General features: G+C 60.8%; 45 protein-coding genes, 1 tRNA gene and 1 pseudogene (1 of these 47 cut by a window edge). 13 read left to right on the top strand and 34 right to left on the bottom strand.

What is annotated here, in order from left to right; all coding sequences use genetic code 11:
* A pseudogene (gene metK / locus G520_RS22290) lies at nucleotides 1–819 on the bottom strand (methionine adenosyltransferase); the annotation flags it as partial.
* Nucleotides 820–911: 92 nt separating this feature from the next.
* Here metK and G520_RS0109410 point away from each other — a divergent pair.
* Entirely contained in the window at nucleotides 912–1,796 is an 885-nt protein-coding gene (locus tag G520_RS0109410) for a lysophospholipid acyltransferase family protein (RefSeq protein WP_028535431.1), read from the top strand.
* A 2-nt stretch (nucleotides 1,797–1,798) separates the two neighbouring features.
* Entirely contained in the window at nucleotides 1,799–2,665 is an 867-nt protein-coding gene (locus G520_RS0109405) for a lipid A biosynthesis lauroyl acyltransferase (RefSeq protein WP_028535430.1), read from the top strand.
* 62 nt (nucleotides 2,666–2,727) lie between these two features.
* Here the strand turns inward: G520_RS0109405 and G520_RS0109400 are convergent, their stop codons facing one another.
* From G520_RS0109400 to tpiA, 21 genes are all read right to left on the bottom strand, one after another.
* A complete protein-coding gene (locus tag G520_RS0109400; protein WP_036665899.1) occupies nucleotides 2,728–3,234 on the bottom strand; it encodes a glycine zipper family protein in 507 nt (168 codons plus the stop codon).
* Nucleotides 3,235–3,245: 11 nt separating this feature from the next.
* Nucleotides 3,246–3,602 (bottom strand): hypothetical protein, encoded by a 357-nt coding sequence (locus tag G520_RS0109395; protein WP_028535434.1) that lies wholly within the window; start codon nucleotides 3,600–3,602, stop codon nucleotides 3,246–3,248.
* A gap of 24 nt (nucleotides 3,603–3,626) precedes the next feature.
* Entirely contained in the window at nucleotides 3,627–4,154 is a 528-nt protein-coding gene (locus tag G520_RS0109390; RefSeq protein WP_028535428.1) for a hypothetical protein, read from the bottom strand.
* A 217-nt stretch (nucleotides 4,155–4,371) separates the two neighbouring features.
* Nucleotides 4,372–4,668: a DUF2818 family protein gene (locus tag G520_RS0109385; protein WP_028535427.1), complete on the bottom strand. Its 297-nt coding sequence runs from the start codon at nucleotides 4,666–4,668 to the stop codon at nucleotides 4,372–4,374.
* Nucleotides 4,669–4,678: 10 nt separating this feature from the next.
* Nucleotides 4,679–6,133 (bottom strand): NADH-quinone oxidoreductase subunit NuoN, encoded by a 1,455-nt coding sequence (gene nuoN / locus G520_RS0109380; protein ID WP_028535426.1) that lies wholly within the window; start codon nucleotides 6,131–6,133, stop codon nucleotides 4,679–4,681.
* A gap of 18 nt (nucleotides 6,134–6,151) precedes the next feature.
* Nucleotides 6,152–7,642, bottom strand: a complete 1,491-nt coding sequence (locus G520_RS0109375) for an NADH-quinone oxidoreductase subunit M (RefSeq protein WP_028535425.1) — start codon at nucleotides 7,640–7,642, stop codon at nucleotides 6,152–6,154.
* 44 nt (nucleotides 7,643–7,686) lie between these two features.
* Nucleotides 7,687–9,714: an NADH-quinone oxidoreductase subunit L gene (gene nuoL / locus G520_RS0109370; RefSeq protein WP_028535424.1), complete on the bottom strand. Its 2,028-nt coding sequence runs from the start codon at nucleotides 9,712–9,714 to the stop codon at nucleotides 7,687–7,689.
* 37 nt (nucleotides 9,715–9,751) lie between these two features.
* Nucleotides 9,752–10,057: an NADH-quinone oxidoreductase subunit NuoK gene (gene nuoK, locus G520_RS0109365; RefSeq protein WP_028535423.1), complete on the bottom strand. Its 306-nt coding sequence runs from the start codon at nucleotides 10,055–10,057 to the stop codon at nucleotides 9,752–9,754.
* A gap of 25 nt (nucleotides 10,058–10,082) precedes the next feature.
* Entirely contained in the window at nucleotides 10,083–10,727 is a 645-nt protein-coding gene (locus G520_RS0109360) for an NADH-quinone oxidoreductase subunit J (RefSeq protein ID WP_028535422.1), read from the bottom strand.
* A 9-nt stretch (nucleotides 10,728–10,736) separates the two neighbouring features.
* Entirely contained in the window at nucleotides 10,737–11,225 is a 489-nt protein-coding gene (gene nuoI / locus G520_RS0109355; protein ID WP_028535421.1) for an NADH-quinone oxidoreductase subunit NuoI, read from the bottom strand.
* Nucleotides 11,226–11,244: 19 nt separating this feature from the next.
* On the bottom strand, nucleotides 11,245–12,294 hold the full coding sequence (nuoH, locus tag G520_RS0109350; protein WP_036665892.1) for an NADH-quinone oxidoreductase subunit NuoH: 1,050 nt from the start codon (nucleotides 12,292–12,294) through the stop codon (nucleotides 11,245–11,247).
* Nucleotides 12,295–14,643 (bottom strand): NADH-quinone oxidoreductase subunit NuoG, encoded by a 2,349-nt coding sequence (gene nuoG / locus G520_RS0109345; RefSeq protein WP_028535419.1) that lies wholly within the window; start codon nucleotides 14,641–14,643, stop codon nucleotides 12,295–12,297.
* 39 nt (nucleotides 14,644–14,682) lie between these two features.
* A complete protein-coding gene (nuoF, locus tag G520_RS0109340; protein WP_028535418.1) occupies nucleotides 14,683–15,978 on the bottom strand; it encodes an NADH-quinone oxidoreductase subunit NuoF in 1,296 nt (431 codons plus the stop codon).
* Nucleotides 15,978–16,451, bottom strand: a complete 474-nt coding sequence (nuoE, locus tag G520_RS0109335; RefSeq protein WP_028535417.1) for an NADH-quinone oxidoreductase subunit NuoE — start codon at nucleotides 16,449–16,451, stop codon at nucleotides 15,978–15,980. Before nuoE ends, nuoF begins: the two co-directional genes overlap by 1 nt.
* On the bottom strand, nucleotides 16,451–17,704 hold the full coding sequence (locus G520_RS0109330) for an NADH-quinone oxidoreductase subunit D (protein WP_028535416.1): 1,254 nt from the start codon (nucleotides 17,702–17,704) through the stop codon (nucleotides 16,451–16,453). The genes nuoE and G520_RS0109330 overlap by 1 nt, the downstream gene beginning before the upstream one ends.
* Nucleotides 17,697–18,290: an NADH-quinone oxidoreductase subunit C gene (locus G520_RS0109325; RefSeq protein ID WP_028535415.1), complete on the bottom strand. Its 594-nt coding sequence runs from the start codon at nucleotides 18,288–18,290 to the stop codon at nucleotides 17,697–17,699. The genes G520_RS0109330 and G520_RS0109325 overlap by 8 nt, the downstream gene beginning before the upstream one ends.
* 11 nt (nucleotides 18,291–18,301) lie before the next feature.
* On the bottom strand, nucleotides 18,302–18,778 hold the full coding sequence (locus G520_RS0109320) for a NuoB/complex I 20 kDa subunit family protein (protein ID WP_028535414.1): 477 nt from the start codon (nucleotides 18,776–18,778) through the stop codon (nucleotides 18,302–18,304).
* A complete protein-coding gene (locus G520_RS0109315; protein WP_028535413.1) occupies nucleotides 18,769–19,125 on the bottom strand; it encodes an NADH-quinone oxidoreductase subunit A in 357 nt (118 codons plus the stop codon). The genes G520_RS0109320 and G520_RS0109315 overlap by 10 nt, the downstream gene beginning before the upstream one ends.
* Nucleotides 19,126–19,217: 92 nt before the next feature.
* Nucleotides 19,218–19,302, bottom strand: a tRNA-Leu gene (locus tag G520_RS0109310).
* Nucleotides 19,303–19,324: 22 nt separating this feature from the next.
* Nucleotides 19,325–19,669 (bottom strand): preprotein translocase subunit SecG, encoded by a 345-nt coding sequence (gene secG / locus G520_RS0109305; RefSeq protein WP_028535412.1) that lies wholly within the window; start codon nucleotides 19,667–19,669, stop codon nucleotides 19,325–19,327.
* Between the two features lies 1 nt (nucleotide 19,670).
* Nucleotides 19,671–20,417 (bottom strand): triose-phosphate isomerase, encoded by a 747-nt coding sequence (gene tpiA, locus G520_RS0109300; protein ID WP_028535411.1) that lies wholly within the window; start codon nucleotides 20,415–20,417, stop codon nucleotides 19,671–19,673.
* A 155-nt stretch (nucleotides 20,418–20,572) separates the two neighbouring features.
* On the opposite strand from tpiA, the gene pstS reads away from it, so the two are divergent.
* The 5 genes from pstS (at nucleotide 20,573) to G520_RS0109275 (ending at nucleotide 26,023) form a co-directional block, all read left to right on the top strand.
* Nucleotides 20,573–21,610, top strand: coding sequence for a phosphate ABC transporter substrate-binding protein PstS (gene pstS, locus G520_RS0109295; protein WP_028535410.1), 1,038 nt, complete (start codon nucleotides 20,573–20,575; stop codon nucleotides 21,608–21,610).
* Nucleotides 21,611–21,724: 114 nt separating this feature from the next.
* On the top strand, nucleotides 21,725–22,660 hold the full coding sequence (gene pstC, locus G520_RS0109290; protein WP_425516772.1) for a phosphate ABC transporter permease subunit PstC: 936 nt from the start codon (nucleotides 21,725–21,727) through the stop codon (nucleotides 22,658–22,660).
* Between the two features lie 33 nt (nucleotides 22,661–22,693).
* Nucleotides 22,694–23,584, top strand: coding sequence for a phosphate ABC transporter permease PstA (gene pstA / locus G520_RS0109285; RefSeq protein ID WP_211222797.1), 891 nt, complete (start codon nucleotides 22,694–22,696; stop codon nucleotides 23,582–23,584).
* A gap of 13 nt (nucleotides 23,585–23,597) precedes the next feature.
* Entirely contained in the window at nucleotides 23,598–24,362 is a 765-nt protein-coding gene (gene pstB / locus G520_RS0109280) for a phosphate ABC transporter ATP-binding protein PstB (RefSeq protein WP_028535407.1), read from the top strand.
* 206 nt (nucleotides 24,363–24,568) lie between these two features.
* Complete coding sequence (locus G520_RS0109275) at nucleotides 24,569–26,023, top strand: inorganic phosphate transporter (protein WP_028535406.1); 1,455 nt, start codon at nucleotides 24,569–24,571, stop codon at nucleotides 26,021–26,023.
* Nucleotides 26,024–26,368: 345 nt separating this feature from the next.
* Here the strand turns inward: G520_RS0109275 and aguA are convergent, their stop codons facing one another.
* Together aguA and aguB are read right to left on the bottom strand one after the other, a co-directional pair.
* Nucleotides 26,369–27,463 carry an agmatine deiminase gene (aguA, locus tag G520_RS0109270; RefSeq protein ID WP_028535405.1) on the bottom strand — a complete coding sequence of 365 codons (1,095 nt, stop codon included), beginning with the start codon at nucleotides 27,461–27,463 and terminating at the stop codon, nucleotides 26,369–26,371.
* Nucleotides 27,460–28,368 carry an N-carbamoylputrescine amidase gene (aguB, locus tag G520_RS0109265; RefSeq protein WP_028535404.1) on the bottom strand — a complete coding sequence of 303 codons (909 nt, stop codon included), beginning with the start codon at nucleotides 28,366–28,368 and terminating at the stop codon, nucleotides 27,460–27,462. The genes aguA and aguB overlap by 4 nt, the downstream gene beginning before the upstream one ends.
* A 103-nt stretch (nucleotides 28,369–28,471) precedes the next feature.
* On the opposite strand from aguB, the gene G520_RS0109260 reads away from it, so the two are divergent.
* Nucleotides 28,472–29,380: a LysR family transcriptional regulator gene (locus G520_RS0109260; protein WP_028535403.1), complete on the top strand. Its 909-nt coding sequence runs from the start codon at nucleotides 28,472–28,474 to the stop codon at nucleotides 29,378–29,380.
* 8 nt (nucleotides 29,381–29,388) lie between these two features.
* Here G520_RS0109260 and recG read toward each other — a convergent pair whose 3' ends face one another.
* The 10 genes from recG to G520_RS0109210 all read right to left on the bottom strand — a co-directional run bounded on the left by recG (nucleotide 29,389) and on the right by G520_RS0109210 (nucleotide 39,142).
* The gene (gene recG, locus G520_RS0109255; RefSeq protein ID WP_036665886.1) at nucleotides 29,389–31,437 is read right to left on the bottom strand and encodes an ATP-dependent DNA helicase RecG; all 2,049 of its coding nucleotides are present in this window, start codon (nucleotides 31,435–31,437) and stop codon (nucleotides 29,389–29,391) included.
* A gap of 72 nt (nucleotides 31,438–31,509) precedes the next feature.
* A complete protein-coding gene (locus G520_RS0109250; protein ID WP_028535401.1) occupies nucleotides 31,510–31,941 on the bottom strand; it encodes a DUF2147 domain-containing protein in 432 nt (143 codons plus the stop codon).
* Nucleotides 31,942–32,078: 137 nt separating this feature from the next.
* Nucleotides 32,079–32,465, bottom strand: a complete 387-nt coding sequence (locus G520_RS0109245) for a RidA family protein (protein ID WP_028535400.1) — start codon at nucleotides 32,463–32,465, stop codon at nucleotides 32,079–32,081.
* The gene (hemW, locus tag G520_RS0109240; protein WP_028535399.1) at nucleotides 32,458–33,648 is read right to left on the bottom strand and encodes a radical SAM family heme chaperone HemW; all 1,191 of its coding nucleotides are present in this window, start codon (nucleotides 33,646–33,648) and stop codon (nucleotides 32,458–32,460) included. The genes G520_RS0109245 and hemW overlap by 8 nt, the downstream gene beginning before the upstream one ends.
* Nucleotides 33,649–34,239 carry an RdgB/HAM1 family non-canonical purine NTP pyrophosphatase gene (rdgB, locus tag G520_RS0109235; RefSeq protein ID WP_028535398.1) on the bottom strand — a complete coding sequence of 197 codons (591 nt, stop codon included), beginning with the start codon at nucleotides 34,237–34,239 and terminating at the stop codon, nucleotides 33,649–33,651.
* Entirely contained in the window at nucleotides 34,229–35,344 is a 1,116-nt protein-coding gene (locus tag G520_RS22285; protein WP_084637552.1) for an ABC transporter substrate-binding protein, read from the bottom strand. Before G520_RS22285 ends, rdgB begins: the two co-directional genes overlap by 11 nt.
* Nucleotides 35,341–36,354: a tRNA dihydrouridine(20/20a) synthase DusA gene (dusA, locus tag G520_RS22280; RefSeq protein ID WP_425516773.1), complete on the bottom strand. Its 1,014-nt coding sequence runs from the start codon at nucleotides 36,352–36,354 to the stop codon at nucleotides 35,341–35,343. The genes G520_RS22285 and dusA overlap by 4 nt, the downstream gene beginning before the upstream one ends.
* Nucleotides 36,355–36,630: 276 nt before the next feature.
* Nucleotides 36,631–37,059, bottom strand: coding sequence for a hypothetical protein (locus G520_RS0109220; RefSeq protein ID WP_028535397.1), 429 nt, complete (start codon nucleotides 37,057–37,059; stop codon nucleotides 36,631–36,633).
* Nucleotides 37,046–37,705, bottom strand: coding sequence for a nucleotidyltransferase domain-containing protein (locus tag G520_RS0109215; protein ID WP_211222796.1), 660 nt, complete (start codon nucleotides 37,703–37,705; stop codon nucleotides 37,046–37,048). Before G520_RS0109215 ends, G520_RS0109220 begins: the two co-directional genes overlap by 14 nt.
* A 252-nt stretch (nucleotides 37,706–37,957) precedes the next feature.
* Nucleotides 37,958–39,142 (bottom strand): AAA family ATPase, encoded by a 1,185-nt coding sequence (locus G520_RS0109210; RefSeq protein ID WP_028535395.1) that lies wholly within the window; start codon nucleotides 39,140–39,142, stop codon nucleotides 37,958–37,960.
* Between the two features lie 243 nt (nucleotides 39,143–39,385).
* Between G520_RS0109210 and G520_RS0109205 the strand changes: the two genes are divergently transcribed.
* From G520_RS0109205 to G520_RS0109185, 5 genes are all read left to right on the top strand, one after another.
* Entirely contained in the window at nucleotides 39,386–39,643 is a 258-nt protein-coding gene (locus G520_RS0109205; RefSeq protein ID WP_028535394.1) for a hypothetical protein, read from the top strand.
* A gap of 287 nt (nucleotides 39,644–39,930) precedes the next feature.
* Nucleotides 39,931–40,644 (top strand): two-component system response regulator RstA, encoded by a 714-nt coding sequence (gene rstA, locus G520_RS0109200; protein WP_028535393.1) that lies wholly within the window; start codon nucleotides 39,931–39,933, stop codon nucleotides 40,642–40,644.
* Between the two features lie 8 nt (nucleotides 40,645–40,652).
* Nucleotides 40,653–41,996 carry a two-component system sensor histidine kinase RstB gene (rstB, locus tag G520_RS0109195; protein ID WP_028535392.1) on the top strand — a complete coding sequence of 448 codons (1,344 nt, stop codon included), beginning with the start codon at nucleotides 40,653–40,655 and terminating at the stop codon, nucleotides 41,994–41,996.
* A gap of 151 nt (nucleotides 41,997–42,147) precedes the next feature.
* Nucleotides 42,148–43,074, top strand: coding sequence for a hypothetical protein (locus G520_RS22275; protein ID WP_211222795.1), 927 nt, complete (start codon nucleotides 42,148–42,150; stop codon nucleotides 43,072–43,074).
* A gap of 69 nt (nucleotides 43,075–43,143) precedes the next feature.
* Nucleotides 43,144–43,318 carry the beginning of a trypsin-like serine peptidase gene (locus G520_RS0109185; protein ID WP_028535391.1) on the top strand. Its footprint extends 632 nt past the window's final position, so only the first 175 of its 807 coding nucleotides appear in the window; it begins with the start codon at nucleotides 43,144–43,146; its stop codon lies off the right edge, out of view.

Below are 43,318 nucleotides of genomic sequence, written 5' to 3'. Positions count from 1 at the left end.
TCCTTGCCTGAGAACGCGCCACCGCCGTGCGGCGCGGCGCCGCCATAGGTGTCGACGATGATCTTGCGCCCGGTCAGACCGCAGTCGCCCATCGGGCCGCCGATGACGAAGCGCCCGGTCGGGTTGATCAGGAAGCGGGTCTCGGCCGTCAGCATATCCGGCGGCAGCACCGGCTTCACGATGTCCTCGATCACGGCCTCGGTCAGCGTCTTGTGATCGATGTCCGGGCTGTGCTGAGTCGAGAGCACCACGGTGTCGATACGCTTGGGCAGACCGGTGTTCGAATCGTAGACGCAGGTGATCTGGCTTTTCGCGTCCGGACGCAGCCACGACAGACGGCCATCCTTGCGCAATTCGGCCTGGCGCTGCATCAGGCATCAGGCGATGCGAGTAATAGATAGGGAACGGCATCAACGTCGGCGTTTCGTTGCAGGCGTAGCCGAACATCAGGCCCTGGTCGCCGGCTCCCTGGTCGAGATCCAGACCCTCGCCTTCGTTCACGCCCTGTGCGATATCGGGCGACTGCCGGTCGTAGCACATCATCACCGCGCAGCCGTGATAATCGAACCCCAGTTCCGAGTTGTCGTAGCCGATGCGCTTGATGGTGTCGCGAGCCACCTGGATATAATCGATATTCGCGCGCGTGGTGATTTCGCCAGCCAGCACCACCAGACCGGTGTTGACCAGAGTTTCAGCCGCGACGCGGGAATGGGGGTCTTCGCGAAAGATCGCGTCGAGAACGGCGTCTGAAATCTGGTCAGCGACTTTGTCGGGATGACCTTCGGAGACCGATTCGGATGTAAACAGATATTCGTTCATTTTTGCTTTCGTGCCCGAATAAACCTTAATTCAATGGTGATAAAATAGCCCGCTTCCTGCACCAGGATATCAACCGGGAAACGATAAAAAAAATGGCCAAGCTGGTCCATCTCATTCTAACGCTGCTGGCGCGCCTGCCCCTGCCCCTGCTTCAGGGCTTGGGCAGTCTTCTCGGCAGGCTGACCTACGTCCTCTCCCCGCGTTTTGCTACGCGGCTAAAGGATAATCTAGAAACCAGTAAAATTTGCCTAGATTATCGGCTTTTTCGAGCCCTAGTCAAACAGAGCGCTGGCGAAACCGGCAAGGGCGCATTGGAACTGGCCATCGCCTGGTGCCGCTCCCCTGCGGACATCGCCGGGATGGTGCGTCGCTGCGAAGGCTGGGAACATGTCGAAGCTGCCATCGCACAAGGACACGGCATCGTCTTCGTGACCCCGCACCTTGGCAGCTATGATATCGCCGGTCGCTATATCAGCCACCGCCTGCCTTTCCCGCTGACGGCGATGTACCGCCCGCCCAAGCTTTCCTGGCTTGAGCCGGTCATGAACTCGGGCCGGGCGCGCGGCAAAGGCCGCACCGCCCCGGCCACCGGCGCCGGCGTGCGCATTCTGATGAAGGCACTGAAAAGCGGCGAAGCGACCATCATTCTACCCGACCAGGTTCCCGGTGGCGGCGAAGGCGTCTGGGCGCCTTTTTTCGGCCGCCCGGCCTACACCATGACGCTGGTGCCGCGCCTGAGCCAGGTCGCAGGCGTGGAAACCCTGCTCTTTTTCGGCGAGCGCCTACCGCGCGGAAAAGGCTTCGTCGTACATATCGAACCGATGGCCGAAGCTTTCGTCGGGGCAAGGGAGGAAGACGCCGCACGGCTCAATGCCGCCGTCGAGAACCTGATCCGTCGCTTACCGAGCCAATATTTGTGGAGTTATAACCGTTACAAGCGCCCGGCCGGTGTGGCCGCGCCCGAGATTCAAGGATAGCAATGAAATTCGTATTTGTTCTATTGTGGCTGATTCGTCTGTTGCCCATGGCCGTCATCGGCGCCATCGCCTGGTTGGGGGGAACGCTGGCCTGGATGCTCGCACGCGAAAGGCGCCGCGTCGGCATGATCAACCTGCGCCTGTGTTTCCCCGACATGCCGCGGCGCGAGCGACAGCGTCTGGTTCGCGCCAATTTTCGGCACATGATACGTCTGGCTCTCGAATACGGAGTGGTGTGGTGGAGTTCTGCGCGCCGGTTGAGGCGGCTGGTCGAGATCAAGAACCTGCACTATGTGACCGATCTGCTCGACCGGGGCGAAAACGTCATCCTGTTCTACCCGCATTTTGTCGGCTTCGAGCTGTGCGTCTACGCCCTCAACCAGTACATCCCGCTGGTCAGCGTCTACGCCCACCAGAAGAACGAGGCGCTGGATGCGCAGATCTACCGCGGTCGCCAGCGCTACAACAATGCTTTCATCGTGTCCCGCCAGGAAGGGCTGCGCACCATCATCAAGGCGATGCGTCGCGACCATGCCCCCTTCCTCTACCTGCCGGATCAGGACTACGGGCCGCGCGACTCGGTTTTCGTCAAATTCTTCGGCGTCGAGACCGCCACCATCACCGGCATGTCGCGCATCAGCGGTCTGGCGCGCGCGCACGTCGTTCCCGCCATCGCCCGACGCGTTGGCAACCACTGCGAGCTCGAGTTCTACCCTCCGTGGGAGAACTATCCGAGCAGCGACGTCGAGGCCGACACGCTGCGCATGAACCAGTTTCTGGAACAACGGATACTGGAAACGCCGGATCAGTATTTCTGGCTGCACAAGCGTTTCAAGACGCGTCCTAACGGACAACCGCGCTTCTACTAAACACAGCGGCCCGGCAAATCCGGGCCGTCTGGCTTCGCCTCCGACACAATCCGACTGTCGGCTCAATACGGTGGCGGCGGATATCCGATGCCGTCCGGCGGCGGTGCATACGAAGCGGGAGGCGGCGCATAGTGGGTCACACGATGCGCGGGTGCCGACATCGGCACTTTTTCACCGTGGGCGTACATGCACTGGATATAGGCGTTGTCATAGCTTCGCTGCGTAATCCGCCCCGAGTCCTGTGCCGCGCCAGCGCCGACCGCGCTGCCCAGCAAAAGCCCGCTGCCCGCGCCGACCGCCGCCCCCTGATGGCCGCCCAGCAATGCCCCGGCCGCCGCGCCCACGACCGTACCCACCGCTGCGCTCTCGACCCCGCTGTTGACGGCGTTCTGGCTGACATTACCAGTCTGGCCGGAAGCGAACTGCCGGCAATAGGCATCGTCCGCCTGGAACTGGTTCCAGTTCTTGCCGGCCCCGGGCAATGCCATCACCGAAGGTCCCTGCGGCACGGTGACGCAGGCGGACAACAGAAGCGCACACATCGCGGCGGGCAATAGCTGTCTGATCATGCTCGCCTCCTTCAACGTGCATCCGACGGAGTGGATGAGACTTTCATCCAGCCCGCCGGGCATTTCTTGACGTATGGATAATATTTCTGCGATCTGGCGCAGTAATACCAGTAGCCATCGCTGGCCGGTGCGCTAGGCATTGCCGCGCTGGGGGAAGGTGCCGGCGCCGCATCGTCCTGCTCGACATACTCTGTCGGCGGCACCACGATCACGGACTCGCGGTATACCGGCGGGTAATAGTAGGCGGGCGCATACAAGGGCACGACCGGCGGGCCTATCATGACCCCGACGCCGAAATGCACATGCTCGGCATGTGCCGCCCCTGCCGCGAGCAGTAGAGCGGCAGCACACAATCGTAGCGTTTTCATAGCAATCTCCCGGGTTCGTCCATCTCACTCGCCACCGGCGGGGGCGGGAGCGGGTACAGATCCGTCGCCGTGCATGGGGTCCGCATCATGATGAAAAAAGCCGTGATGCATGGGGCCTTCGTGCCGCACCATCTCCGCCAGGACCTTGCGTTGCGCTTCGGTCAACGCAGCCTGCAGTTCACGGGTGGCATCGGCTTGTGCAGACAGATGCGTGGCGATCCGGGCCGCGGCGTCGGCACGCAGGCGCGTCAGGGTCGCGGCATCGGCATCGCGTGGCGCATGCATGATCCCCATCATCGGCATGGTCGCGGCAAGATCGCGCGAGACCTTCAGATAGTTCTGCCACGCCTTGCCCTGGCGTTGTGCCTGGGTCAGTTGCAGCATATCGGCGAGATGATCGAGCCGGGCCTGAACGCGCTGGGCATGATGCGCTTGCCAATCGGCCTGGTGCCGGGCCCAGCCGGTTGGTGCGCTCGTATCGGCGGCCAGGGCCGAGTAGGCGGGAAGCAGCAAGCCCAGGCTCAGCATTGCGGAGGCAACAAGATGTTTCATAATCAGCTCCAGTGAAGTGGGTGGTGATGATCTATTTATCCACCATTTCCATGAAGCATGTTTTTACCGCAAAGCCCTTTGTGTGTTGAACTGTGAATTCAGTAATATACGGTAAAGCTTTACCAGAAGGGATCTGCGGTCAGCAGCGACGGCCCCCTTGCGCGCACGGCCTGCGCGCGCAAAAGACGCCCCAAGGGGCCAAAATGGCAACACACCGTCAGCCGCGCCGGGTTTTCCAGAAGTAGCGCAACACGAAGCCTGGGAAGGCAAAGACGAGGAACATGAAGAAAGTCACGACGTAAAACGTCCACGACTGATGCTGGACCGGCATCAGCCGCGACTCGAGCAAGCGACCGAGCAGGCCGGTCGCCCCATACAACAACAGCAGCTCCAGCAAACGCCAGCCAAACGCCTTGCGCTCGACCTGCAGCACGAAACCGACGCGCTGCGACACGAAAGGCAGATTAGCCGCAAGCAGGGCGACCAGCAACAAAGAGTAAACGCTGCTTTGCACCCTGCTCTCCTCAGATCAGCGCCAGCGACTGGTGCATGGCATCCAGGCACAAGGCCACCAGGCGCTCGGGCAGCACGCCCAGCCCCAGCAGTGCCAGCGCATTCACCGTCAGCAGCACGCGCATTTCGAAAGGAACGACAATGGGAGAACTGTCTTCCGCATCATCGAAATACATGTGCTTGACCACGCGCAGATAGTAAAAGGCGCCGACCAGCGACATCATCACGGCAAACACCGCGAGCCAGACCAGATGGATGTCGAGCACGGCGCGGATAACCGCGAACTTGGCGTAGAAACCGGCCAGAGGCGGAATGCCCGCCATGGAGAACATGGCCAGCAACATCAGCAGCGCATACCAGCTGTTACGCTGGTTGAGTCCCTTGAGGTCGGACAATTTCTCGCATTCGAACCCCGAGCGCGACAATGCAAGCAAGACGCCGAAAGCCACCAGCGCCATCAGGACATAGATGATCGCATAGTACATCGCAGCCGAGTAACCGCCTACATTGCCAGCGACCATCCCCAGCAGCAGGAAACCCATGTGCGAAATCGTCGAATAGGCGAGCATGCGCTTGATATTGCTTTGGGCAATGGCGGCCAGATTACCCAGCGCCATCGACAGCACCGCGACGATCAGCAGCATGGACTGCCAGTCACCGACCATACCGGCCAGGCCCTGAGCCAGAATACGCACCAGGAACACGAAAGCGGCGAGTTTCGGCGCCGAGCCGACCAGCAGCGTGATGCCCAGGGGGGCGCCGTGGTAAACGTCCGGCACCCACATGTGAAACGGTACCGCCCCCAGTTTGAAGCACAGGCCGGCGACCAGGAACACCAGGCCGAATACCAGCAGCACCTGATTGGCCTGTCCGGCGTGGATCACCTTGGCGACTCCGGCCATATCCAGCGTGCCGGTCGCGCCATACACCATGGACATGCCGTAGAGCAGCAGGCCGGAAGCCAGCGCGCCGAGTACGAAATACTTCATCGCCGCCTCGGTTGCCTGCACCGAATCGCGCTGCAGCGCGATGAGCGCATACAGCGACAGCGACAGGAGTTCCAGGCCGACATACAGGGTCATGAAGTGGCTGGCGGAAACCATCACGTTCATGCCGAGCAGCGCAAACAGCACCAGCAGGAAATAATCGCCACGGAACAGTCCGCGGTCGGTCATGTACTGCCGGGTATATACGAGGATAGCTGCGGTAATCGCATACATGAACAGCTTGACCACGGTCGCCAGCGGATCGGCGACATACATGTGGTCGAAAATCTGCACCGGCACCGCCGTGTAGGTGTAGATCTGTGCCACGGCACAGCCGGCGAGCGTCGCCAGCGACAGGACGTAGGTCAACCAGCGCCTGGCGTCCGAGATAAACAGATCAAGCACAAGAATCACCAGCACGGCCGAGAGCAGAAATATCTCGGGCAGTGCCGGCATCAGGTTCATCGCAGCCCAATTCATTGTGTTTTCCTTGTGGCCTTACAGCTTGCTTTGCGCTACATGCGCGATCAGGTCGTTCACCGAGAAATGCATCTTGTCGATGAAGGCTTGCGGGTACAGACCCATGCCCAGCACCGCCAGCGCCAGCACGGCCAGCACCAGGAACTCGCGCTTGTTGACGTCCTTCAATTCCGCGACCTGTGAGCGAACGACATCGCCGAAGATCACGCGCTTGTACATCCACAGCGTATAGGCTGCGCCGAACACCAGCGTGGTCGCCGCCAAGGCCGCCACCCAGAAGTTGACCTGTACCGCACCCAGCACGACCATCACCTCGCCGACGAAGCCGGACGTCCCCGGCAGGCCCGAATTCGCCATCGCGAACAACATCATGAAGGCGGCGAAGATCGGCATGCGGTTGGCCACACCGCCATAGTCGGCGATATTGCGCGTGTGCAAGCGATCGTACATCACGCCGATGCACATAAACATTGCCGCAGAAACAAAGCCGTGCGACACCATCTGCAGGATGGCCCCCTTGAGCGCCCATGTGTTCTGCGTATTGCCGGCGAACAGGAACATCCCCAGCGTGACGAAGCCCATATGCGAGATCGACGAATACGCGACCAGCTTCTTCATGTCGGTCTGCACCAGCGCCACCAGCCCGATATAGATCACGGCCACCAGCGACAGCACCACGATCGCCGGGGCAAAGTAGCGGGACGCATCGGGCAGGATGGGCAGCGCGAAGCGGAGGAAACCGTAGGCGCCGATTTTCAGGGTGATCGCGGCGAGCACCATCGAACCGCCCGTCGGCGCTTCGACGTGAGCATCCGGCAGCCAGGTATGGACCGGCCACATGGGCACTTTCACCGCGAAGGAAAGGAAGAAGGCGATGAACAGCAGGATCTGCACCTTGAACGCGATGTGCAGATTCTGGAAGGCGCTGATTTCGAAACTGTGCGCTTCACGCGACAGATAGATGAAAGCGACCAGCATCAGCAAGGAGCCGATCAACGTGTACAGGAAGAACTTGATCGACGCATACACCCGACGCGGGCCGCCCCAGACGCCGATGATCAGATACATCGGGATCAGCATGGCTTCGAAGTATACGTAGAACAGGATCGCGTCGAGCGCGGCGAAAGCCCCGTTGATCAAGCCCGACATGATCAGGAAAGCCGCCATATACTGCGCGACACGCTTCTGGATCACTTGCCAGCCGGTGATCACCACCATCAGCGTGACAAAGCTGTTGAGCAGCACGAACAGCATGGAAATACCGTCGACGCCGAGGTGGTAGTTGATGCCGAGCGACCCTATCCAGGGGCGCATTTCTTCGAACTGCATGCCGCCATTCATCGCACCGAAGTCGGTGTACAGCGGCAAGGTCACCAGGAAGCTGACGAGTGCGCCCGCCAGCGCCAGCCAGCGCGCAAACGCGGCGCGCGCATCCCCGCCTGTCGCCAGCACCAGCAAACCGGACACGATCGGAGTCCAGATCGCCAGACTTAACAGATTAGTGGACATAGTCTAAGCCTAAGTTGTTATTTCAATCCCGGACCTGCATCCATTCAGCGCAGGATGAGCGGTGCGAACCAGAACGACATCAAAGCCAGCACACCGATGATCATCGTTGCCGCATAGCTATAGATAAAGCCGGTCTGCCACTTGCGCACCACGCGCGAGAACTTGCCGACCAGACCCGCACTGCCATTCACCAGCAGGCCATCGATCAGCAGGATGTCGCCGAACTTCCAGAACGCAGTGCCCAGCAAACGGCTACCGCGTGCAAAGACGGCGAAATACAGTTCGTCCAGATAGTATTTGTTGTCCAGCAGACGCTTCACCGGCGCAAAGCGCTCGGCTAGCGCAGCCGGATAGCGCGGGGCCTTCATATAGAAGAACCAGGCCAGTGCCACCCCCGCCGCTGCCAGCCACAGGGGCAGCGATGTCAGCGAAGCGATCCCCATCGCCAGTGCGCCGTGAAACTCGTGGCCGAGTTCTTCCATGCCCGGATGACGCGCGAGGTCGATAAAGATGGACCCTTTGAAGAAATCGCCATACACCAGCGGACCGACGGCCAGGTAGCCTACGATCACGGACGGGATCGCCAGCAGCACGAGCGGCAAGGTGACAACCCAGGGCGATTCGTGCGGCGTCTGGTCGGGCGCCAGGCCGTGATGCTCGCCGTGGTCATCATGCGAATGATGATCGTGCTTCGCCGCCATCCAGCGTTCCTTGCCATGGAAAACCAGGAAGTACATGCGGAAGGAATAGAAGGCGGTGATGAAGACACCGGCCAACACCGAGAAGGTGGCAAAACCCGCCCCCGACAGATGCGAAGTCTGCACCACTTCGATAATCGAATCCTTCGAATAGAAGCCGGCGAAGAACGGGGTTCCGATCAGGGCCAGGGACCCCACGAGCGAGGTCAGCCAGGTGATGGGCATGTATTTACGCAGCCCGCCCATATTGCGCATGTCTTGATCGTGGTGCATGCCGATGATGACCGAACCGGCGGCCAGGAACAGCAAAGCTTTGAAGAAGGCGTGCGTCATGACATGGAACATCGCGATCGAGTAGGCCGACGCCCCCAGGGCCACGGTCATGTAGCCGAGCTGCGACAGGGTCGAGTAGGCCACCACCCGCTTGATGTCGTTCTGCACCATGCCGAGGAAGCCCATGAACAGCGCCGTGATGGCCCCGACGATCAGCACCACGTTGAGCGCGGTATCGGACAGCTCGAACAAGGGGCTCATGCGCGACACCATGAAGATCCCGGCCGTCACCATGGTGGCGGCGTGGATCAGCGCGGAAATCGGAGTCGGGCCTTCCATCGAGTCGGGCAGCCAGACATGCAGCGGAAACTGCGCCGACTTGCCCATCGCACCGACAAACAACAGCAGGCAGGTGACGGTCATCAGATTCCACGGATGGCCGGGAATCAGTTCTATCGTCTGCTGTGCGAGGCCGGGGGCCGCCGCGAACACATCGCGGTAGTCGAGCGAACCGCCGAAGTAGGCGAGCACCAACCCGATGCCGAGCAGGAAGCCGAAGTCGCCGACCCGGTTGATCAGGAAAGCCTTGAGGTTGGCGAAAATCGCTGTGGGCCGCTTGAACCAGAAGCCGATCAGCAGATAGGAGACCAGGCCCACCGCCTCCCAGCCGAAGAACAGCTGGAAGAAGTTGTTGCTCATCACCAGCATCAGCATGGAGAAGGTGAACAGCGAGATATAGCTGAAAAAGCGCTGATATCCGGGATCCTCCTGCATATAGCCGATGGTATAGATGTGGACCATCAAGGAGACGGAGGTGACCACCACCAGCATGATCGCCGTCAGCGAGTCGACCAGGAAGCCGACCGAGTAGTCGAGGCCGTCCATCGTCAACCAGGTATAGACCGGGCCGTTGAAGACCTCGGCATGCCCGCCGAGGAAGCCCAGCAACACCTTGAACGACAGAACCGCCGAAACGGCCACGCCAAGGATCGTGACGACGTGTGAAGCGCGTCGTCCGATCGCCCATCCAAACAGGCCTGCAACGAGCGAGCCCGCGAGCGGCGAGAGCGCGATAAGCAGGTATAAGCTCTTCATATCCATGGTTTCGTGCTTTTTAGTTTGGTATCCGGTTTTCGGCTCAGCCCTTGAGGCTGCCCAGGTCTTCCACGTTGATGGTGCGCAAATTGCGGAACAGCACCACCAGTATCGCCAGACCGATGGCGGATTCCGCCGCGGCCACCGTCAGGATGAAGAACACAAAAATCTGTCCGGCCGTATCCGACAGGTAGTGCGAAAAGGCGATGAAGTTGAAGTTCACCGCCAGCAACATCAATTCGATCGCCATCAGCAGCACGATCACATTCTTGCGGTTGAGGAAAATCCCCAACACGCTGATGGCGAACAGGATGGCTGCCAGCACCAGGAAGTGAGTAAGCGTCAGCACGGTACCTCCCTCTTATCGACGGCCATCAGGCCTGGGTTTGGTCGCCGGCGGCGACGTCGGTAGCGGCGACGGTTTTCTCCGCCTCCATCTTGACCAGGCGAACCCGGTCCTGGCGTCGCACCGCGGCCTGGTCGCCCGGATTGACGTACTTGCTGTCCTTGCGCCGGCGCATGGTCAGCGCGATGGCGGCCACGATGGCCACCAGCAGCACCACCGACGCCAGCTCGAACGGGTACAGATAATGGGTGTACAGCAGAAGACCGAGCTGACGCACATTACTGAAGTCGCCCGGCAGGGGGGCAGCGGCGCGGTAGCTGGCCAGTCCGGCCTCCGGACTGCTCAGCACGAGCACCATTTCGCCGACCATGACCAGGGCAATGATGCCGGCTAGCGGCAAATGCTGCCAGAAGCCCTCGCGCAATTTCTCGATATTGATATCGAGCATCATGACCACGAACAGGAACAGCACCATCACGGCCCCGACGTAGACCAGCACCAGCGTGATGGCCAGAAACTCGGATTCGAGCAGGATCCAGTGCCCGGCGCTGGTAAAGAACGCCAGTACCAGGTAGAGGGCGGCATGCACCGGGTTTTTGGCGGTGATCACGCGCACGGCCGCGAAAACAAGAATCGCGGACAAAATATAAAATACGACACTTGAAAAGCTCATGTCCCCCCCTTAGCGGTATTTGGCATCGGCCGCCTTGCGCTCGGCGATTTCCGATTCGTATTTATCGCCGACCGCCAACAGCATCGGTTTGGTGTAATACAGATCGCCGCGCTTTTCGCCGTGGTATTCGAAAATATGCGTTTCCACGATGGCATCCACCGGACAGGCCTCTTCGCAGAAACCGCAGAAGATGCACTTGGTCAGATCGATATCGTAGCGTGTCGTGCGGCGCGTACCGTCATCGCGTTGCTCCGACTCGATCGAGATCGCCAGGGCCGGGCAAACCGCCTCGCACAATTTGCAAGCGATGCAGCGCTCTTCGCCGTTGGCGTAGCGACGCTGCGCATGCAGCCCGCGGAAACGGGGAGACAGCGGCGTCTTCTCTTCCGGGTACTGCACGGTGATCTTGCGGGCGAACAGGAAGCGGCCGGTCAACATCAGGCCCTTCACCAATTCGACCAGCAAGAAGGTTTTGAAAAAGTTGCGAATCGTTTCCATGCTCGTAACCTTTATCCCTTCAATTCCACAGCGAAACCGGACTCATCATCCAACCGCCCAGCACCACCACCCACAACAGCGTGACAGGGATGAACACCTTCCAGCCAAGACGCATGATCTGGTCATAGCGATAGCGCGGAAAAGTCGCGCGGAACCACAAGAAGCAGAACAGCACGAACGCCATCTTCAGGAACATCCACGCAATGCTGGCCGCACCGAGTACCGGCCACGAAGCGGGGAACGGAGACAGCCAGCCACCGAGGAACATGATCGAGGTCATGGCGGCGACCAGTATCATGTTGGCATATTCCGCCAAAAAGAACACGGCGAAAGCCATCCCGGAATATTCCACATGGAAACCCGCCACGATTTCCGATTCGCCCTCGGCGACGTCGAACGGCGCCCGGTTGGTCTCGGCCACACCGGAAATCAGGTAGACCAGGAACAGGGGGAACAGCGGCAGCCAGTTCCACGACAGCAGTGAGCCGCCGGCCAGACCCTGCCCCTGCCGATGCACGATTTCGACCAGATTGAGGCTGCCCGAGACCATCAGCACGCCGACGAGGGCAAAGCCCATCGCAATCTCGTAGGACACGATCTGTGCGGCAGAACGCATCGCGCCGAGAAAGGAATATTTCGAGTTGCCGGCCCAGCCAGCCAGAATGATGCCGTACACCCCCATCGACGTGATCGCCATGATATACAGCAGCGATGCGTCGACATTGGCCAGCACCAGGTGGTCGGTGTAAGGAATCACTGCCCAGGCAGCGAGCGCCGGGGCAATGGCCAGTATGGGCGCCAGCACGAACAGTCCTTTGCTGGCCTGCGACGGCATGATGATTTCCTTCATCATCAGCTTCACGGCATCGGCTATCGGCTGCAGCAAGCCCAGCGGACCGACCCGGTTCGGGCCGATACGCACCTGCATATAACCGATAACCTTGCGCTCCGCGTAGGTCAGGTAGGCCACGGCAAGCAAGGTCGGCAGCACGATTGCGACGATCTTGAGCAAGGTCCACAACACGAGCCCCGCTTCATTGCCAAGAATGCTTTGCAAGAACTCCATCATTTACCCCTGTCTGATCTCGATCGGGTCGAACAAACCGGCCAAGGCCGTTAGCGGATGTGCGGCGAGGTGAACCGAGGCGCCCGGCAGGCTGTCGTCCACCTCGATGCGCAAGGACAACGTCGCCCCCCCCTGCACCAGCGTGACCTGCGCGCCGGACTCGACCCCGGCCGCGGACAACACGGCCGACGACGCGTAGGCGACAGGCACGGCCCCCGCACGCGTCGCCTGCAGCGACGGAGCATGGCGGCACAGCATGTCGGACTGGTACAAGGGGATCTCGCCGATGCGGACCAGACCGCCGCGCGCGGCAGGAGCCGCGGCGAGCGCCTCGTGCGAATTGTCCAGCGCCTCGCTCAACGACCCTTGCGCCAGCCATTCGGCGCGAACCTGCTCGACCGACTCCTGCTCGAAGCCGGGCAGATCGAGCCGGTTGCCGAGCACGCGCAGCACCTTCCAGGCAGGACGGGTCTCGCCCAGCGGACGAACCACGCCGTTGAATGTCTGCAGCCGTCCTTCCATGTTGACGAAGGACCCTGCCGTTTCGGAGAACGGCGAGACAGGCAGCAGCACATCGGCGTCTTCCAGCAAGGTCGGCGTCGCAAACGAAGTCAGTGCAATCACGGTCTCGGCCTGCTTCAGCGCAGAATGCGCAGCATGCGCATCGTAGCCGTCGACGACCGGGTCGCACTCCAGCAACAGATAGGCTTTGCGCGGCGCCGCCAGCATCTGGGCGCCGTTGAGGCCGGCGGCGACGGCGGCACCGAATGCGCCGTGCGTCGGCAGGGCCCCGGCCAGTTGTGCACCGACCGAATTGGCCGCCTCGGACAAGACACCGAAGCGCCCTCCCGTCAGCCGCGCGATCTCCTGCGCCAGTGCCAGCAACCGGCTGTAGGCCGGATGGTGCTGAGCGACGTTGCCCAGCGCGATGGCGGTACTTTCGGCCTCGGCCAGGCTTGCCGCAATGCGGCGCGCTTCGCCGCCGGGCACGGCCGCGGCCAGTCCGGAGGCAAGCGCCTCGCCCTTCAGTTCGGCGAGTGCAGCCAGCACTTGCTCCAGCGCATCGACCAGCTCATTCGGCGAAAACACCAGGCGGGCGTTGACCGGCGAGCGCAGCTCTTCGGCGACCACGTGCACGACATTAAGCTGTGCCCCCTTCTTCACCGACTGGCGCAGACGCGCAGCCAGCAGCGGATGCTCCTGACGTATACTGCTGCCGACCAGCAGCAGCGACTTGGCTGCGGCCAGCTCGACAATGCTGGCCCCCAGCCAGTAGGCACCACGGCGTGCGGCATCGGCGCCGAAATCGCTCTGACGCAGCCGCGAGTCGATATTGTTGACGCCGAAGCCGCGCGCGACCTTTTGCAACAGGTACAAGGCTTCGCTGGTCGCGTGCGGGCTGGCCAGCACCCCGATCGCATCGCGGCCATGATCCGCCGCCACCCCGTTCAGCCCCTTGACCACATAGTCGAGCGCGGTCGTCCAGTCGGTCTCGTGCCACTTGCCGTCGAACTTGATGCGTGGCTTCTGCAGACGGTCGGCAGCGTTCAGCCCTTCATACGAGAAGCGGTCGCGGTCGGAGAGCCAGCATTCGTTGATGTCTTCATTGTCGCGCGGCAATACGCGCAGTACCCGGTTATCCTTGACCTGAACCACCAGGTTGGAGCCGAGACCGTCGTGCGGCGCGACAGACTTGCGGCGCGACAATTCCCAGCCGCGGGCGCTGTAGCGAAATGGCTTGGAGGTCAGCGCACCGACCGGGCACAGGTCGATCACATTGCCGGAGATTTCCGAATCCACGGTCTTGCCGAGGAAAGGCATGATCTCGGAGCCTTCGCCGCGCTCGGCCATGCCGATTTCCTGGTAGCCGCCGATCTCTTCCGTGAAGCGCACGCAGCGGGTGCAATGAATGCAGCGGCTCATTTCCTCGGCGCTGACCAGCGGCCCCATGTCCTTGCCGACTACCGCGCGCTTTTTCTCCTTATAACGCGAGGCGCCTCCGCCGTAGCCGACGGCGATATCCTGCAACTGGCACTCGCCGCCCTGATCGCAGATCGGGCAGTCGAGCGGATGGTTGATGAGCAGGAACTCCATCACTCCCTGCTGCGCCTGTACGGCCAGCGGAGAATGCGTGTGCACTTTCATGCCGTCGGTGACCGGCGTGGCACAGGCCGGCAGCGGTTTGGGGGCTTTTTCCACTTCCACCAGACACATGCGGCAGTTGGCCGCGATGGAGAGCTTCTTGTGATAGCAGAAGTGCGGAATGTGGGTTCCCGCCGAGTGGGCTGCTTCCATGACGGTGCTGCCCTGCGGCACCGTCAGTTTCTTACCGTCGATTTCGATTTCGAGCATAGCTGTCCGCTACCTGAATAAGGCGATCCGGAATCCGGATCAGCACCATTTATGTTCAACCATGCACTTCTTGTGTTCGATGTGGTATTCGAACTCGGCCCGGAAGTGCTTGGTGAAGCTTCTGACAGGGAACACGGCGGCGTCGGCGAGCGCACAAATGGTGCGCCCGGCCATATTGTTGCCGACCGAGGTCAACAGATCGAGATCGTCCGGACGGCCCAGGCCGTTCTCGATGCGATGCACGATACGGTACAGCCAGCCGGTGCCCTCGCGGCACGGCGTGCATTGCCCGCACGACTCTTCATGGTAGAAATACGCGAGTCTTTCCAGCGCCTTCACCATGCAGACGTCTTCGTTCATCACGATCACGGCACCTGAGCCCAGCATCGATCCCGCCTTGCTGATGCTGTCGTAATCCATCGTGCACGCCATCATCAATTCGGCCGGCAGCACCGGAGCGCTGGAACCGCCGGGAATCACCGCCTTCAGCTTCTTCCCGTCCTTCATGCCGCCAGCCATGGCGAGCAGATCGGCAAACGGCGTGCCGAGCGGAACTTCGTAATTGCCGGGGCGGTTGACATGGCCCGAGACCGAGAACAGCTTGGTGCCACCGTTATTCGGCTTGCCGGCCTCGAGGAAGTCGGCAGCGCCGTCGCGGATGATGAAAGGCACCGAAGCAAATGATTCGGTGTTATTGATCGTGGTCGGCTTGCCGTACAGGCCGAAACTGGCCGGGAACGGCGGCTTGAAGCGGGGTTGCCCCTTCTTGCCTTCCAATGATTCGAGAAGAGCCGTTTCCTCGCCGCAGATATAGGCGCCATAGCCATGCGCCGCATGCAGCTCGAAGCTGAAACCGCTGCCGAGGATGTTGTCGCCGAGCAGGCCTGCGCGGCGCGCCTCATCCAGCGCGGCTTCGAAACGTTCGTACTCGGCGAAGATCTCGCCGTGAATATAGTTGTAACCGGCGCGACAACCCATCGCATAACCGGCGATGATCATGCCTTCGATCAGCGCGTGCGGGTTGTAGCGGATGATGTCGCGGTCCTTGAACGTACCCGGCTCGCCTTCATCGGTGTTGCACACGACGTATTTATCGCCGGGAAAGCTGCGCGGCATGAAGCTCCACTTCAGACCGGTCGGGAACCCCGCACCGCCGCGCCCGCGCAAGCCCGAGTTCTTGACCTCGGAGATCACGTCTTCCTGCGCGATCGGCGTCTGCAGAATCTTCTGCAGCGCCTGGTAGCCGCCGCGCGCGCGGTAGGCTTCCAGCGTCCAGACATCGGCGGCGGCAGTGTCCACCCCCTCGAAAATCACACCCTTGACGAAGATAGCCATTATTCCAACTCCGCCAGTTTGAGATCTATCGCTTCGCGCGTCATGAAGCTACACATCTTGTGGTTATTCACCAGCATGACCGGCGCGTCGCCGCAGGCGCCCATGCACTCCCCTTCCTGCAGGGTGAAGCGACCGTCTGCGGTCGTCTCGCCGAAGCCGATGCCAAGCTTGCTCTTCAAGTATTCTGCGGTATCGACCCCCCCCTGCAGGGCACAGGGCAGGTTGGTGCATACGGTCAGCTTGTACTTACCGACCGGACTGAGGTCGTACATATTATAGAAAGTCGCCACTTCATAAGCGGCGACCGGCGCGATTCCGAGATAGTTCGCGACGTATTCGATGGTTTCGGTTTGCAGCCAACCCTTTTCCTGCTGCGCGATACGCAAGGCGGCCATCACGGCGGACCGTTTCTGGTCAACCGGGTACTTGGCCACCTCGCGGTCAATCTTGGCAAGCGATTCTGCGGACAACATCAGCGGTCGATCTCCCCAAATACGATATCAAGCGTGCCGATGATCGCGACTACGTCGGCGATCATATGGCCGCGCGCCAGTTCATCCAGGGCGGACAAATGGACATAGCCCGGCGGACGGATCTTCATGCGGTACGGCTTGTTGGCTCCGTCGGACACCAGGTAGATGCCGAATTCGCCTTTGGGATGCTCGATAGCGGCATAGGCTTCGCCTGCAGGCACATGCATCCCTTCGGTGAACAGCTTGAAGTGATGGATCAGCTCTTCCATGTTCGACTTCATCGCGGCACGGGACGGCGGCGCCACCTTGTGGTTACCGCTGATCACGGGCCCCGGGTTCTGCTTCAGCCAATCGACACATTGCCGGATGATGCGATTGGACTGGCGCATTTCCTCGACCCGGACCAGGTAACGGTCGTAGCAGTCGCCATTGACCCCGACAGGAATATCGAAGTCCATGCGATCGTAGACCTCATAGGGCTGCTTCTTGCGCAAGTCCCATGCCACGCCGGAGCCGCGCAACATGGCGCCGCTCATGCCCAGATTCAGCGCGCGTTCGGGCGACAGCACGCCGATGCCGACTGTGCGCTGCTTCCAGATCCGGTTGTCGGTGAGCAGCGTTTCGTAGTCGTCGACATAGCCGGGAAAACGATTGGTGAAATCCTCGATAAAGTCGAGCATGCTGCCGGAACGCAGATCATTGAGGCGCTTGAGCTCCTTGGCGCTCTTGATCTTGGAGACCGTGTACTGCGGCATGCTGTCCGGCAGATCCCGATACACGCCCCCGGGACGGAAGTAGGCCGCATGCATGCGCGCACCGGAAACCGCCTCGTAGCAGTCCATCAGGTCTTCGCGCTCGCGAAACGCGTACAGGAACACCGTCATGGCACCGATATCGAGAGCGTGCGAGCCTATCCACAGCAGATGGTTCAGCAGCCGGGTGATTTCGGCGAACATCACGCGGATATACTGGGCGCGCAGCGGCACATCGACGCCGGTGAGTTTTTCCACGGCCAGGCAGTAAGCCTGCTCGTTGGACATCATCGACATATAGTCGAGACGATCCATATACGGCAGCGCCTGCAGATAGGTCCGGGTCTCGGCCAGTTTCTCGGTCGCGCGGTGCAGCAGTCCGACATGGGGATCGGCGCGCTGAACGACTTCGCCGTCCAGCTCCAGCACCAGCCGCAGCACGCCGTGCGCAGCCGGGTGTTGCGGGCCGAAGTTGAGAGTGAAGTTGCGGATTTCAGCCACCGTAGTTCTCCTCGCGAATGATGCGCGGCACGATCTCGCGTGGCTCGATGGTGACCGGCTGGTAGATGACACGATGCTGATCCGGGTCGTAACGCATCTCGACGTGGCCGGAAACCGGAAAATCCTTGCGGAAGGGATGGCCGACGAAACCGTAGTCGGTCAGCAAGCGGCGCAGATCGGGATGGCCTTCGAACACGATGCCATACAGATCGAACGCCTCGCGCTCGAACCAGTTGTTACCGTTCCATACCTCGACCGAGGTGGGCAGCACGGGAAAATCGTCGTCAGCGGCAAACACGCGCAGGCGCAGGCGCCAATTGTGCTTGAGCGACAGCAGATGATAGACGACGGCGTAGCGGGGGCCGTCGCACGGAAGATCCGCATAGGCGCTGTAATCGACACCACAGAGATCGACACACTGCTCGAAGCTGAGCTCGGGCTCGTCGCGCAAGCGGGTGAGCGTGGCGGCAAGATCGGACGCCGCGCAGACAACCGTCAATTCCTCGAGCGCGATCGTCGCGCGCACGAGTTTTTCGCCCAGCACCTTTTCGACAGATGACTTGAGCGCTTCCAGTTTGGAGGCCATGGTTTCCTACCTCAACGGGCGATGGTATTGGTGCGTTTGATTTTGTTCTGAAGCTGGACAATACCGTACAGTAATGCCTCTGCAGTCGGAGGGCAACCCGGAACGTAGACATCAACCGGTACGATGCGATCGCAACCGCGCACCACCGAGTACGAGTAGTGGTAGTAGCCGCCGCCGTTGGCACAGGAGCCCATCGAGATCACCCAGCGCGGCTCGGCCATCTGGTCGTAGACCTTGCGCAGGGCAGGCGCCATCTTGTTGCACAAGGTGCCGGCAACGATCATCAGATCGCTCTGGCGCGGACTCGGGCGAAAAACGATGCCAAAACGGTCGAGGTCGTAACGCGACGCCCCCGCATGCATCATTTCGACGGCACAACAGGCCAGACCGAAGGTCATGGGCCACATCGAACCGGTGCGCATGTAATTGATGAGCGTATCGGCGGTGGTGGTGATGAACCCTTTTTCCAGAATACCCTCTATTCCCATTCCAGCGCTCCCTTTTTCCATACGTAGATGTAACCTATCGTCAGGATGGCCAGGAATTCAAGCATCACGACGAAACCGAACATGCCAAGCTCCTTGAGCACGATAGCCCACGGAAACATGAATGCAATTTCAAGGTCGAAAAGGATAAACAGGATGGCAACGAGATAGTAACGGACGTCAAAGCGCATGCGTGCGTCTTCGAAGGCCTCGAAGCCGCACTCATAGGGAGATAGCTTTTCAGGGTCGGGACGGTGGGGGCCCAGTATCCATCCAACGACGATGGGACCGATGCCAACCAAAAGCCCGACAATGACAAACAGCAGAATGGGAAAGTAGTTTTGCAGCATTTTCCCGAATCCCCTTTAAAAAGGAGGCTCACACCCCCTGGGCTCCAAATAAAACAGGCCACCGGAAATCCCGGTGGCCTGCTTTTGAATGGTGGTGCCGACAGTGAGACTCGAACTCACACAGCTTACGCCACTACCCCCTCAAGATAGCGTGTCTACCAATTTCACCATGTCGGCACTGTTAAGCATTAACTTTTTATTATTCGGGTATCTTCGTACCTGAAGTTTTATCTTTTGCAACTCCGCCCGGGATTTGCGGCGCTGCTTGTTCAACTTTGCCGGCCATCACGCCCAGCTCGCCCCTACTCCCCCCAGAGAGATAGACAAGCGACATGCTGGTCGAGAAAAATATCACCGCTACGATCGCGGTCGTTCTACTCAAAAAGTTAGCAGAACCCGATGCGCCAAACAAACTGCCAGAGGACCCGCCACCGAAGGCGGCACCCATATCCGCGCCCTTGCCGTGCTGCATCAAAACGAGCACGATAACCGACAAAGCGGACAACAGGTTGACAATCCAGATTAACGTCTTAAGAAGTTCCATACTATACCAATTTATCAGCGGCCTGGCAAATCATTGCAAATGATCCGACGTCTAGCGACGCCCCACCTACAAGAGCGCCGTCGACACTGTCGATCGACAGAATGGCTTCAGCGTTGTCAGCCTTGACACTGCCGCCGTAGAGAACATGAATCTTAGCAGAGCCTTTTTGGTTTTGCAAGCACCAGGCTTTGATGCTGTCATGCATTTCCCGGATCTGGGCCAAGGTCGCAACCTTGCCGGTTCCGATCGCCCATACCGGCTCATAGGCGATCATGACCCGCCCGGCCTCGAGCCCTGCCGCGATCTCCAGTTGCTGCTCGATCACTTGCAGATGGCAGCCCGACTCGCGCTCCTGCAAGGTTTCGCCGACGCACAATACGGGAGTGACGGCCGTCGCCAGCGTATTGCGCAGCTTCACCCCCAGCACCCGGTTGTCTTCCTTGAAATAGTTCCGCCGCTCGGAATGGCCGAGCAAGGCATAGCGGCAGCCCATGTCGGCAAGCATAGGAGCCGATACTTCGCCGGTGTAGGCGCCGTCGGCGCCAAAAGAGCTGACATCCTGCGCCGCCAGGGCTACCGGGCTGTATTCGAGCAGGTCGGCGAGCTGCAACAGGTAAATATGCGGAGACGCAAGCGCAACGCCCTTGCGGTTGATCCACCAGTCTTCGAGCATGCCGCGCACCAGGTTACGGTTCGAAGCCAGGCTCCCGTGCATTTTCCAGTTGCCGATCACCAACTTCCCTGACATGCGGCTCTCCCGAGTAGACAAGGGCAAATTATAGCCTTGTAGCGGCATATCGAACCAGTGCGCCGCCGCCTTTCCACGAATTGTAATATTTCTGCAAACTAGCAGGCTTACGATGCGGTTCGTTCCGTATGAATTGCACCTCCCATGGAGAACTCATGAAGACGACTACCAAGCTGGCCTCTCTGTTTGCTTGTGCCCTGATTTCCACGACTTCGTTCGCGGGCGACAACATCACCGGCGCCGGCGCCACCTTCCCGTACCCGCTGTACGCCAAATGGGCCGAAGCCTACCGCGCCCAGACCGGCACCAACATGAACTATCAGTCGATCGGTTCCGGTGGTGGTATCAAGCAGATCCAATCCAAGACCGTGGACTTCGGCGCCTCCGACATGCCGCTGCAACCGGACGTCCTGGCCAAATCCGGCCTGACCCAATTCCCGACCGTCATCGGCGGTGTGGTTCCTGTCGTGAACATCCCGGGCCTGAAGCCTGGCCAGATCAAGCTGACCGGCCCCTTGCTGGCCGAAATCTACCTCGGCAAGATCACCAAGTGGAACGATCCGCAACTGACCCGCATCAACCCGGGCGTCAAGCTGCCGAACGACACCATTTTTGCCGTTCGCCGCGCGGATGGTTCGGGCACCACCTTCATCTTCACGAACTACCTGTCCAAGGTTTCGCCGGATTGGGCGAAGAAAGTCGGCGCCAATACCTCGGTCGCCTGGCCGACCGGTCAAGGCGGCAAGGGTAACGAAGGGGTGGCCAACTTCGTCGCACGCATCAAAAACTCCATCGGTTATGTAGAATACGCTTACGCCAAGCAAAACAAGATGACCTACACCCTGCTGCAGAACGAAGCAGGCAAGTACGTCACCCCCAATGCCGCCGCCTTCCAGGCTGCCGCTGCCAATGCCGACTGGAAGAAGGCTCCGGGATACTTCCTGCTGCTGACCAACCAGCCTGGCGCGAACAGCTGGCCGATTTCCGGCGCTACCTTCATCCTGCTGCACAAGAAACAGGATAAGCCGGAACAAGCCACGGCCGTGCTGAAGTTCTTCGACTGGGCGTACAAGAACGGCGACGCGACTGCCGAACAGCTCGATTACATCCCGCTGCCGGGCAATGTCAAGAACATGATCCGCGACAGCTGGAAGCAAGTTGTGGACAACAGCGGCAAGCCGGTATGGAAATAAGGCTGTACCTTGCAGCCGACAGATAGCCAGCCGGGGATCGCTCCCCGGCTTTTTGTCTGCAACACATTCCAGACTTATGAGTGACGAATGACGCAGTTTCTCAACGCTAAGCACATGCAGCACCAGCGGCGGCTTGATCGGGCCTTTTTCCTGCTGACCCGATTTTTCGCCTTCCTGGTCCTGGCGCTCCTGATCGGGATCCTGATCTCGCTGCTGATCGGTTCCATGCCGAGCATCAAATCGTTCGGCTTTGGATTTCTGTTCTCAAGCGAATGGGATCCGGTCAACAATCGCTTCGGTGCGCTGGTGCCGGTATTCGGCACGCTGGTCACCTCCTTTATCGCGCTCCTTATCGGCGTGCCCGTCAGCTTCGGCATCGCGGTCTTTCTGACCGAGCTGTGCCCGAACTGGCTCAAGCGTCCGCTCGGCATTGCCATCGAGCTGCTCGCCGGCATCCCGTCCATCATCTACGGCATGTGGGGCTTGTTCGTATTCGCCCCGCTGTTCGCCGACAAGGTGCAGCCGTCCCTGATCGCGGTGTTCGGCAACGTGCCCGGCGTCGGCTTTCTGTTTCGCGGCGCGCCGATGGGCATAGGCATGTTCACCGCCGGCCTGATCCTGGCCATCATGGTGATCCCCTTCGTTGCCTCGGTCATGCGGGATGTGTTCGAGATCGTGCCGACCATGCTGAAGGAATCCGCCTACGGTCTGGGCTCGACGACCTGGGAAGTCGTTCGCTACGTCGTACTCCCCTATACCAAGAACGGCGTCATCGGTGGCATCATGCTCGGCCTCGGCCGCGCGCTGGGCGAAACCATGGCGGTTACCTTCGTCATCGGCAATTCGGCCAATTTCCCCGACAACCTGTTCGCCCCCGGCAACTCGATCTCGTCCACCCTGGCCAACGAATTCGCCGAGGCCAACGGCGAGATGTATCTGTCGTCGCTGATCGAACTGGGCCTGATCCTGTTCTTCATCACCTTCGTGGTGCTCGCCTGCTCCAAACTCCTGCTCCTGCGTTTGAAGAAGCAGGAAGGGCGGGCCTCGTAACCGGATGAATCAATGAACACGACGCCACAGACCATGCAATCAATCAAAGTCACCACCCAAGCGCCGAGCGCTGGCATGAACCCTGCGCTGTATCGCAAGCGGCGCCTGGTCAACTCCTTCACCATGGTCGCCTCGCTGCTGGCCGTGCTGTTCGGCCTGTTCTGGCTGTGCTGGATACTGTTCACGCTGTTGCAGTACGGCCTGTCCGGGCTGTCTCTGGCCGTATTCACCCAGAGCACGCCGCCTCCCGGCAGTGCCGGCGGTCTGGCCAACGCCATCTTCGGCAGCCTGGCGATGACGCTGTTTGGCACGCTGATCGGCACCCCGATCGGCATACTGGCCGGCGTCTACCTCTCGGAATTCGGTCAGCGCGGCTGGCTGGCCCCGGCCACGCGCTTCATCAATGACATTCTGCTGTCGGCGCCGTCCATCGTCATCGGCCTGTTCGTCTATGAAGTGTATGTGGTATCGGTCGGTCACTTCTCGGGCTGGGCCGGCTCGCTGGCACTGTCCTTGCTCGTGATCCCGGTCGTTGTACGCACCACCGAAAACATGCTGCGCCTGGTCCCGAGCAGTCTGCGCGAAGCCGCCGCCGCATTGGGGGCGCCGCAGTGGAAGGTGATCATGCACGTCACCCTGCGCTCGGCCAAGGCCGGCGTATTGACCGGCGTGCTGCTGGCCATCGCACGGATCTCGGGCGAAACTGCGCCGCTGTTGTTCACCGCGCTCAACAATCAGTTCTGGAACAGCAATATGAACCAGCCGATGGCCAACCTGCCCATCGTCATCTTCCAGTTCGCCATGAGCCCCTACTCGGACTGGCACACGCTGGCCTGGGCCGGTTCCCTGCTGATCACCTTCAGCGTGCTGGCGCTGAATATCGTTGCCCGCTGGCTGGGCAGTCAGAAATCACAATCGCATTAAGGCTTGCTCGAATATGGCTGAAAACAGCAACAAGCTTCAAGTCCGCAATCTGAACTTCTATTACGGCAAGTTTCAGGCGCTGAAGAATATCCAGCTCGATATCGCTCCGAACAAGGTTACGGCCTTCATCGGCCCGTCAGGTTGCGGCAAGTCGACGCTGCTGCGCACCTTCAACCGCATGTACGAACTGTATCCGGGACTGCGGGCCGAAGGCGAGATCATCCTCGACGAGCAGAACATCCTGGAACGCAGCATCGACATCAACCTGCTGCGCGCGAAAGTCGGCATGGTATTCCAGAAGCCGACACCGTTCCCGATGTCGATCTACGACAACATCACCTTCGGCGTACGTCTGTACGAGAAGCTTTCGCGCTCCGAAACGGACGACCGCATCGAGTGGGCCTTGCGCAAGGCGGCACTGTGGGACGAAGTCAAAGACAAGCTCAAGCAGTCCGGCAATTCGCTGTCCGGCGGCCAGCAGCAGCGCTTGTGCATCGCACGCGCAGTCGCGGCGCGTCCCGAGGTTCTGCTGCTCGACGAACCGACCTCGGCCCTGGACCCGATATCAACTGCGCATATCGAAGAATTGATACATGAACTGAAAGAGGACTACACCATCGCCATCGTCACGCACAATATGCAGCAGGCGGCGCGGGTGTCCGACTTCACCGCTTATATGTATCTCGGCGAGATGGTCGAATTCGGCGAAACCGACGCGATCTTCACTGCGCCCAAGCAGAAGGCCACCGAAGACTACATTACCGGCAAATTCGGCTGACCGGACCGCGGCAAACGCCTGCGCCCGCAACGGCGCAGGCGGAACCCGCCGAATTGACTGAAACGGCCTGACCTGCGCATCTGTCAAGCAACATTCCCCGCCATTGGACAGGATGCGACAGACCCATCGAAACATGCATCCCCCCTCTTGACGATTGTCGAGCGTCCCCCAACAATCGCGCCTTCTCCCAAAGAATTCAAAAAACCATGCTGGAACTGTTCTCAGGGCTCGCGCCACATGTGGCCTTCACCCTGATCCTGTCGCTTGGATTCGTCCTTTTCTTCGAATTCATCAATGGCTTCCATGACACGGCCAATGCCGTGGCTACGGTTATTTATACCCAGTCCATGAAACCGCGTCTGGCGGTGTTCGCCTCCGGTCTGTGCAATTTTCTGGGCGTTCTGTCCGGCGGACTCGCCGTGGCCTACGCCATCGTGCACCTGCTTCCGGTCGACCTGCTGATCTCGGTCAACACCACGCGCGGCTTGTCCATGGTATTCGCGCTGCTCGCCGCCGCCATCATCTGGAATCTCGGCACCTGGTATCTCGGCTTGCCGGCATCGAGTTCGCACACACTGATCGGTGCCATCCTCGGCGTCGGACTCGCTCACGCCGCGCTCACCCATGTTCCGCTGGCCACCGGCATCAACTGGGGCAAGGCGCTCGAAGTCGGCGCGTCGCTATTGTGTTCGCCGCTGGTCGGATTGCTGCTTGCGGGGCTGATTGTTCGCGTATTGCGCCGCTATCGCGGTCGCAGCAATATGCACAAGACCCCCTTCCAGCGCCAGCAGGTCGAGGGACGCAAGCACCCCCCGTTCTGGACGCGCTTCATGCTGATCCTGTCGGCGATGACCGTCAGCTTCGCGCACGGCTCCAACGATGGCCAGAAGGGCATTGGTTTGATCATGCTGGTTCTGATCGGGATCGTTCCGGCCAACTACGTGCTCAATATGGACAGCAACACCTACCAGATCGAGCGCAGCCGCGATGCGGCAGTCCATCTGCAACGCTTCTACGAAAAGCATGACGCCGCACTGAGCGCCAAACTGGCCGGCGCCCATGCTGCCAATGGCGGTTGCGATTCGCAGCAGACGGCGGCCACCGTCGCTCGCCTGACCGCGCTGCTCGACAATACCGGCGATTATCACAAGCTCAACTCGCAGCAGCGCTGGGATGTCCGCTCCAACCTGCTCTGCCTGGATGATGCGGCCAAACTGGCAAGCACCCTGCCCGGCCTGACCAGCGCCGACAAACACCACCTGCAAAGCCTGCGTTCCGATCTCGTAGTGACCACCGAATATGCGCCGACCTGGGTGATCATGTCGGTTGCACTCGCGCTGGGCGTCGGGACCATGATCGGCTGGCGCCGTGTCGTCAAAACCGTGGGCGAGGGCATAGGCAAGAAGGACATGACCTACGCGCAGGGGATGTCGGCGCAAATCACCGCGGGTCTGTCCATTGGCCTGGCCAGCTGGTTCGGCATGCCCGTCTCGACCACCCACGTGCTCTCAAGCGGTATTGCCGGTGCCATGGTCGCCGACCGTGCCGGCCTGCAGATGTCCACCATCCGCAACATCCTGCTGGCGTGGCTGTTCACGCTGCCGGCGGCCATGATGTTATCGGCAAGCCTCTACTACTTGGCGACGCAATGGATCCACTAGACCAGGACGGCTCGTCGATACACACCCGCTACGGCGGGTTTTTTTTTGCCGGATAACAATTCGGTACAGAAAAAACTGAAACAAAACTACATATAACGTCCTATCCAGCATGGGTTAACACCTGGATTTGACTCATGTCAACTAAAAAAGCACCTGGCGTATTGTGAGCATCGCGATGCCTTGTTAACATACACGGGCTTCATCATGGTTTCTCCTTTGTTGTTTGCAGCAATCCCTTTAAGCCTCGGCCCCCCAGCCGAGGCATTTTTTCGTCCGGCGCTGCCACGTGACAAAAAAAGACGGACTCCCATACAGGAAGCCCGTCCGTTTCCGCCCCCGGTCGCTTCAGCCGCGCGGGATCTGCTGCGTAATGCAGTGGATGTTGCCGCCACCGAGCAAGATTTCCCGCGCCGGCACCCCGGTGACCGTGTAGCCGGGGAAAATCTCCCGCAGGCGCCTTTCCGCTTCGCCATCGGTCGCCGGGTCGAGCAACGGGAAGACAATGCAGCGATTGCTGATCAGGAAGTTGACATAGGAGGCGGCGAGGCGCCCACCAGCCGGTCGCGGCACTCCGCTGCCGGACTCGACGCCGCACGCTTCTTCTTCGCTGCAGTACAGCGGTCCCGGTTGCGGCAGCTTCCAGATCTTGAGCTGACGCCCGCGCGCATCGCGCGCCTGGCTCAACACCTCGAAAGCGGCATGCGACCGTGCATACTGCGGGTCGCTCTCGTCGTCGGTCCAATGCAGGATCACTTCGCCCGGACGCGCAAAGCAGCACATATTGTCGATGTGGCCGTCTGTTTCATCCATATAGACCCCTTCCGGCAGCCAGATGAAGGTATCGACGCCCAGATAATCGCGCAACAGGGCTTCTATCTGGGCCTGTCCCAGCTCGGGGTTGCGGTTGGGGTTGAGCAGGCACTCGGCGGTCGTCAGCAAGGTGCCTTCGCCGTCGACGTGAATGGAACCGCCTTCCAGCACCAGCGGTGCGACATAACGATCGAAAGCATGTCGTTCGAGCACCGCCCCCGCCACCAGGCTGTCTTGATCCCACGGGGAGTACAGACCGCCGTTATGTCCGCCCCAGGCATTGAATTGCCAGTCGACGCCGCGGCAATGGCCAGCGTCATCGACCAGTACGGTCGGACCGGTATCGCGCGTCCAGGCGTCGTCGCTCGCCAGCGCAATCAGCGTGACGGCGGCAGGCATCGTCGCGCGTGCTTTTTCCATCTCGGCCTCGGGCACCCCCATGAACACCGGCGTCGCCTCGGCGATGGCAGCGGCGACGCGGGCGAAAGTCGCCTGCGCATGGCGGCCGCCGTCACGCCAGTTATCCGGGCGGTAGGGCCAGAGCATCCACACCGCCTGCTGCGCTTCCCACTCGGCAGGCATGCGATAACCATCGTCGCGCGGTACGGAAGCAAGCTCGCGCGGGCTCATGCCTTGCCCCCTTCCGCCGCGGCGGCGCGATGGCTGCCATCCGAAGTAAGCAAGGCGGCATAGGCTTCCGGACGGCGGTCGCGGAATACCCCCCAACTGATGCGCTGGCGCGCAATCGCGTCCAGGTCGAAGCTGTGCACCAGCACCGTCTCGCTGACCCGATCGGCCTGGGCCACCAACTCGCCGGTCTGGTCGGCAATGAAGGACGATCCATAGAAGGTCATTTCAAGTCCGGGAACGAATTTGCTGTGCTCGGTACCGATGCGGTTCGATGCGATGACCGGCACCAGATTGGATGCGGCATGACCTTGCTGGGCGCGTGTCCAGTGCGGCTGGCTGTCGATCTCCGGGTAGGCGGGTTCTGAGCCGATGGCGGTCGGAAAGAAAATCAGTTCGGCCCCGGCCAGCGCCAGGCTGCGCGCGGTTTCGGGGAACCACTGATCCCAGCAGATGCCAACGCCTATCTTCGCATAGCGCGTCTGCCACACCTTGAAGCCGGTATCGCCTGGCGTGAAGAATTGCTTCTCCTGATAGGCGGGGCCATTGGGGATATGGGTTTTACGGTAGACATCGAGCACCGTGCCATCGGCGTCGATGACGACGAGCGAATTGTAGTGGGCATTATTGCCGCGTTCGAAAAAGCTCAACGGCAGCACCACTTCCAGTTCGCGCGCCAGCTGGCTAAAGTGAGCGATCAGGGGATTGCCAGCCAGCGGTCGTGCCAGGGCAAAATGCTCGGGGCTCTGATCGATGCAGAAATAAGGGGCTTCGAACAACTCCTGGATCAGGATAATCTGGGCGCCTTGCGCCGCGGCGGTGCGTACCAGTTTTTCGGCGCGGGCGATATTCGCCGCGATGTCCCAGCTGCACGCCATCTGCGTTGCCGCTACGGTTACCTTTGCCATCTTCACAGTCCTTGAGGGAGGGGTTATGGGGCCAGTCTAGGATTTGACCTGCTATCTATCAAATGAATACCATAGATACCCGCATAAACAGCGCGAATATCCGGTGAAACTGCACCAGCTCGATCTCAATCTGCTACTGGCCTTCGATGCCCTGCTCGAACACGGCAGCGTTACCCGCGCCGCCGAGCAGCTCTATATCAGCCAGCCCGCGATGAGCCATGCGCTCAATCGGCTGCGCCAGTTCTTCGACGACCCGCTGCTCGTACGCAGCCAGCACGGCATGCTGCCGACCGCGCGCGCGCTCAAGCTGCATCCCGGCATTCGCCATGCACTGCGCCTGCTGGAGCAGCATCTGAACGAACCGGAAGAATTCGAACCACAGACTTCGTCGCGCCGTTTCGTCATCTGCACCACCGACTATGTCGAATGCGTGCTCATTCCGCCCCTGATCGAGCGGCTGGAAAGAATCGCCCCCGGGCTGCGCATCGAGATACTGATCCTGCGCGACCGGGTTCCGGAAGCCGAGCTCGCGAACGGCGCCATCGATCTGGTGCTGGGCTTCGACGAGTACATGGACGTCCCTGGCCATCTCTGCCGCGAGACCTGGCTGACCGAACCACTGGCCGGAGTCGTCAGCGCACGCCATCCGGCGGCCGGCAGCGGCTTGTCGCTCGCGCAGTTGATCGCGATCCCGCATGTTTTCCATTCGCCGCTCGGAACGCGGACCTCGACCGTCGACCGCTACCTCGAGCGCCATGGCGTACAGCGTACCATCTCGGTCAACAGCCAGAGCTATATGTCCGCCGCCGCCATCGTCAGCCACACAGAGCATCTGCTGATACTGCCGCAACGCGTGGCCGCACTGCTGTGCTCTACCTGGCCACTGCGCCGGGTCGGCCTGCCGGCCGACCTTCCCGCCTATCACCTCAACTGCGTGTGGCATCCGGTGCAGGACAAGGCTCCCGCACTGTGCTGGCTGCGCGGCTTGATGCAATCATTGATAGAAACCTGAGCCGCGCCTCAAGCCTTGAGGAAGTGCTCGCGTCCGGCCAGCCACCGGTCGAGATGGCGTTGCACCGCCTCCGGCCAGCGCTCAAGCATGAGCGGAGCCAGTTCGCGCGCGCGTTCGAGCAGTGCGATATCTTCTTCCAGATTGGCAAAACGCAGCATGGGCGCCCCGCTCTGGCGCGCACCGAGAAACTCGCCCGGCCCGCGGATCTGCAAGTCCTGACGTGCGATTTCGAAGCCGTCGGTATGCTCGTAGATGACCTTCAGCCGCGCCTTGGCCAACTCGGACAGCGGCGTCTCGAACATCAATACGCACACACTTTTGGCGCTCCCGCGGCCGACGCGCCCCCGCAACTGATGCAACTGCGCGAGCCCCATGCGCTCACCGTGTTCTATCACCATCAGACTGGCGTTGGGGACATCGACCCCGACCTCGATCACCGTGGTCGCCACCAGTACTTGCAATTCGTTGGCGGCGAACGCGGCCATCACCGCCGCCTTCTCTGCCGGTTTCATCCGCCCGTGAACCAGCCCCACCTTCCATTGCGGCAGGTCTTCGCCCAGTTGGAGATGCGTATCGACCGCCGTCTGCAACTGCAAGGTTTCCGACTCTTCGATCAAGGGGCAGACCCAATACACTTGCTGCCCCTGACGGCAGGTCTTGTCGACGAAGGCGATGATTTCTTCACGACGCCCGCTGTTGATCAACTTGGTGACGATAGGGGTGCGCCCCGGTGGCAATTCATCGATAACTGAGACGTCGAGGTCGGCGAAAAAACTCATCGCCAGCGTACGCGGAATCGGTGTCGCCGACATCATCAACTGGTGCGGCTCCCCGCCCTTGTCCTTGAGCGCCAGCCGCTGCCCCACGCCAAAGCGGTGCTGTTCGTCCACGATGGCAAGCCCCAGCCCGGCAAACTGCACAGTGTCCTGGAACAGCGCATGGGTGCCGACCGCCAGGCGCGCCGTCCCGTCGCCGATGCGGGCAAGGACGTCGGTTTTCTGTTTCTTGCGCAGCGAGCCCGATAACCAGGCGACGTCGACCCCCAAGGGCGCGAGCCAGGCCGACAACTTCAGATAATGCTGTTCGGCGAGAATTTCGGTCGGCGCCATCAGCGCGACCTGGAATCCGGCTTCAATCGCCGCCAGCGCCGCCAGCGCCGCCACCACGGTCTTGCCGCTGCCGACGTCGCCCTGCAGCAAGCGGTGCATGGGATGCTCCGCCCCCATATCGGCATGAATTTCGGCCAGCACTTTCTGCTGTGCCCGCGTCAAGGCGAAAGGCAAGCCGTTCAGGAATGGGGTACTCAGGCGACCGTCGCCGCGTATTGCCACCGCGCGGCCCTGGCGCCGCGCCCGGTAAGCGAGCCTCATGGACAACTGTTGTGCGAGCAATTCGTCGAATTTGAGCCGCTGCCATGCCGGCAACAAGGGATCGGTCAACTGCTTGACCGAGTAGTCGGGCGTCGGCGCGTGCAGGATGCTGACCGCGTCAGCAAACGGGATGAGCCGTTCTGCCTCGGCCATTCCCGGGGGGAGCGTCTCGAACAGCGGCTGGGCCTTGAGTTCCTGTTGCACCATGCGCCGCAATACTGGCTGCGCAAGACCGGCGACAGTGGGATAGACCGGCGTCAGGCTGGTGGCCAGGCCATCGCCGGGCAGAACATCGCGGCATTTCGGATGCACCATCTCGTCGCCGAAGAAACCGCGCCGGACCTCGCCCAGCGCGCGCACGCGACGCCCGATTGCTAGTTGCTTCTGCTGGCTCGGATAGAAATGAATGAAGCGCAATATCAGCGTCGCCGTCGCATCCTCGATTTGCACCACCAGCTGCCGACGCGGCTTGAACTGGATCTCCTGCGACAGCACCTCGCCTTCGACCAGCACGGCCTGGCCGTAGGGCGCACTGGCGATCGGATACAGGTGGGTCTCATCTTCATAGCGCAGCGGAAGATGAAGAATGAAGTCGAAACGCCGGCGTATGCCGAGCTTTTCAAGCTTTTTCGCGGTGGCCGGCGCGGCGGTCAGCGGCTGGTTGGCTAGATCGTGAATTGGGCTCATCAGCCCGGATTGTAACGGAAGGGGGGGGGATGGGGAACGGCGGCGCCGGTTGCGACCGGCGCCGCCCTGGAATCATTGCCGTTCCCACACCTGTGAACGGCCGAGCAAGGAGATGCCGATATAGCCGTGGACATCGAGCTTGCGGCCGCCATCGAGCACCTTCAGACTCGCACTATAGACGGAACCGGACTTCGGGTCGATGATTTTGCCGCCCCTCCAAGCCTCGCCGTCCTGTTTCAATCCCCACAGAATGGTCATGCCGAGAACCGGCCGGCCCTTCAGTTCACCGTCGCATTTGTCGCATACCGCATCGGGATGCTGCAGCAGTTTCACGATGCGGCCGCTCAACTCGCCATCGGCATCCTGGCTGATCTGGATCAGCGCCTTGGCCTGGTGGGTTTCGTCATCGATGTTTTTCCAGGTTCCGACCGGGCTATCGGAGGCCTGCGCGACGGCGGACAGGGCGAACAACGCGCCGAAAACGGTGATAGTACGCAGCTGCATGCCGCCTCCTTCTTGTTTTCATTCAAACGATGGTTTGAATCAAACACTCCAGATTGCCACCTCCTGCCCTGCACGTCAACCGCGATCCAGAAATGACGAGGGCCCCGCAAGCGGGCCCTCGCCGGCGCAGCCTGCACTCAGGAAGCAAGAACCAGCACGGCATCCGCCTCGACCAGTGCCGCACGCGGCAAACTGGCGACGCCGAGCGCCGCGCGCGCGGGGAAAGGCTGATTGAAATACTGGCCCATCACCTCGTTGAAAATACCGAAGTTGCTCAGATCAGTCAGATACGCATTCAGTTTCACGATATCGTCCAGGCTGCCACCCGCCGCCTCGCAGACATGCTGCAGATTCTTGAACACCTGGTGCGCCTGGGCGGCAAAGCCGCCATCCACCAACTGCATGGTTTCCGGGTCCAGTGGAATCTGACCGGAAAGATAGACGGTGTCGCCGGCGCGGATAGCCTGAGAATAGGCACCGATTGCAGCCGGAGCCAGATCGGAGTGGATCGTTTTTTTAGTCATGGTGAGAAGCTCCTTCACTCAGAAACAGGGTCAGCAAATCGTTGAGAAACCGTTGCCCGAGCCCGGTCGGAAACAGGCGACCGTCTGCGCGGCCGAGCAAGCCGCGCGCGCAGGCATCGTCGAGGCGGGACGCGATCATCGCGGGGGCAAGCCCGGTGCGTTCGACAAACAGACTGGAATCGAACCCTCCGGTCAAGCGCAGGGCATTCATCATGAACTCGAACGGCAAATCGCGCCGGCCGACTTTCTGTCGCGTCTGCACGGCTGTTCCGGCCTCAACTCCGGCCAGATAGGCCGCCGGTTGTTTGTGCCGCATCTCGCGCCAGACTCCATCGGGCAGACTGATCTTGCCGTGCGCCCCCGCACCGATACCGAGATAGTCGCCGAACAGCCAGTAATTGAGGTTATGTTGACAGCGCCGACCCGGCCTGGCAAATGCGGAGGTCTCGTAATGTTCGAAGCCGGCGTGCCCAAGCCGCGCCTCGATCGCCTCCTGCATATCTGCCGACAACTCATCATCGGGCAACGCCGGCGGGGTATAGCGATGGAACAGCGTATTCGGCTCTATCGTCAGGTGGTAGGCAGACAAATGAGTCACGCCATGCGCAAGGGCCTGATCGATATCGGACAGCGCCTGCTCGAGCGACTGCCCGGGCAAGGCATACATCAAATCGATATTGACGTTGTCGAAATGACGGCACGCGATCTCGATCGCGCGATGTGCCTGCGCCGAATCGTGAATGCGCCCCAGCGCCTTGAGCTTGCCGTCGTCGAAGCTCTGGATTCCGATCGACAGCCGGTTGACCCCCGCCTGCCGATAGGCGAGGAAACGTTCGCTTTCGAAGGTACCGGGATTCGCCTCCAGCGTGATCTCGGCATCGGGGTCGAGGCGAACCCGCGCACGAACGCCGTCGAGCAGTTTTTCCAGCGCCGGTGCCGAAAACAGACTGGGCGTACCGCCGCCGATGAAGATACTGCGCACCGGCCGTCCCCAGACCGCGGGCAGGGCCGACTCCAGGTCGCGCAACAGGGCGTCGGCGTAGGCCGCGTCGTCGAAACCGTTCTTCGCCTCGTGCGAATTGAAATCGCAGTACGGGCATTTGCGCACGCACCAGGGAAAATGGATGTACAGGGACAGCGGCGGCAATACCGTCAACGCTCCCGGCATGGCAATGGTCGTCATCTACAGAGAACCGAGACGGGCGAGCAGCAAACGCGTGGCCTGGGCCCGATGGCTTTCGGTGTTCTTGTCCGCGGCCGGCATCTCTGCGGCCGTCATGCCGTGCTCCGGAAGCCAGAAATGCGGATCGTAGCCAAAACCGCCGCCACCGGCCGCGCGGTCTCTCACTTCGCCGTACCAGCTGCCGTCGGCAACGATGGGCTGAGGGTCGTCGGCATGGCGCAACAGAACCAGCACGCAATAGAACCAGGCGCGGCGATCGGCGATGCCATGCAGGCGCTCGACAAGCAGCGCGTTGTTGCGCAGATCGGACTTAGGCTCACCGGCAAAACGCGCCGACAGCACCCCGGGCGCACCGCCGAGCGCCGCGACGCACAGGCCGGAGTCGTCGGCCAGCGCCGGGAGGCCGGTCACCCGGCTCGCGTGACGCGCTTTTTCCAGCGCATTTTCCAGAAACGTCGCATGCGGTTCCGGGCATTCGCCCACGCCCAACTCGCGTTGAGCGATCACCGTCACCCCCAGCGGGGCCAACAATGCGGAAAACTCACGCAGTTTGCCGGCATTATTGCTGGCAAGAACAAGTTTATCGAACATGGTTTACTTTATCCCGTGAATTGCCGCCATGCGGCTGCGCATCGACGCTCAACGGCAATGGGCGGGTGTCGTTCCATAGCTGCAGCAGCAATGCGAGCTCCCGCGGCGAGAGCGCGCGCAGCACGCTCCATTTGCGTATCGAGTCGCCCTCCGGGGAGATCAGCGGATGAACTTTCAGATCTTCGCGATAGAAAGGCAGGGCCGACGCCACCGGGTTGATCGCGCCGTCGACATTGGTCAGCTCGGCAGCGTTCTTGCCATCGAGCAGAAAATTGATGAACTGCGAGGCCAGCTCGGGGTGGCGCGCGGCGACGGGTACAGCGACCACCTCGACGGAAAGCTGGTTGCCTTCCTTTTGCAGGACATTGCCTATGGTATAGCCGCGACGCTCCTCGCGCGCCATCTCGCGCGCTTGAAACATCTCGCTCGAATGCCCCATGGCCAGCCAGGCATTGCCTTGCACCAGATCGCGGACCGGCGAGGTGCCGGCCGGTACAGACCAGTAGGCGCGCGCGATGCGGATCACATCCGCCGCGCGACGATAATCGGCCTCGCTCGCATCGAGCGGAGAGCGCCCGAGATAGAACAGCGCCGCCGCAAATACCTCTCGCGGACGATCCGGGACAAAAACATGCCCCTTCAGGCGGGGCAGTATCCGCGGATCGAACAGGACGGACCAGCTGTACGGATCGATGCCCAGCTGCTTCAGTTTCTCGATATTGTATCCGATGGAAACCAGCGACAGCGCCGACGGCAAGCTGTAGACATTACCGCGGTCATAAGCCGGATTGAGCAGCCTTGGCTCCAGATTGCGCAGGTTGCCGAGGCGGGAGCGGTCGAGCGGCTGCAACGCCTTTTGCGCAATCAGGGCCGGTACCGCCAGGCTTGACGGAAACACCAGGTCGTAGCGAACGCCACTCTGCAGCTTGCTCACCAGTTCGTCGCCGCGGCCGAAGCTGTCCTGCACCACCCGACACTGGCACTCCTTCTCGAAGCGGTGCACGACCGTGTCCGGCAAACCGGCGCTCCCGCTGTAGAGATGCAGGATATCCCCGCCCTGCGCACAGGTAGAGAGCAGCACGAGCAGCAGACCGCGTATCTTCAAGACGCCTCCCTTTCAGCGGACCGGTTGCCTGCGACGGCTTCCAGCGCGCGCAACAACAAACGTTCGTCGGCGTCGCGCAGCAAGCTGGCGTCGGACAGAATGCGCCGCCATTGCCGTGCGCCGGGCTGGCCCTGAAACAAACCCAGGATATGACGCGCCACATTGCGCACGGCGTGCCCCTGCTCGAGCTGGCGCCGCACATAGGGTAGCAGCGCCCGGACCACCTCGGCGCGATCGGGAAGCGGCGTTGCCGCCCCATAGTACCGTGCATCCCAACTCGCCATCAAAAAGGGATTATGGTACGCCTCGCGCCCGAGCATGACGCCGTCCACATGACGCAGATGCACATCGATATCCTCAAGCGTCTTGACGCCGCCGTTGAGCAGGATTTCCAGCTCGGGCCGTTCGCGCTTCAAGCGGTAGACATAGTCGTACTTGAGGGGAGGAATTTCGCGATTATCCTTGGGCGACAATCCCTTGAGGATCGCATTGCGCGCATGCACGATGAAGGTGCGGCAACCGGCACGCGCGATGCGGTCGACAAAATCGGCCACATAACCGTAGTCCTCGACGGCATCGATGCCGATCCGGTGTTTGAGCGTGATATCGATATCGACGGCATCGCGCATAGCCTTGACGCAGTCGGCCACCAGCTCCGGCTCGGCCATCAGGCAGGCTCCGAACGCCCCCTTCTGAACCCGCTCCGATGGGCAGCCTACGTTCAGATTGACTTCGTCGTAGCCCCAGCTCTGCGCGAGGCGCGCGCAACGGGCCAGCTCGGCCGGATCCGAGCCCCCCAGCTGGAGTGCGAGCGGCCGCTCGCCGGGGTCGAACCGCAAGTGCCGCTCGACATCGCCGTGGATCAGCGCCCCGGTTGTGACCATCTCGGTATAAAGCCAGGTATTGCGCGTGATCAGACGCGCGAAATAGCGATAATGCCGATCGGTCCAGTCCAGCATCGGGGCCACGGACAGGCGGCGGGAAGGCGGTTTTACCGGGTTTTCCTGGATGGCACGGCTTTCGGCGCCATTGTGGACTGTCTTGTTTACGTTCATTCCAGCCAATTTCTGCCTGTTTTTGCCACACCAGTGCAACTGTGAATGCTATTTCAATGGTGCTATTAAACCAGCCGAAACAGTCTATAGCACTACGCACTCATGCAGCGGCGAAGCACGCTAAGCAATTGAAAAATAGAAATTATCCTGACCAACCGCCCCTAATCAAGCATGAGAGTCAGTTTCAGCACTTAAAAATTCGCAACCCGCTTGGGAAAGCCTTTTCCTGGATCAACCCTCACGGGCGATGGCTTGCTCGACATTGGCCAGCAAGATATCGGCTGCGGCAATCAGCTCAGCCAGCAGAGCGTCATCCACTTCCATATAGCCTTCGTATTCAGCCAGATTGCGTCGGTTATGACAGAGGTCGAACAGACGGACTTGGGCCTTGCTCAAATGAAGGGTATGTGCCAGGCACTGGAATACCAGATAGCGTCGGTCAGAGCGGTAACCGCACAAGCGCAGCGCGGTCAGTGCCAGAGCATGTGCCGCGTTGTAGGCGAGATCGAAACGGCTGGCAAAGGACAAGCTTGGACTGTGGGCATCCTGCAAGCGATCTATCGCCGAACGCAGCAAGCCTTCGCATTCTTTGCGGCCCGGCGGTTCCGCCTTCAGACCTCCACTGCGCAACAAGTTCTCCAAGTTATCATTGTTGCCCATTTCCCCCTCCTTCCGGCTTGCCGCCGATCAGGTTGATCTTCTCCTGCTCTCCGACCTTCAACACAAAACTGTTGCCCGCGTCTTCCTTTGCTCGCCAGTCGGCCAGAGTGTAAAGAGTGGGGTTGATGGTACGACCGAGCCGTTCCTCCAGCGGAATCAGGCACTCCATCACAGTGCTATAGCTTAGGTTCTCACCGATGAGCATCAGATCGATATCACTCGCAGCATGGGCATTTCCCTTGGCGATGGATCCGTAGATGAATGCCCAAACCAGTTGCTCTGCCAGAGGCTCCAGCGCTACTCGCAATTGTTCGCCAATTCCAAAGGTTTTGCTCACGATGCCGCACAGTTCAAGGTAGATCGGGCAGTCTGGATTGGCTCGATAGTGCGTCTGGTTACCCTGGTGGAACAGGGTCAACACGCCAGCCCTTTGCAAACGATCGAGCTCGCGCATGATGCTGCCTTTACCGACCTGGGCCCAACGGGCAATCTCGTTTGCGTAGAAGCTCTGATCCGGCTTGCCATAGAGCAATCCCAACACTTTCTGCTGGGTGGTTGTGAACAAAGCGTCGCTCAGCGACAGAGAGGCCATGGCAACGCCCAAAAGTCCCAAAAAGGGAATGTTAAGTCCTTTTTTGGGACTCATCAAGGCATCCCTGCGCATAGAGTCCCAGAAAGGGAATGATAAGTCTCATTTTAGGACTTATCATGGTCGCCGTTTTCTTCCCGGATCAACGCTTCAGACAATCCGGGCAGCGGCAAACCAGAAAAGCGCCGTTCAGACTATTCACCATCGTTTTCCAACTCAAATAGCGCTTTCAGCTGCTGACTTGGCGGCTGCAACAGCCTGACGCAGGGCCAGCGCCACCGTGTGGGCCAGAACCGCATCGGACCCTCATCAAGCCTCGAAATGCGGAATGGCCCGGCGCATGAATTCATCGAACAGCGGCACCGTAAACGCCATGTCGCCATGCGATGGACTGTAGATCATGCCTTTCTTGATCAGACTGGCGCGCACCGGCCCCATGCTCTGGATTTTGACCGCCAGCCGCGCGGCAATATCGCCGGTTCGATGCCTGCCGGGTTCGAGCTCGGCCATTGCCCGCAGAAACCTCTGCTCGCGCGGCGTCAAACGATCAAAACGCACCCGGAAAAAATTGCTGTCCAGCCGTTCGGACACGATCGCACTGCTTGCCTGCACCACCGCCAGACTGATCGGCGATGCGTCTGCGTGATTCCATGCCTGGTAACCCCACTCCTGCAGGAAGTAAGGATAGCCATGCGTCAACCGGGCGATTTCCTCCAGAGCCTCATCGTCTATCGTCTCACCCGCCTCACGCACCGGATCGCGCAGCGCCTGGATCGCCGCCGCCGTCGGCAACGGGCCGATATCGGGAAAGCTGAACAAGCGCTCCGCATACGATTTCGACTCGCCCACCAGCGCAGGCAGAATGGGAAGCCCGGCCCCCACAAGGACCAAAGGCAGCTGGCGCTGTTGCATCTTGTGCATCGCCATCACCAAGGCGCTCAACTCTCCCGCGTTGAAATACTGGATTTCATCGATCAGGATCGCGACCGCCACTCCACGCTCTTTCGCTGCCTCGGCCACCGCCACGAACAGACTGGGCAGATCCAGCTCCAGGTCGCCGCTATCGGCCGCACCGGTTTCGGGTTCAATGTCGATACCGATGTCGAACTCCCCCACTCTAACCTTGATCGCCGAGACAAAACTCTTCAGTACCGCAATGCCGCGGCGCGCCTTGTCGCCGGCGCCGGCCATTCTATCCAGCTCGAACAACAAGCGCCGCAGCGGCGGCGCAAGCAGCACCGCCAGCGACTTGCCATCGTGCGCCTCGATCAAGAGACTGCGGTAGCCGGCAGCCTGCGCCATTCGCTCGATCTCGTTCAAGAGCACCGTTTTGCCAACCCCGCGCAGGCCGGTGAGCAGCATGCTTTTCTCCGGCCGGCCAGCCTTCACCCGCCCCAGCAACACGCGTGCCTGCTCCAGCACGCCCTCGCGGCCGGCCAATTCCGGCGGCGGCGAGCCCGCCCCTGGCGAGAACGGATTTCTGATCTTGTCCATACGATCCTGTCTCCAGCGAAGTATCGTCATGTATAGCAAAATATACGGCAACAGCCGTATACATTGTTATACATCATTGGGTCTCGCCGCCAGACCTCGCTCGTCGAACGGCATGGGGCACGCTCGATCCCCCCGGCGCTACTGTCACCCTCCGCCCCCTCGCCCCGCTTCACGCACGGACATCGCCGGACAGGCCGGTGTGCTAGTATCCATACCGTTCCCGAACCTATGGACGGCACATCAATGTACGACGAACACGACCTGATCATCTCTCCTTTGCAACAGAAATACACGGCAGAAGGCAAAACGGTGGAAGTGTGTATCTACCGCTTGCCTGACACGGGTTGGACACTGGAGATTGTGGACCCATACGCCAACTCGACGCTTTTCGATGGCGAGTTCGACTCCGATCAGGCCGCGTTCGACCTTTTCCTCGAGGAGCTTGAACAGGAGGGTATCGAATCGATGATAGGCCCTGCTCCCGCCCCGACATCCCGCTGATGCTGGCTTTCCGCTGGCGACTTCGCGGAGCAGAGACACGGGCTGGTCTGAATCCGTCCGCAAAACGGGCAGCGCAGCCCCCGACTTTGCCCCGGGCGACATGCCCGGAGGTGCGAGGCGGTAGGCAGATCGCCAGCCGACCGGAAAGAGAATGCCGTCCTTCGCCCCCCGGACGGAGTTCGCCGGAATGCACATTCCGACGCCCCGCACGGCTGCGCCCTGCTTGAGCCGCCACCGCGCTCGGGGGATACTGGCAGGATGAATGTTATTTCTGAGCGTACCCCCGGATGACCCATCGTATCGTCTTTGTCGAAGATGACGCCGACCTGGCGGAACTCATCAGTGATTTTCTGTCCCGCCACGAGATGAATGTGCTCATCGACCCGCGCGGCGACAGCGCGGTCGATACCATCCTGCGCGAGCAACCCGATCTCGTCCTGCTGGACATCATGTTGCCAGGCAAGGATGGCCTGACCATCTGCCGCGAGTTGCGACCGATGTATAGCGGCCCCATCGTCATGCTGACCTCGCTCGATAGCGATATGAACCAGATACTGGGGCTGGAACTCGGCGCCAACGACTACATTCTCAAAACCACCCCCCCCTCGGTGCTGGTTGCCCGCCTGCGTGCGCAATTACGCAACCATCACCCGGAAACGCCGCAGGCCCCGGCACAGAGCAGTAGCCTGCGTCGCCTCGCCTTCGGACAGCTGGAGGTCGACCCGGTCAACCGCGACGTAGTGCTCGATGGGGAGCAGGTGATTCTGTCGACATCGGATTTCGATCTCTTGTGGCAGCTCGCCAGCCATGCAGGCGAGATCATGAAACGCGAAGATCTGCTGAAAAAACTGCGCGGAGTCAGCTACGACGGTCTCGATCGCAGCATCGATGTCGCCGTGTCGCGCCTGCGCAGAAAGCTCGGGGATAATCCGCTGGAGCCTTTCCGCATCAAGACAGTCCGCAACAAGGGCTATCTGTTCTCCTTGTCGGGCTGGGAGTAAGCCGTTTCATGCGCAAGTTATTCATCCAGTTTTATGTCCTGTTGATGGGCTGTTTTCTGATCGCAGTCGTTCTTGTCGGCATCGTCTACAAACAAGCGATCGACAAGGTCGGCGAACGCTATCTGTCCGACCTGCTGCGCACGACCCTGACCCTGATCGAGACCGAACTCCGCGGCGTCCCGCAGGAGCTGTGGGCGGAGAAACTGGAGCAGGACGACCATCGCTTCACCTTCCATGTCCGCGTCGAGCGGGAAAGCGCCTACGACCTCGACGAAACGTCGCGCGACGCCCTTGCTCGCGGCGAAATCGTCATGTTGGAGAACAACTACCTGTTCCTGCAGCGCATAGATGACAGCGACTACGTCCTCGTCGCCGGCCCCTTGCGCTACCTGTTCTTTTTGCATCAGCTCAAGTGGTTCGACTATGCCTTGCTGGTGATCATAGGACTCTCGCTCGCCGTGCCCGTCTTGTTATGGATGCGCCCGCACTGGCGCGACCTGATGACGCTGGAGCAGGCCGCGACGAGGCTGGCAGTCGGGCAGTTCTCTGCCCGCGCCGTGCTGCCGCAGAATTCCGGCGTGCGCCGGGTCGGTCAGGCCTTCAACCGCATGGCCGACAGCATCGTAGAACTGCTGGCCAGCAAGAAGGCGCTCACCAATGCCGTCGCGCACGAGTTGCGCACCCCGCTTGCCCGGCTGCGCTACCGCCTCGCACTACTTGAAGATAGCGTCGCCTCGCCCGCGCGCCAGGCGATGGAGCGCGACCTCGACGCCATCGACAAGCTGATCGAAGAACTGCTTTTGCACGCCAAGCTAGACCGCCCGGAAGTGCCGCTGTCACCGGTGCAATTCGCCGCCGCCGAGTGGATAGACGAGCGCATCCGCGAGCAGGCTGCGCTTGCGCCGCAACTGCAGTGGGAACGCGACCCGCAGATCGATCAGCTCGGCAGCCTCTGTGGCGATCTGCATCTGCTGACACGGGCGCTGGACAATCTGCTGTCCAATGCGCGCCGCTATACCGGCACCCGGGTCCATGTCGCTTTGCGCATCGAAGCCGAGCGCCAGACACTGATCGTCGACGACGACGGCCCGGGGGTACCGGAAGAGGAAAGGCAACGCATTTTTTCCGCCTTCGTCCGGCTGGACAAAAGTCGCGCCCGCGCCACCGGCGGGCACGGCCTCGGACTTGCCATCGTAGAGCGTATCGCCCGCGCCCACCAGGGCAGCATCAGTGTCGGCAATTCGCCGCAAGGCGGTGCGCGCTTCGAGTTGTCGTGGCCGAAGACGCCGCCTGTACATTTTGTTACACGGGGAAACATACCGACTGTAGACACCCCGGAAGCATCCGCTTAGCATGCCCTCGCTGGAAAGTCTCCACTATGTCTGCACACGCGGATGGCTCGGGGCCGGAATGCCCTGCATTTCGCGGATCGGCTGTCCATGCGGGTAGCGGTGCGCAGCTGGACTCTTTCAAGCACTTCGACAAACAAGGATCAAAGACAAAATGAATAAGTTCATCATGCTCGCCGTGGCCGCAGCGTTCGGCCTGACCTCCACTGCTGGCTTCGCCGCTGAAGCTTCCGCAGCGACCGCCATCCACAAAACGACCGCTGCCAAGAAAAAGGCTGCCAAGAAAGTCGTAAAGAAAGAAGCATCGCAAGCTGCTCAAGCTGATGCTGCCGCTTCGGCCCCCAAAGCGGCCAAGAAGGCCAAGAAAGTAGCCGCCAAGAAAGCAGCCAAGAAAGTCGCTGCTTCGCAAGCCGCTCAAGCCGATGTTGCCGCTTCGGCCCCCAAGGCTGCCAAGAAGGCCAAGAAAGTAGCGAAGAAGGCTGCTGCCTCCCAAGCCGCTCAAGCCGACGACGCTTCCGCATCGGCCAAGAAGGCTGTTAAGAAGCACGCTGCCAAAAAGCACGCCAAGAAGCACGTAGCCAAGAAAGTCGCGGCTTCGCAAGCCGCTCAAGCCGATGCTGCCGCTTCGGCCCCCAAAGCAGCCAAGAAGGCCAAGAAGGTCAAGAAAGTAGCGAAGAAGGCTGCTGCCTCCCAAGCCGCTCAAGCCGACGACGCTTCCGCTTCGGCCAAGAAGGCTGTTAAAAAGCACGCTGCCAAAAAGCACGCCAAGAAGGCTGCCAAGAAAGTCGCTGCTTCGCAAGCCGCTCAAGCCGATGTTGCCGCTTCGGCCCCCAAAGCAGCCAAGAAGGCCAAGAAAGTAGCGAAGAAGGCTGCGGCTTCCCAAGCCGCTCAAGCCGACGACGCTTCCGCTTCGGCCAAGAAGGCTGTTAAAAAGCACGCTGCCAAAAAGCACGCCAAGAAGGCTGCCAAGAAAGTCGCTGCTTCGCAAGCCGCTCAAGCCGATGCAGCCGCTTCGGCCCCCAAAGCAGCCAAGAAGGTTAAGAAAGTAGCGAAGAAGGCTGCTGCCTCCGCTGCCAAGTAAGCTCGCAATAATGTACTGAGAGATCGGGGTGCCATCGCGCACCCCGATTTTTTTATGGGGGGAGTACCAATGAAGACACGTGCACTGCTGCTGATACTGCTGGCATGCCTCGTTGCCGCGCCAGCCATGGCCGCCAAGCTGACCCGCGAGCAACTGGCCCTGTTCTACGGCAAGGACAGCCGGGTCAAGGTCCCGGTCGACACGATGCCGTGGCAAACCATCGGCCAGCTGGAAACCGCCGGCC

Source organism: Paludibacterium yongneupense DSM 18731, assembly GCF_000422925.1.
Lineage (GTDB): Bacteria > Pseudomonadota > Gammaproteobacteria > Burkholderiales > Chromobacteriaceae > Paludibacterium > Paludibacterium yongneupense.
Note: the sequence above shows the minus strand (reverse complement) of the source record. Positions and strands in the feature narration are given on the sequence as shown.

What these genes read in the sequence shown, in the direction of transcription:
- G520_RS0109410 (WP_028535431.1), top strand. Translation starts at nt 912, where the DNA reads ATGGCCAAGCTGGTCCATCTCATTCTAACGCTGCTGGCGCGCCTGCCC.
- G520_RS0109405 (WP_028535430.1), top strand. Translation starts at nt 1,799, where the DNA reads ATGAAATTCGTATTTGTTCTATTGTGGCTGATTCGTCTGTTGCCCATG.
- G520_RS0109400 (WP_036665899.1), bottom strand. Translation starts at nt 3,234, where the DNA reads ATGATCAGACAGCTATTGCCCGCCGCGATGTGTGCGCTTCTGTTGTCC.
- G520_RS0109395 (WP_028535434.1), bottom strand. Translation starts at nt 3,602, where the DNA reads ATGAAAACGCTACGATTGTGTGCTGCCGCTCTACTGCTCGCGGCAGGG.
- G520_RS0109390 (WP_028535428.1), bottom strand. Translation starts at nt 4,154, where the DNA reads ATGAAACATCTTGTTGCCTCCGCAATGCTGAGCCTGGGCTTGCTGCTT.
- nuoN (WP_028535426.1), bottom strand. Translation starts at nt 6,133, where the DNA reads ATGAATTGGGCTGCGATGAACCTGATGCCGGCACTGCCCGAGATATTT.
- G520_RS0109375 (WP_028535425.1), bottom strand. Translation starts at nt 7,642, where the DNA reads ATGTCCACTAATCTGTTAAGTCTGGCGATCTGGACTCCGATCGTGTCC.
- nuoL (WP_028535424.1), bottom strand. Translation starts at nt 9,714, where the DNA reads ATGGATATGAAGAGCTTATACCTGCTTATCGCGCTCTCGCCGCTCGCG.
- G520_RS0109360 (WP_028535422.1), bottom strand. Translation starts at nt 10,727, where the DNA reads ATGAGCTTTTCAAGTGTCGTATTTTATATTTTGTCCGCGATTCTTGTT.
- nuoI (WP_028535421.1), bottom strand. Translation starts at nt 11,225, where the DNA reads ATGGAAACGATTCGCAACTTTTTCAAAACCTTCTTGCTGGTCGAATTG.
- nuoH (WP_036665892.1), bottom strand. Translation starts at nt 12,294, where the DNA reads ATGATGGAGTTCTTGCAAAGCATTCTTGGCAATGAAGCGGGGCTCGTG.
- nuoG (WP_028535419.1), bottom strand. Translation starts at nt 14,643, where the DNA reads ATGCTCGAAATCGAAATCGACGGTAAGAAACTGACGGTGCCGCAGGGC.
- nuoF (WP_028535418.1), bottom strand. Translation starts at nt 15,978, where the DNA reads ATGGCTATCTTCGTCAAGGGTGTGATTTTCGAGGGGGTGGACACTGCC.
- nuoE (WP_028535417.1), bottom strand. Translation starts at nt 16,451, where the DNA reads ATGTTGTCCGCAGAATCGCTTGCCAAGATTGACCGCGAGGTGGCCAAG.
- G520_RS0109325 (WP_028535415.1), bottom strand. Translation starts at nt 18,290, where the DNA reads ATGGCCTCCAAACTGGAAGCGCTCAAGTCATCTGTCGAAAAGGTGCTG.
- G520_RS0109320 (WP_028535414.1), bottom strand. Translation starts at nt 18,778, where the DNA reads ATGGGAATAGAGGGTATTCTGGAAAAAGGGTTCATCACCACCACCGCC.
- G520_RS0109315 (WP_028535413.1), bottom strand. Translation starts at nt 19,125, where the DNA reads ATGCTGCAAAACTACTTTCCCATTCTGCTGTTTGTCATTGTCGGGCTT.
- secG (WP_028535412.1), bottom strand. Translation starts at nt 19,669, where the DNA reads ATGGAACTTCTTAAGACGTTAATCTGGATTGTCAACCTGTTGTCCGCT.
- tpiA (WP_028535411.1), bottom strand. Translation starts at nt 20,417, where the DNA reads ATGTCAGGGAAGTTGGTGATCGGCAACTGGAAAATGCACGGGAGCCTG.
- pstS (WP_028535410.1), top strand. Translation starts at nt 20,573, where the DNA reads ATGAAGACGACTACCAAGCTGGCCTCTCTGTTTGCTTGTGCCCTGATT.
- pstC (WP_425516772.1), top strand. Translation starts at nt 21,725, where the DNA reads ATGCAGCACCAGCGGCGGCTTGATCGGGCCTTTTTCCTGCTGACCCGA.
- pstA (WP_211222797.1), top strand. Translation starts at nt 22,694, where the DNA reads ATGCAATCAATCAAAGTCACCACCCAAGCGCCGAGCGCTGGCATGAAC.
- pstB (WP_028535407.1), top strand. Translation starts at nt 23,598, where the DNA reads ATGGCTGAAAACAGCAACAAGCTTCAAGTCCGCAATCTGAACTTCTAT.
- G520_RS0109275 (WP_028535406.1), top strand. Translation starts at nt 24,569, where the DNA reads ATGCTGGAACTGTTCTCAGGGCTCGCGCCACATGTGGCCTTCACCCTG.
- aguA (WP_028535405.1), bottom strand. Translation starts at nt 27,463, where the DNA reads ATGAGCCCGCGCGAGCTTGCTTCCGTACCGCGCGACGATGGTTATCGC.
- aguB (WP_028535404.1), bottom strand. Translation starts at nt 28,368, where the DNA reads ATGGCAAAGGTAACCGTAGCGGCAACGCAGATGGCGTGCAGCTGGGAC.
- recG (WP_036665886.1), bottom strand. Translation starts at nt 31,437, where the DNA reads ATGAGCCCAATTCACGATCTAGCCAACCAGCCGCTGACCGCCGCGCCG.
- G520_RS0109250 (WP_028535401.1), bottom strand. Translation starts at nt 31,941, where the DNA reads ATGCAGCTGCGTACTATCACCGTTTTCGGCGCGTTGTTCGCCCTGTCC.
- G520_RS0109245 (WP_028535400.1), bottom strand. Translation starts at nt 32,465, where the DNA reads ATGACTAAAAAAACGATCCACTCCGATCTGGCTCCGGCTGCAATCGGT.
- hemW (WP_028535399.1), bottom strand. Translation starts at nt 33,648, where the DNA reads ATGACGACCATTGCCATGCCGGGAGCGTTGACGGTATTGCCGCCGCTG.
- rdgB (WP_028535398.1), bottom strand. Translation starts at nt 34,239, where the DNA reads ATGTTCGATAAACTTGTTCTTGCCAGCAATAATGCCGGCAAACTGCGT.
- G520_RS0109220 (WP_028535397.1), bottom strand. Translation starts at nt 37,059, where the DNA reads ATGGGCAACAATGATAACTTGGAGAACTTGTTGCGCAGTGGAGGTCTG.
- G520_RS0109215 (WP_211222796.1), bottom strand. Translation starts at nt 37,705, where the DNA reads ATGAGTCCCAAAAAAGGACTTAACATTCCCTTTTTGGGACTTTTGGGC.
- G520_RS0109210 (WP_028535395.1), bottom strand. Translation starts at nt 39,142, where the DNA reads ATGGACAAGATCAGAAATCCGTTCTCGCCAGGGGCGGGCTCGCCGCCG.
- G520_RS0109205 (WP_028535394.1), top strand. Translation starts at nt 39,386, where the DNA reads ATGTACGACGAACACGACCTGATCATCTCTCCTTTGCAACAGAAATAC.
- rstA (WP_028535393.1), top strand. Translation starts at nt 39,931, where the DNA reads ATGACCCATCGTATCGTCTTTGTCGAAGATGACGCCGACCTGGCGGAA.
- rstB (WP_028535392.1), top strand. Translation starts at nt 40,653, where the DNA reads ATGCGCAAGTTATTCATCCAGTTTTATGTCCTGTTGATGGGCTGTTTT.
- G520_RS22275 (WP_211222795.1), top strand. Translation starts at nt 42,148, where the DNA reads ATGAATAAGTTCATCATGCTCGCCGTGGCCGCAGCGTTCGGCCTGACC.